This is a genomic window from Flavobacterium sp. CSZ (genome assembly GCF_015350725.1).
Classification (GTDB): domain Bacteria; phylum Bacteroidota; class Bacteroidia; order Flavobacteriales; family Flavobacteriaceae; genus Flavobacterium.
Genome location: NZ_JADKPQ010000007.1, coordinates 115,343 through 173,013 on the forward strand (window position 1 = coordinate 115,343; position 57,671 = coordinate 173,013).

The following is a 57,671-nucleotide window of genomic DNA, read 5'->3' on the forward strand; positions in this document are numbered from 1 at the left end:
TTTTATTGAATCTATAACTCTACTGATTCTTAGAAATATTCCAAAAACTCATTTTTCTTCTCGTTACAAAACCCAGTTTTTCATATAGGGCAATTGCTCCTATATTACTTTCCACTACATGTAAATACGGAGTTTTATTTTCGCTAAAAATGTTATTGACACAATGAGCAATTAATTGTTTTGCATAGCCTTTTCCCGTATGATCGGGATGGGTAATAATAGCACTGACTTCTGTAAAATCATTCATCCTCATGCGCTCGCCTGTTATGGCAACCAATTGATTTTCTTTGAAAATCCCGTGATAATTGCCTAATGAAGCAGTTTTGTTTTTAAAATATCCCGGTTGCACTAAGTTGACCAAATGCACCAATTGATCATTATGTTCTTGGGTAAGTTCTACAATATCTTCATTTATTGATAGTTCTATTTTATTGTAAATAATCATTTGCAGGCAAACTAATTCTTTTACAATTTTTAGTGAATTAGCTATTTGAGGTTTTTCTCCAACAATAAAGAAATTTTCTGCTGATACTGCATATTGATCTGATGCATCTAAAGTGCTTTGGGAATTTATAAAACCTCCAAAAGGGCAATAATCGGGATTGTAAAATTTGGTTCCCTTATAATCGATGACAAATCCTTTATGAATTTCTGAAAGTGAATTCCAAACCGGATTGTCTAATTTATTTTCCTGTATACTTTTCATTGTTGTAAATTTTGTCTTTCGATAAATCTTAAAATACTTTTTATTCTTTTTCTTTTATTGGATAAAAGAATTTGAAAGAATTTGAAACTGCCGGATGCAAAATAGTGCCATGATTTTCGAGAGGGAAATAATCAAAATAAACTTTTATGTTTTTGCTTTTTGATGCCTTAATTTTTTCGGCTAGTAAATTAGCATCTACTTCCATCACTCTCGGGATTTCGGTAGGAGTAAGGCCTTCTTTACCAACAGCGATATAAATCTCAGTTTTTGGATTAAAACTCTCCTGAAAAATTGTACTATCTAAATTTAAAATAGAACCGTTATTCCACCAAATGCTTGGGCTCACAATAACGTATTTATTAAAGAGCGTTGGTTTGTTTAATAATATTTCAGTTTCTAATAATCCGCCTAACGATTGCCCTATAATGGTTTTAGATTCATTTGTTTTGTATTTTTTATCGATAAAAGGCTGTAATTCTTTTTCGATAAAAGCAATAAATTTATCTGAATGTCCAGAAGTGGCAAAACGTTTTTGATCTTTTTCGATCGTTGTGGGGAAAGTGAAATCTCTTCTTCTGTCTAAGTTGCAATTCCCACTACAATTGATTTTGGAACCTGATTCACCCATTCAAAACTATTGAATTGTACCAAACCAGCAATGTGAATAAAATCTTCATCGGCTGAGCCATCAAGTAAATAAATTACAGGATATTTTGTTGCATCTTCCGGTTTATAACCATCAGGCAGATAAATGTTCAGGATTCTTTTCTCGCCCAGTTCTTTCGATTGTATTTCGTCTATAACACCTAATATAAAAGGTTTGCTGGTAGCTGTTGATTTAGATGTATTGGTTTGACTAAAGGAAATTGTTGAGGTGAAAAATAATAATATAAAGGCAATGATCTTATTCATTTTGAGGTATTTATGTCCAGTATGATTTCTCAAAGCAGGTTTAAAAATTAAATTTTATTTTTTTTGTCTAGTTTTGGTTATGAGATGTAATGCAATACTCTAAATAATCGACAATTTTTTGCTGAAGTCTTTTTTCTAAAAAAGCGTTACTGCCTTTTAAGGCATCAGCTATCTGAATTGCTTCTTTTTGATATGCACTAATTTTTTCTATTCCCCAAAGTTGTGGCGGCGTTTGTAGATTTGTTATTCGATCGGCCAGTTTTACAGCCCAAACTTCTTTGGAGAGTTGTTTGATACGATTTAAGCTGTCGGTCATTCTGTTTTCTTTTAGAATTTCTGCATTCTTTGTCAAGGCTAAAACAGCCTGAGCAATTTCGATACTAAATTCCTGAGAAAGTTCCTCAAATGTGGTAGTTGTATCTTCTAAAATATCGTGAAGTAATGCCACCTGAACCGCAAATTCAGCATTAAATTCTTTTGTGTTTTGTGAAGCAATCAAAATTTCCATGGCTACATTGCTTAAATGCACAACATAGGGTAAGTTCGTTCCCGGAATTAATTGATTGATATCGGCGTGTCTTTTTGCAGCGAATTTTATTGCTTTTTGATAAAGCGTCTGTATGTTGGTCATATTATTTTTTCAAAAGATAAATACTTTGCAGTTTGCGAGACTCGCACTTGGATAAAATATTTTTGCTACACGAAAATACAAATTAATATTTAATTTAATTTTAGGGCTCTATTTTGAAATGATTGTGATTTAAAAAAAAATCCCATTCTTTAAAGAATGGGACCATATAAAACATTTCTAAAAAAAGGAATATCCTAGTATCAGTGATGCTGTTGAAAATGAAGAATTGACAAAGATGTAATCTTTTACAATACTTCGGTCAATTATATATCTGAGTTCTATGCTGTACTTATCGTGAAGCTTTCCGCCAACTCCTAAAGCTAGAGTACTACGGGATTTAATATCAAGAGTATTTATTGATGAGCCATCTTTTCGAAACAATTCAATTTTTGAATTTAAAGCAAAATCAGCTAGGTAAGATGCATTTATAAATATCTTAGAATCATTTTTAAGGAAAAAGTAATGTCTCAAGCCTATTGGTAATTCAATTGACTTGTAGTCAACTTTTGCTGTTACTTGTCCTCCTAATAACGAAGTTGTTTCTTTTGTTTTTTCGTTTTTATAATACTGATAAGTTGGTTCTACGATTAATGCCCATTTATTTCTGTTAAATGGAAAAATAAACTCTGCTTCAAGTCCAACACCTATATTTGATTTAGAATCAAATTTCACGTTATAAAAATCTACATTAGAGCTACTCATTGATAATAAACTGCTATTTAATCGGGGTCTCACAGTTAAGTTGAATAAATCTTTTTTTTCTTTTTTTTCAAATTCGGTAAAATTCGTATCACTGCATTTATTGTATTTTACAAATAATTTTAAAAGACTTCGGCGATCGTAGTTCAAATTTTCATATTCTCTTTGAAGTATATTGTCACATTTCAGGTCGATAAAAAGTTGTTCTCTGAAATAATTATTTTTGGCAACAGAAGAATTTTCATTTACCAAGTAAGATTTGTACACCAATTGTTTTATTTCGCCATCATTAATTTTATAAAAAAAACGAGTTAAGCTTCCTTCGTCATATATATAAAGAGATGCTTTCCCTTCAATAAGTACTTTTAGCAATAGGGTTTCTTCCTTGAAAATCGGATTTTTTTCTGTACTCATTTCTTCTATGAATTTTGAAGATCGGTCGACTTTTACGGGAACTCTGATATATTTGCTTTCTCCTGTAATGGCAAACTCTTTTATGGCTTTGAGGTCCGCTGTAATGATATCTTCACTTCCTGAAAGTTTATATCTGAAATTAAGAGGTGTGTTTTTCCAGTCTAAATTTTCAATAAGACAATCAGTTTTTTTATTTGTGGGATCTATAAAGTATCCGTTTTCGAAAACTACTTGCGAATAACAATTAATACTAAGAAAAAGGGTAAGAACAAGGAGTAAAATTGGTTTTTTCATTAAAAATTTGGGTTTGTTTTTATATTTTAAAGCCCAAATATAATGGGTAAAAATTGGTTTTCATTACGGGAAACCGTAAAAGTTTCTTTTTAGTTTTATTCCAAAAAAAAGATGCGAAAATTATAGAATTTTACGCATCTTTTTGAGCTTGGTTAAGGGATGAAATATATTATGATTTCGAAGCAAAAATTTTGTCCAGACCTTCCAGAGCAATAGTGAAGCCTTCTTTGAATCCCATTTCGATCATCTTCTCTAAATCCGATAGGTTTTCATGTTTAATGGCGATGTCTACAAAAGTAGTAGCGCCTTGTTCTGAGAAACTTACATCCCAGTCAGAACGCGGAAAATCCTTGTTTAAATTCCCTTCGCTATCGCAAAAAGCATCCAGATATTTAAAATTAGTCTTTGGAGTTATAGAAGTAAAATCAGCCAAAGCCCAATGTTCTTCGCCCTGGGGGCCAACCATGGCGTAGAGTCTTTGACCTCCTGTTTTAAATTCCATGCGTTTTGTTTTAGATTTCCATGGGGCAGGAGCCCACCATTGATCTAAAACTTCAGGTTCTGTCCAGGCCGACCAAACATTGGCAAGTGATGCATTAAACTCGCGTCTTACATTTACTGTACTGGTTTCTTTGTCTACAGTAAAATTCATTAATAAGTTTGATTTCATTTTCTTAAAATTTTAAATTCATTACTATTTTACTTGTCTTATTGTGCTGTTTATTTTTTTGCTTCAAGGATTTTATCCAAACTTTCCATAGTGCTTGTAAATCCTTCTTTAAAGCCCATTTCGATTATTTTTTCTAAATCAGATAAGCTATCGCGTTTAATTTCGATATCAACAATTACTGAATCTCCTTGTTCAGAGAAATTGACACTCCAGTAAGAACTTCCAAAAACTGAATCCGGATTACCCTCAGAATCACAAAAAGTAGCAGAATATTTAAAATTGGTTTTGGGAGAAATCGAAGTATAATCAAGAATTCCCCATCGTTCCTGATCTTCAGGGCCAACCATAGCGTACAATCTATGTCCACCTTCTGAAAAATCCATACGTTTTGTTTTAGATTTAAATGGGGCAGGAGCCCACCATTGATCTAAAATTTCAGCCTCTGTCCATGCCGACCAAACATGTGAAAGCGATGCATTGAATTCACGTTTTATATTTACCGTGATGGTTTCTTTGTTCACGGAAAAATTCATTAAAAGATTAGATTTCATTTTCTTTAGATTTTAGATTCATTAATACCTGATCAAGTTGACTGAAACGGTTTTCCCAAATTGCTTTAAACTGTTCCATCCATTTGTCAACTTCTTTCATTTTGTCTATTTTGAGTTGATAATAGATCTCACGGCCTATTTTTTTTTCGGCTAATAAGTCGCATTCATTAAGGATTTTAATGTGTTTAGAAACGGCCTGTCTTGTTGTATTAAATTGCTCTGCAATAGCATTGGGAGTTAATGCATTGGTAGCAACCAATACTAAAATTGCCCTGCGGGTTGGGTCAGCAATAGCCTGAAAAATATCTCGTTTCATTTTTAACGTATTTTTAATTAGCAACCAATCAGTTGCAAATGTACATAATGTATTGGTTTTGAGTAATGTTTTTTTGTTATTTTTTTGAAATAGATTTATTTAAACAAAAAAAAGACGCACTGTAGTACGTCTTTAATGGTATTGAAATGTAGAATAATGGAATGAAAAAGTGAATAACGATGCAGAATTTTGCGTGCCAGAATTGACTCGATATATTTTAGTTATCCCATTTTTCCATGAGATTTTCTTTCCACAAATTTTGAGCATATTCTTTGAATACTTTCGGGCCATTTTTAAAGTTGGCGTCCAATTTAAATTCACCGCCAATAAAAGATGCTTTATCGTTTACATCACTTCCTACTTGAACCTTATTTTCTCCGCGCATGGCATATTTACTATTTCCTTCGTACATGATTATTTTCATATTAGAAGGACTCACATCCCCATGGCAAACAGTTTTATACATAAGCCATACTTCGGCAATTCCGTTTTTATTTAAGTCGGTGATTTTAAAAGTATTTTTGACAAAAGAAGCAGTAATATCAACAGGACAATCGGCAATAAAATCCTTCACTCTCCAGGTTTGGGTGGCTTCATTATTTGATAGTATAAAATGATAAGCATATAATTCAGCATCAATACTATCTTCAAATTCATGTTTCAGTTTTTCATTTCTGTAGATTCCGGTTTCACTTGTAATGACAATATTTTCTCCGGATTTATCTTTCCAGCGAACAGCATTTTTTATAAAACCTTCGTATTTTATAGAAGCTGGAAACTGAGTCGAGTCAATTTTATTTACGACCAAAGGATATTCTTTAGATTCTGTTAATGCTGAGGTTTCAGATTCTTTTACGGAATCTTTTTTATCTGATTTACAGCTCGAAAAAATAATAATTAGCAGGCATAAAATGGTAATATTCTTCATAGAAAAGTTTTTAAAAAGTTGATTTATTCCTGCTGAATCCATTCGTATTTTCCATCTTTCAGATAAATTACTCCGCCGCCACAGCTTTCTTCTGCATGAATGTATATTCCGTCATTGAGGAGTTTTATTTTGTCTTCTTCCTTGATTTCTTCGTCGGCCATTATTTCGCCATCATCATTTACATTGTTCCAGTAAAGTTCATTTTTAGGTGCTTTTTCGAATATTCCTACCCAGTCAATTTCATCAAAACCCTGGTGCAAAATGTTATTTCCTAAGCCTAAATAATCTGTTTTATTTCCGTTGCCAAATGTTATTCTCAAACCGCTTTTTCCGCTTTTGGTACTTCGTACAATTTCGACAGTTTCATTGAAATTATCTCCGTCAAGATCACAGACAATTTTATTTACCTTATGTTTTGTCGAGATCACAATTGTGTCAGCATTATTTTTATTCTCGATTGTTTTTTTTATGCTGTCGGTTTTTACAGCTTGTAGTTCAGGTTTTGTTTTTTCTTCTTTTTTGCAGCAAACCAATAGTATTGCCGTAAGTATGAGAATTCTAAATTTCATAATTATTTCTTGAATGAATTAGGCTTTGTTTTTTTAAGATCAGCAATAAATTGAAAGAAGGTATTGATTATCCCCTAAATTTATTGCTGATAATAATATTTTTAACCCTCGCTTTTAAATCCTCTCCAGTATCAAAAACCATTTGCTCATTATTTGGGAAAGGCACAGCGCGCTTATTAAAATACGACATATAATTGTCCTCACAAGCACTCCTGTCGCCTTTGTAGGTAGAATAAATATTCTCAAAAATAAATTCGCTCGCTACTGGAAAAGATTGCAGTAACTGATTTGTTTTTACATCAATATAATCGATTTGCGCCGTAACCTGACAAGATTTAAATTGCCTGAACTCGTAAACATTCGCGCGAAGCATTCTGTAGTTATCCACTTTTATTTCCTTGCCCAAACTATCTCTTACAGGTCTTCCACGACTGTCTAAAAGAGTTTTTACACCATCTTTAACCTGTCTTTCTTTAATGAATTCTTTCTCCTTAATTTGTTCCGGCGAAATATTAATTTGTCTAAAATTGATTACAAGACTGTAATCGTAGGTAACATTTTTTTGTCTCAGGTTATGGTAAACCGTCCATTTGTCATTTAATCCGTAGGTTTTAAAATCCAATAAATCATCCTGAAGCTGTTTCGGGATCACCATATTGGTTTCGTTTTTGGCATATACATCCACAAAATCAGTTCCTTTAAACTGTGCATCTTCCATCAGTTTTTTGGTATTCTTATAATTCGGACTAAGACTTTCTAAATAGGCAAAATCATCGTAAGCCTTTCTAAAATCCAATTTATTTTTTGATTTCAACAGCCCCGAAGCATTCTCGTATAAATATTTTGTAAGTGCAATTTTACTGCTCACAATCTGGTTGGAGTAATTATCAAAAGCAAACGAAGCATTTTTTCCCTGCTTTAACAACGGCAACGGCAATAAAGGCCTGATTTTTTCCTGACGGTTATTCAATTGCAAATACGTATTGTAAACGCGCTCTGCATTTGTTGGCGTAGCTTCTTTAATCATCAAATCAAGATCGCGCAGGTCCCTGTCCTTTGCTTTTGCAAAAGCCTCTTCGAGCAAAAACACATAATCTTGTTTTCCTTTCGAATCTTTTTTGGTTCGCAATGCCTCTACGGCGCGGTCTATTGCAGCATCATAATTTCCGTCGCTTAGCAAGGATTGAGTGGTTTTTACACCGCATGAGAAAAGTGCTAAAAATAATATAGAAAGCAGTAAAGTAATTTTTTTCATCCTAAAAGACCAATTGATTTTAAAGGTGTAAATATATCAGTTTTTAGATGAATTCAGATAATGTAAATTTTAAATTTCAGGAGCAGAAATTTCAGTTTCCATAAGACCATTCGTCCCGCTTTCGCCTTTATCTCTTCTCCCTATAGTCATCGGGATACTAGGATACCGGCTCAAATGAAGTTCACTGAACACAAGTTTAAAAATATAGTTTAGTGAAGTAATCGGGGCTAGGTTAGAAATTTAGTATTTTATAAGAAGTTGGATAGTGGAGACGCACAGCAGTGGGTCTAACGTTAAGCAATATAATATTTTATTCAGGCCAATACAAAACATTGAATTTGTGACCATCAGGATCAGCAAATCCAAAGAAATAACCTTTTTCAAAGCTTTGCGGTTCTGCAAAAATTCTTCCTCCTGCATTTTTAACGGCAAGTAACCATTGATGTACTTCATCTACACTTTCAGCCGAGAGAGAAAATATGATTTCATTTCCCAGTTTTAAATCAGATGCTTCATCGCCAAGGGCCCACTTAAATCTTTCTTTTGTAAAAAAATGAATGATAAAATCGTCTTGTCCAAACGTAAAACTTGTCAGTACTTCATTGGTACCATTGGGTTTAAAACCTAATTCGCTATAAAATTTGGTAGTTCTTGCCAAATCTTCTACGCCCAAATTGGCCCATATTTTTTTAGTTCTCATACTATTTACTTTAAAAAATTAATATAACCATTAAAATAATCTAATAGTAAATTTATGATTTTAAAAAGCATCTATCGTAAAATGGAGTCCTTATTTTAAAAGGGATTAAATTCCATATTATGTTTACGTAAATAATAGATACCCAGACTTAGGAAAAACAAACCAACAAAAAACAATAAATGTTTTACCATAAAATCTTTATTAGGCAAATAATACTCCGTTTCAGGTTTCGCAGGATTGTAGCACACAGGAGTGGTTTGGTACATAGTGCAGATCGAATTACTTTTCCCTTTTATACTGATCTGATTGTTTGAGCTGTCGTAAAATATAAACAACGGTATTTTAAGAGGTGCTTGATCTTCTGCCAAAGACTTTTCATCGCTAAAACCTATAACCGTTGCGATTGTTTTTATTCCGATTTTTTGAATTCTTCGTTGTTTGATAAATACCCGAATCCCCATCACCATTAGACTCAAGCCAATACCAACCAGTAAAAGATCCCACAATGAATCCCAGATCAACGATATAGTTTCCAAATTAATTATTGTTTATTTCGTTTGCAATCTCATTAACTCCATCATCTATTTCATCCTGCGTTGGATTTTCGGCAATTCTATTAATTTCCTTGAGAACCAATATGTTTTTGATATTTTTTCCAAAAGCCATAAGAATACAATACTTCCACATTTCATCTTTGCTTTTCAATATTTTGACTATTTCCGGAGCAATTTTTTCAGAAAACGGAAGTAAAAATTCGGCAATGGGCTGACTAATTGGCCAGTTTATATCCTGCAGCCATTCTAATAAATCCGGAACTATGGGTTGGATATCATCAAAAGAATGTTGTTTTAGTTTTTCGACAGTTTCAAGATCAAATTTGTCTTTTGGTATCAAGTTTTTAATATCCATATAAGGTTCATTTATAAACGATCAGCAATAGATAAGTTTCCGTTTGTACTTAAAATAATGGCTTTTCTGCTTTTAGGATTGATAATAATATTGGCTTCATCTTCATATAAAAACGAAATCCAGTATTTGCAAATCAAAGCCCATTTAGATTCTATTCCCGAAGTTTTGTTCCAAAAAAATATAACCGAATCATCATCTTTCCAGTCCAAAAGATTTTTTACATTTTCATTGAATGCTTCAGGACTAGAGTCGTTCCAGTCTTTTAGCCAGTTGTATTCTTTCTTGATTTCATTTTTTACTTTCGATTCTTCAGGATTATTTACAAGCATCAAATGTTTTTTATTTTCTGACACATATTCATGCCAAAGCACAGCGCAATAATCATCTGTTAGAGCCTTTATTTCAGGTTTATCAATATTGGTTAATTTAGGATCACAATAGTCATTTTCAAAATAGTAGAATTTTTCCAGAGCTTCATATTTATTTATATTCTTTTCCATTAAAAATTAATTTTGATGTCGCTTTTTTAGTGGTTTGCTTAGAGACACAATCATCAATTGTAGGAGTGCTTATGCTTTTTACAATTGTGGTCTTCACTATGATGTTGTTGTAATTGTTGGTTTGTACTTTGTCTATATCAAAAGTCGAATTACGATCTTCAAATTCTCCTGCGCAATTGGTATCCCATTCTCCTGCGGATTGAGAAATAGAATAATTGTTAAGCACCGGCTTCAAAGAATTTTTATTTATAATGTATAATGATAATTTGGTTTCACCAAAAGGATTCGGCCTGCTGCTGCCGTTATAAGATACCCTGACTCCAAAGGCTCTCGTAGTGGTGTTAAGATGATACAATCCGGTATCAATCCAAATGCTGCTTAGCATTAATGCATCAGATGTCCATGCATTGGGTTCAATAAATTTGCAGATTATTTTTCCTGTCGTATTATCGATGACCACTATATAAGCGTCTAAAACAAAGTAATCATGACCTTCATTATCTTGCTCGTTAATATCATATTTGGGAATAACCATAACACTTTTACTCTTATCATAGGGTAAGACTTTTTGAGTAAAAAGTTCCTGATGTACTTCGCTTTTTTTGATCTTAAGCTGTTTTAAAACAGTATTTAAATGATCTGTATTTTGAGAAAATGAAAATTGAAAGCAAAGGATTAAGGCCAATAGATATTTTTTCATTAGAATTTCCTTTAAAACTTGTTAAGGATAAAATTTATATTGTCTGTCAATTCTATTCTCGGGTTTTCAAAAAATAAGTAGAGACAAGTAAAAATACCCATTTTTAGCATTTAGTGTATTCGGTTATCATTTTTTTAATCAGGACAATTTGACCTAAATGGTAGTAACTATGTTCGATCATAGCTTCGATATTTCTTTTGTACGTTCCGTACTTTTCATCAACAAAAACCTGATTTAGTTTTTCATCCGGCATTTGTTCTACGAAAGAGGCAAATTCTTCGGCTGCAGTCCAGAATTTAGATAAAAAAGTCTGCCATTCTTCCTGCGAATTAACAGAAGGAAAGTCGAAGCTGAATTTGTCTTTTATATCTAATGATCCGCCTTTGAAAACATTATTTATTCCGTCGATGTAATAATGGATATGCTGCGCCAAAAGCAAAATGGAATTCAGGTTTTTTATTGGAGTAATCGCAATTTTCCAGTCTAAATTTTCAAGCTGATCTTTATAATTAGTATTAGCAATCCAGGTTCCGTTTATAATAGTTTCTCTAAAACGATTGGCAATTTCTGAAGTGTTTTTCATCTTTAAAATTTTTAGAAATTAAATTTAATGAAAATTATACTTACTAATTCATCTCTTTTTTTGATGCTTATGAAGTCTCCACGTTTATAGATGCTCGAAAATATGGGAATCATTTTTTCAAATAAATACAAATTCCAGCAATGGTTAGCGCTAGTCCAAAAATCCCAAAAAATCCAATTCCCCAATAATCATTTTGTCGATTTGTCTTATTATAGTCAGACAAGGATAAATATTTAAAAGTCTTATTTTCAACTTCGACTACATCAATTTTTTCATAATAAAAGTATTCGTCTAAAACTGACATTGGAATCTTTTTACTTATTTTCTTTTCATATTGCTCTTTTTCGATCGTAAGATAAATGAGATCGCCTTTTTTAAAATCGCTTATTAAATCTTCATAATATGTTTCTTTTAATGCCAGGCTTCCAATTTTGAATTTGAAATCACTAAGGTTTTCAAGTCTAAAAACCAGAGAGGTAGATTTCTTACTGCGTTCTAGTTTTATATCGTCTGCTAATTTTTCTTTTATTACATATATATCGTTTGTAGTAAGACTAGTGTCTTTGTAAAATTGGTAAGCAATATAAATAAAGAGACAGCCTATGAGGAAAAAAACAACAGCGTATTTTAGATTTTCTTTTTTGTTTAATTGCTCTTTTAATACGTTGTTTTTAGGTTTGTTTCTAATTATTTCTGCTTGTACTTCATAGAAATTAGCATAATCATAACTGCTTAATTTTACTATTTCTTTATTGTTCAAAGTGAGATACAATTCTTCATAATTACCATATTTACTTTCTTTTTCTAAGGTAATCCAGCTTTCTATTTCGCTCAAAAACAAAGTTCGTTTTGATAAACCAAAATAACGATGCAATTCTATTTTGTCAGCATAGACGTAAATTCCGGGTAAAGAAATGATATAGTAAAAAACGAATAATGCAAAAAGGATAAAGCAAATTCCGGGAATTAAATTCGCAAATGTATTAGCATATTTGGCATTGTATTTAGAAAATGAAAGAAGACTTAAATAGCAAAAAAAAACAATTCCAAAAACGTAAAGAATTCTATTGGAAGTTTTAAATTTTGAAGCCGCTTTTAGTCTTGACATACAGGTTAGTTCTTGCCGTTTTTTACAGCAATTAAAAAAGTAAAAGGATAACATTTCATTAAAGAGAATGTATTTTATGATTTTCTACTTTTTACCTGATAAACAATTTCCCAAAGTAATATAGATAAAATAGCATTTGTAAATATTGCTGTTTTAACCAGGTAAGGATCGTATTTGGCTAACAAATGCAAATTGGCAAATTGCACAGCTAAAAACAACGATGCCGCTGCAATTACGATAGAACAAATTATATTTAGTAAAGGTGCCCACTTCAGAGCGAAGAAAGTGTAAATGATATTTAAAACAGCAAAACCACAGCCTAAAGTGATGTAGGGATCTGTTTTTAATAATTCTCCCAAAGACAACAATGATGAAGTTGTAGAAAGATATAGAAAAAATAGGATAGAATAAATTAGGATTCGGATTTGTGCTTTCATTTGAAATTTATTTTGCTTTGGCCAAATTACGAATTAAAAATGAAGCTGTAATTAGGATAGATTTAAAAAACGGTTTTTGTTTATCGTGTGCTGCGAAGTTTAAATAAATCGTTTATAAAATTGCTGATCATCTGTTGAATCTATCACAATTGTTTTTGCCCATAAATCTCCAAGTCTTTGATTGTATTTTGTGTTTTTTATCAATAATATTCCCAGTAGTCCAAAAAACCAGATGTCTAATAAATCTACCACATGTCTTTTAAAGGATTGTCCAAAAGTTAAACTTGAAGTACTGTTATCTCGTATAGAAACGACTTGTAAATCAAACAAAAGATTACCAAGAGTACCTCCAAATTTTAATTCAAATCCAATCATATAAAAACACCAAATTAGTGAGGTTGTTAATGCCGGAAATCCCTCTAGTTTGTATCCTGTTGAAGTTTCTTTTCCAAAATAAATAAACATAACCAAAGACATTCCAAACATTAAAGAATAATCAATTAATCCTGCAAATATTCTTTTTCTAAGATTTGGTTTTGTAGCAATTTTTTCTTGTTTCATTTGCTGTGTGATATTTACTTACTTTAAAAGTGCCTCTATTTTAGCTTCCGATTTTTCTTTTATGGCGCTGTCGGGACGAAAACTCCAAATGATCAGGAATTTTCCTTTTGCAAGATACTCTTCCGGGCGTTCATCAGTTGGCTGACCTTCTTTTCCCCAAAGTAATCCTTGTAGAAATCGATCGCCTTTAAAGGTGTGTTCAAATTCAAAGTACATGATAGATCCACGATCTGTTTTATTTTTAAAACTTTGAATCGATTTACTCTTTAAGGTTCCAACAAGGTTGCTGTAGGTTTCGATATCATTATAAAAAGTGCAGGCCTGAGGTGTAATGCAAATATTACCATCATTTAAGGTATAACCTTTTGGAATTTCTTTTGGTTTTAGTTTTAAATCAGCAAGCGTCTGGCTGAATGTAGTAGTAGTGAATAAGAGGAATAATATCGATAGGGGAATCGTAATTTTCATTGGTTTTTTGGGGTTTGGTTTGTTAATCGAAAATAGTTTTTTATTTTTATTTTGTTTAGGTTCATTTTAGAGGAAAAGCAAAAAAATCCCATTTGCTTTTGGAAATGGGATAATTCAAAATTGATTTACTTTGTGGACGCGAATTGTAAATCCGCGCTATAAGGAGAATTATTTGTCTTTTAGTATTTTTTTAAAATATTTTTCTTTTTTATACCTAAACCAAACGTTCGTAAAGTTCAACAACTTTGTAAATTTGTAGATTTAGATAGCTTGGCGTTCAAGAAGTGAATACGTACTAGCAAGGATTTACTCATCAATTTCACTATCTTCTATCTCTGTTTCCAGTATTTTAGGTATTTTACCTGTAGTCATTAATTCTCTATTGATGTCTTTTCTTCTTTCTTCTATAAAACCAAAGTAATTGTCCTCAATAAGATAATTAAAGCAGGATTCACCTACACAGTGATCATTGAAAAGATCCTTCACTTTTTTTAATCCATTTTCACCACCACCATTTTGCTCAATTAAATCAGCAATATAATGCGAAGGCATTCGATCACAAACAATATCCCTGTTAGTTGTAGATAATAACCAAGTTTGATTTAATATAGAGTCGATATTATATTCATTTTTTAATATTTTGTCCGCTACAGATTTATCTTTAATGCCTCTTTCGGCCATTAATTTATTTCTCATAGCTGCTTTAGGAAAAATATGATGTAGATCACAGTCAGTTCTATGAGCTCCAACTTCTTGACTATCCGAGTAAATATCTTTTGCTTTTTTTAGATTAAATAATGATACTACAGTTTTGCCAATTGCATTTGACTTGCCTGTATTAATATCACTATAAATAGCATCTAACCATTTAGGACGATCTTCATCAAAACTACCGCTTGCAAACCATTTTAACATTTCTGGTAAATCTTTCACTTGTTTGTTGTCAGATCCTTCACTATACCTAGATGAAAGACCCGCGCCATAATACCATGCCCTTAATTTATTTTTTCTCAATACAGTAAGAATTGCATTTTTAGAAACTTCGACAGGGTATTTATCTATTACATTAGCAATAACTGGTAAAAGAGGTGAATAAGTTAAAAATTGGTCTGTACCTTTTGATAGAGAGCTTCCACAATTTTCATCTATCAATTCACATGCATTATTTAGATTATCTACGCATTTATCCCAGTCAATTGAAAACCATTCTGGTAATAATGTTACAGGAAGCTGAGAAGTTTTAGGTGAAACTTTTTTATAAAGTGCTAGAGTTTGCAATAAATATCTTTTTGCAGTACCATCTAAAGCGTTAATCAATGGATATGTTTCAATTACATCATCAAACTTTTGTTTAAGCGATATTTTTTTAGGATACAAAACTGCAACTATTAAATCAAAAGCACCTAGCTGAATTCCAGTCGTATTTATTTTTGTAAATACTTTGCAAACGCCGGTAATTCCCATTTTTTTAGAAACAACAACTGTTGGGATTTTATAATCAAAATAATTATCTAGTATAAAAGGAAGCAAATCACCAAGGAACTCTTTCCATCCCTCATCTTCTGTTATGATTGCTTCAAGTTCTTCCTTAGTCTCTTTAGGAGTTAACTTTTTATAATTTTTTAGCTCATATTGTTTTTCAGTAATTTTAGAACTTATAGCATCACGAACGTCAGTTATTGCCTTATTGAGAGTGTTTTTGTCTTTTAATAGTTGAAGAGGTAGTCTTTTGGCAGCACCTCTAAAATATTTGACAGGATCATCAGTTTTTTTTCCTTTTTTAATATATTCTGCAATATCAATGCTTTGCTCAACAAAATTTTTTATTTCATCTTTTTCAGAAGGTTTTCCACTATCCTCCCATGCAATTTTAATTGGATTTAAGTCTAAATACCATATACTTGTGGCTGTGCCATGTGTTAAGTGACAAAGAGATGTTAAACGTTGTTGGCCATCCAAAACTAAATAAGAGGGAGGTTCTCTATCAACTTCTTTGTAATCAAATCGTTTTTTTTCATCTGGAATAATTTCTGCAAAGTTTATCCAAGCAATTAAGGGGTCATCTTTTTCTATTTCCAAAACTAAAATAGTCCCAATTGGATGGGATGACAAAACAGATTCAAATAATGATTTAATGTTAGAATCTTTCCAAACATAATCTCTCTGGAATTCTGGTAGTTGATATTCTCCTTCGTATATACTGTCAATTACATCTGATAGATTTAAGTCTTTTGATTCAGTAGTGTATGCCATGTTTGTTATATTATTATTTATGAATTCCAGGTTTCAAATATTTACAGTACGAATTGAGTGTTTCTGTAAAAACGAAATTATGATAAAAAAAGCTAAATCCAACAACCAATGCTTTGAAATTAATATTTATTGGAAATGAAACTCGTTAAACAAGTTTAATTTTAGAATATCCATTTTTTTAATTAAATCTTGCATTAGTAGATATTCATTTTTTCTAGATTTTGTAAGTAATAATGATTGTTTTTTAAATTAAAAGTACTGTACTTTTTATGTTTTGTAGGAAAGGTTCTTGTTTCCTGAAATGACAAGATTGAATAAAAAAAATCCCGCTTCAAAACGAAACGGGATTTTCAACAATTGATATTCTCTTTTTTTTTATTTTTAAACTGTTGCAGCAACTTCTTGTGGCAACGGAATTTGATTTTTAAGTAAATCTTCGAATGTTTCGTGTTGACGAATTAAGATTCCTTTACCGTCTTTCCATAAAACTTCGGCTGGTTTGTATCTTGAATTATAGTTCGATGCCATAGAAAAACAATAAGCTCCGGCGTTTCTGAACGCTAAGATATCTCCTTCGGTAATTTCTGAAATTCTGCGGTTGTTGGCAAAAGTATCAGTCTCGCAAATGTATCCTACAACGGAGTAAAAACGCTCTTTTCCTTTTGGGTTTGAGATGTTTTCGATATAGTGTTGTGAACCATAAAACATAGGACGGATTAAGTGGTTGAAACCACTATCGATTCCGGCAAAAACTGTTGAGGTTGTCTGTTTTACTACGTTTACTTTTGCTAAGAAGAAACCTGCTTCGCTCACCAAAAATTTTCCTGGTTCGAAAATCAAGGTTAAATCTCTACCGTATTCTGTACAGAATGCATTGAATCTTTTTGATAATTTTTTACCTAACTCTTCAATATCAGTTTCGATATCGTCTTTTTTGTAAGGAACTTTGAATCCGCTTCCGAAATCTAAAAACTCAAGATCTTTGAAGTGTTTTGCGGTATCAAACAAAATTTCAGCAGCATACAAGAATACTTCGATATCAAGGATGTCAGATCCTGTGTGCATGTGAATTCCTACGATGCTCATTTTTGTATTCTCTACAATTCGCAAGATATGCGGAATTTGGTGAACAGAGATTCCGAATTTACTATCGATATGTCCTACCGAAATATTAGCATTTCCTCCCGCCATTACGTGCGGATTGATACGAATACATACCGGAATTTGTGGATATTTTGTTCCGAATTGCTCCAGAATAGATAAGTTGTCAATATTGATTTGTACACCCATTGCGGCAACTTCTTCGATTTCTTCAAGAGAAACTCCGTTTGGTGTAAAGAAAATTTTGTCAGGATCATAGCCAGCATGAAGTCCTAATAAAACTTCCTGAATAGATACAGTATCTAAACCAGACCCCATGTTCTTTAATAACTGAAGAATCGCAACGTTTGACAATGCCTTCATGGCGTAATTAACTCTTAAGTTTTCTACCTTAGAGAAAGCTTTAGTTAACCTATTGTACTGTGATTGGATTTTTTCGGCATCATAAACATATAATGGACTTCCAAATTGGTCTGCTAACTGCAGTAAATCTTTTGCTTGCATTTTTTAAACTATTTTGAGCAAAGTTATTACACTTTTGACTAACAGCAAATTATTTGTAGAAAAATAACAAATTATAACAAATTGTTTGTTTTTAAACAAAAATCGACTTAAAATGATTTTTTATAAAACTACAATGCATGCCTAGCAAAAAGACTCTAAGCTGCTAAGGATCTAAGTTAGTAAGTTTTTGTCACAGATTAAAAAAGATTAGCAGAGATTTTTATAGTTTTTTCTGCCAAGATCAGAGAGATAGTGAACACATGAAGTAATTACACGAATTTTTGCGAATTTTTATTTTGATGATTTATTTATGAGTGTTTGTAATTAGTGAAATTCGTGATGAAAAAATCTTTGTAAATCTGTGGCAAAAAAAAGCCCCTGAGTTAATTCAGGGGCTCGTGTTAGTTGTGTGTTATAAGGTTTAAAGACTTGGTAAGTCTCCGTTTCCTTTGGTTGGCAAGTTAGTAGAGCCCATTAAGAACAAATCTACTTCTCTTGCTGCTTCTCGACCTTCTGAAATAGCCCATACGATTAATGATTGTCCTCTTCGCATATCTCCTGCAGTGAAAATATGAGGAACATTTGTTTGATAATTTTTTGCTTTATAGTTGCTTCTCATGTCTAATTCAAGACCTAATTGCTCGCTTAGAGTTTTTTCAGGACCTGTAAATCCTAAAGCCAATAAAGCCAGATCGCAAGGCCAGATTTTCTCAGAACCTTCTTTTTCGATTAATTCAGGACGTTGACCCGGAGTCATTTTCCATTGTACTTCAACGGTTTTCAATCCGACTAATTCTCCTTTATCATTCGATAAGAATTCCTTAGTATTGATTAACCAGTTTCTATCGCAACCTTCTTCGTGAGATGAAGAGGTTTTCAACTGCAAAGGCCAGAAAGGCCAAGGCGTAGACTCGCTTCGTCCAACCGGAGGTTTTGGTAAAATCTCAAAATTCGTTACCGATTTTGCTCCGTGTCGGTTTGATGTTCCAATACAGTCAGATCCTGTATCTCCACCACCAATTACAATTACATCTTTTCCGGTTGCCATAACCTGGTCCGGAACTGATTCTCCAAATAAAACTTTAGTTTGTTGAGTCAGGAAATCCATTGCCTGAACAACGCCTTTGCTTTCGATTCCCTTAGTTGGCAAACTTCTTCTTTCGGTTGCTCCACCGCATAAAACGATAGAATCAAAAGCGTTTAGTTCCTCAACGCTAAAGTTTACGCCAACATTTACATTGGTTTTAAAAGTAATTCCTTCGGCTTCAAGGATAGCTACACGTCTGTCGATAATTCCTTTTTCTAATTTGAAATTAGGAATTCCGTAACGTAATAAACCTCCAATAGCGTTGTCTCTTTCAAAAACAGTTACCGTGTGACCGGCTCTGTTTAATTGTTGAGCTGCCGCTAAACCTGCAGGACCTGAACCAATAACGGCTACGGTTTTTCCTGTTCTGGTTTTTGGTGTTTGTGGTTTGATCCATCCTTCGGCAAAACCTCTTTCGATGATGTTTTTCTCGATGTTTTCGATGGCAACAGGCTCTTTGATGATCCCTAATACACATGACTTCTCACATGGAGCAGGGCATAAGCGACCTGTAAATTCAGGAAAGTTATTAGTGGATTGTAAAATCTCTAAGGCGCTTTGCCATTCTTCCTGATGTACCATGTCGTTGAAGTCAGGAATTAAATTTCCTAACGGACAAGCACTGTGGCAAAAAGGAATACCACAATCCATACATCTTGAACCTTGTTCTTTTATTTTATCTTTTGCTAACGGAATGGTAAATTCATTGTAGTTAGAAACGCGTTCTGCTACTGCTAAATTACTTTCGTCGGCTCTGCTATATTCTTTAAATCCGCCTATTTTACCCATGACATTTTAATTAAAATTCCAATTTCTTAAATTCCAATCCTTAGACTTCGCTCAGGATGACATTGTTAATGCCATTTTTATTGAAATTGATTTTTGATTTTTGAAATTGATTTTTATTAAGCAATTAATTCCTCTATTTTTTTCTCTTCTGCAATTCGCTGCAATGCTTTTTTGTAATCAGTTGGCATTACTTTTACGAAATTGTTTTGTTCATTTTCCCAGTCTGCTAAAATTCTTTTTGCTAATGGACTGCTGGTGTACAATGAATGATTTTTGATCAATCGTCTTAGTTTGATTACATCTTCTTCTTCGATTGGATCAAAAGCAACCATTTCCATGTTGCATAATGTTGCGTCGAATTTTTGATTTGGATCATAAACATAAGCAACACCACCGCTCATACCAGCTGCAAAGTTTCTTCCTGTTTTCCCTAAAACAACCACTGTACCACCGGTCATGTACTCGCATCCGTGATCTCCAATTCCTTCAACAACGGCAGTTGCTCCGGAATTTCTAACACAAAAACGCTCACCGGCTATTCCATTAATATAAGCCTCCCCGGTAATAGCTCCGTAAAGGGCAACGTTTCCAATAATGATATTCTCTTCAGGTTTGAAAGTGGCAGTAGGAGGTACTTTTACAATTAATTTTCCTCCAGAAAGACCTTTTCCTAAATAATCATTACAGTTTCCGTGAATTTTAAACGACAATCCGTTTGTGGCAAAAGCACCAAAACTTTGTCCGGCAGAACCTTCAAAATCAACTAAAATAGTGTCATCAGGTAAACCTTGTGCGCCATATATTTTTGAGATTTCATTACTCAAAATGGCTCCTACAGAACGGTCTGTATTTTTAATTTTAAAGGTAACTCTTGTTTTTTCTTTTCTGTAAATAGACGGAATTGCTTCTTTGATAATGGCAAAATCCAATACATTGTCTAAATCGTGATCTTGTTCAGTTGTATTGTGAATGGGCTGTGTTTTAGCTTTTTCTGGTTTGTATAGAATTGATGATAAGTCTAAACCATTTGCTTTGTAATGTTTGATTGCTTTGTTCACATTTAATTTTTGTGATTGACCAACCATTTCTTTTAAGGTTCTGAAACCTAATTGCGCCATGATTTCTCTTAATTCCTCTGCAATAAAATACATGAAATTAATAACGTGCTCGGGAGTTCCTTTGAAATTTTTTCTCAATTCAGGATCCTGAGTTGCAATACCAACCGGGCAAGTATTTAAATGACAAGCTCTCATCATGATACAGCCAGAAGCTACAAGTGGGGCAGTAGCAAAACCAAATTCTTCTGCTCCTAATAGAGCTGCGATAGCTACATCACGACCCGTTTTTAATTGTCCGTCGCACTCTAAGACTACACGGCTTCTTAAATCATTTAAGATCAAAGTTTGTTGTGCTTCGGCTAATCCAAGTTCCCACGGAATACCTGTGTGTTGTAACGATGTCAATGGAGCAGCACCAGTTCCTCCGTCATAACCTGAAATCAGGATCACGTCAGCTTTTGCTTTGGCAACACCGGCAGCGATGGTTCCAACTCCAACTTCAGAAACTAATTTTACGTTGATACGCGCTTCGCGATTCGCATTTTTTAAATCGTAAATCAACTGAGATAAATCCTCGATAGAATAAATATCGTGGTGAGGTGGAGGCGAAATCAAACCTACATAAGGAGTGGAGTTTCTTGTCTCAGCAATCCAAGGCACGACTTTTTCTCCCGGTAATTGACCACCTTCTCCCGGTTTTGCACCCTGAGCCATTTTGATCTGGATTTCTTTAGCATTTGTCAAATAGTTGATCGAAACACCAAAACGTCCTGACGCTACTTGTTTAATTGCACTATTTCTTGAATCTCCGTTAATTTCTTTCTGGAAACGTTTAGGATCTTCCCCACCTTCTCCAGAGTTACTTTTTCCGCCAATTCTATTCATTGCAATGGCTAAATTCTCGTGTGCTTCTCTACTGATAGATCCGTAGGACATCGCACCTGTTTTGAATTTTTTTACAATCTCGGTCCATGGTTCTACTTCATCAATAGAAATAGGATCTAAATTGTTGAATTCGAATAAACCTCTAATAGTCATTAAGTTTGAGCTTTGCTCATTGACCATATTAGAATACTCTTTATAACTTTCAGGACTGTTTAAACGAACGGCCTGTTGTAATTTTGAAATCGTTGTTGGATTAAACATGTGTTTTTCTCCGCCACGTCTCCATCTGTAAATACCTCCAATTTCTAAAGAAAGCAAGTTGGCAATCTTAGAGTTTGGAAATGCTTTTTGGAAACGTTTTTTTACTTCTTTTTCTACTTCCATCAAACCAATTCCTTCGATTCTTGAAGGGGTGAATGGGAAATACTTATTGGTGAAGGTTTTGTTTAAACCTAAAATCTCGAAAATCTGAGCAGCTCTGTACGAATGTAAAGTCGAGATACCGATTTTGTTCATGATTTTAAGGATACCTTTTGCAATTGCTTTGTTGTAATTTACAATTGCGTAATCAGCTTTTACTCCTGTAATGAATCCCTGGTTTACCTGATCGTGAATGATCTCATTTACCATATAAGGATTGATCGCACTTGCGCCGTATCCGAACAATAAAGCAAAATGATGCGGTTCACGTGGTTCTGCAGATTCGATGATGATTCCGAATTTAGAGCGTACCTGTAAAATGTTCAATGAATGGTGAATGTAAGAACAAGCCAATAACATTGGTATTGGAGCCAATTCTTCGCTAACTCCTCTGTCTGATAAAATGATGATGTTGCATCCTTCAGAAACAGCTTTAAAAGTGGCCTGAACACATTTTTCAAGCGCTCTTTCTAAACCGTTAACTCCTTTTTCTATTTTGTATAAAGTAGAAATAGTAGCCGATTTGAAATCTGCGTGATCAATGTTTCTGATTTTATCTAAATCCTCATTGGAGATAACCGGATTCTGGATTTTTAATTTTTTACATTGTTTGGATTCAATTTCGAAAATATTAAAATCCCCACCAATTGCTAAACTAATATCGGTAATGATCTCTTCACGAATACCATCCAAAGGCGGGTTGGTAACCTGAGCAAATAATTGTTTGAAATAGTTGTACAGCAATTGCGGCTGCTCTGATAATACAGCCAATGGTGTATCGTTACCCATAGAACTAATGGCTTCAGCGCCCTGAGCTCCCATTGGGTTAATGATTGTTTTTAAATCTTCGATAGTATAACCAAATAAACGCTGTCTTGTCTGGAAATCAAGTTTCTCAACAGGAGTAGGGTTATTGGTATAGGGTATTTGAGATAATTGTAACAAGTTGGCATCGATCCATTCCTGGTAAGGACGTTTGGTTACAATTGCTTTTTTAATTTCTTCGTCTTCAATAATACGACCTTCGTTCATGTCAACCAAGAACATTTTTCCTGGCTCTAAACGACCGTGTTGTACTACATCTTCGGGCTCAACATCCAATACACCAATTTCTGATGACATGATTACAAAACCGCTTTTTGTTAATGTATAACGAGAAGGACGCAAACCGTTACGGTCTAGCAAGGCACCAATTACGTTACCATCTGTAAAAGGAATAGAAGCAGGACCATCCCAAGGCTCCATAATGCAAGAGTTGAATTCGTAGAATGCTCTTTTCTCAGGAGACATTGTCTGGTGTTTTTCCCAGGCTTCAGGAACCACCATCATCATCGCCTCAGGCAATGAACGACCTGTCATTAATAAAAGTTCAACCACCATATCCATAGAAGCAGAATCTGATTTTCCTTCTAAGATAATAGGGAATAGTTTTTTGATATCATTTCCAAAAACTTTGCTTTCCATCAATTCTTCACGAGCACGCATACGGCTTACGTTCCCACGTAATGTATTGATCTCACCATTATGACACATGTATCTGAATGGCTGCGCTAACTCCCATGAAGGGAAAGTATTGGTAGAGAAACGTTGGTGCACTAACGCCAAACGAGTCACTAAATCCGGATCTTTTAAGTCAACATAATAACGGCTGATGTCTTCGGGCATCAATAGACCTTTATATATTATGGTAGTTGTCGATAAACTAGAGAAATAAAACATATGGCTTTCAGAGGTTTTTGATCCTCTTACGGCATGTTCAGCAATTTTTCTAGCTGCAAAAAGTTTTGCATTAAATTCATTTTCAGTTAAATCCTGACCGTTCTTGCTAACAAAAACCTGTTTAACTGTTGGTTCTTTTTCTGCGGCAATCTGCCCTAAATTTTCTACTTCAACAGGTACATCTCTCCAACCCAGGATCTTTAAGTTCTGATCCTTAATAGTTGATTCGAAAGCGTTGATACAAAAAGAAACCTGGTTTTTGCTTTTTGGTAAAAAAACCATTCCTACTGCATACTCACGTGTTTCAGGGATTTCAAAGTCACATACTTTTTTAAAAAAATCATGTGGGATATCGAATAAAATTCCAGCCCCGTCTCCAGTTCTTCCATCAGAACTAACGGCACCACGATGTTCCAATTTTATTAAGATATCCAATGCTTTGTGAATAATATCGTTAGATTTAATACCATTCAAATTACAAATAAATCCTGCACCACAATTGTCGTGTTCAAATTCAGGCAAATAAAGCCCTTGTTCTTTAACTTTCATTCTTGATATTTTTTCTACAAAAATAAAGATTTCGTTAAATATAATGTAGTGGAATTGTAATTCGACTTACATTTTTATTGTAATATTAGAAAAACGCTTCTTAATTGATAATAATATTATATTAACCATTGCGAATTGATAAAATGATAACGGCTCTTAAAATATATTAAGAAAAATCGCCGTAAGGCTAGTAAATACAGTGATGTTTTTGTTAAATATCAAACGTTTTAGTGGATTTCAGTTAATATTAACAAATTGTTTAGTTAACTATTTCTTTGCATTGAAAAAGAATAAACGTTTTATAAATATCTCACACGTTTTTTAATTGAAAAAGATTTTACTATTCAGTTGAATTTTGCTACTTTTGTCGCACTTTTATTCTGAAATAAATTCAGAACCAGACAAATTCTATATTATGAACATACACGAATATCAAGGAAAAGAAATTTTAGCGAGTTACGGAGTACGCATTCAACGCGGAATTGTGGCTAACAATGCAGTCGAAGCTGTGGCTGCTGCAAAACAATTAACTGCCGAGACTGGTACAGGATGGCACGTAATAAAAGCACAAATTCACGCAGGTGGTCGTGGAAAAGGTGGTGGAGTTAAGTTAGCAAAAAACTTGCAACAAGTTGAAGAAATTGCTGGACAAATCATCGGAATGCAATTAATTACACCTCAAACTTCTGCTGAAGGTAAAAAAGTAAACAAAGTATTAGTTGCAGAAGATGTTTACTATCCTGGTGAAAGTGAAACTTCTGAATTTTATGTTTCTGTTTTATTAAATAGAGCTACTGGTCGTAACATGATTATGTATTCTACTGAAGGTGGAATGGATATTGAAGAAGTTGCTGAGCATACTCCTCATTTAATTTTTACTGAAGAAGTTGATCCTTCTGTTGGATTACAAGGTTTTCAGGCAAGAAGAATTGCTTTTAACCTAGGTCTTTCTGGAAACGCTTTCAAAGAAATGGTGAAATTCATCGATTCATTATACAATGCTTACATTGGTTCTGATGCTTCTATGTTTGAAATCAACCCGGTTTTGAAAACTTCAGATAATAAAATTATGGCTGTTGATGCTAAAGTAAATATCGATGATAATGCTTTATACAGACAACCAAAATATGCTGAGATGAGAGATATCCGTGAGGAGAATCCAATCGAAGTTGAAGCGAAAGAAGTAGGATTGAACTATGTAGATCTTGACGGTACTGTAGGATGTATGGTAAACGGAGCAGGTCTTGCAATGGCAACTATGGATTTGATTAAATACGCTGGTTTTGAGCCTGCTAACTTCTTAGACGTTGGTGGAACTGCTGATGCAAAACGTGTTGAAACTGCTTTTAGAATTATCTTAAAAGATCCTAACGTAAAAGCTATTTTAATTAATATTTTTGGTGGAATCGTTCGTTGTGACCGTGTGGCGCAAGGAGTTGTTGATGCTTACAAAAATATGGGTGATGCTATCAATGTGCCTATTATCGTTCGTTTGCAAGGAACAAATGCTGAAATTGCAAAAGAATTAATTGATAATTCTGGTATGCCAATTCTATCAGCTGTTCAGTTTCAAGAAGCTGCTGATCAAGTTAAAGCTGCACTTTCTTAATCAAATAAGAAATCAATTATATAGAAAATCCTTCCGATGATCGGAGGGATTTTTTTTGTAATACTAATTTAACCGCAAAGAATTTTTTTTTACCACAGAGTTTACAAAGTTTTACACAAAGTTCACAAAGCTTTAGTAAGTGTAGCTTTGTGAACTCTGTGTAACCACCATGCAAGTATAAATCTTAGTATTATCTGTGGTTAAATTTTCGCCACGAATTCACGAATTATTATCATTAAAATCCTTTTAATCTGTGGCTAAAAAAACTTTGCGACCTTTGCGTAAAGCCTTGCAAATTTTGTGATTAAATTATCTTTTACTTCAAAACTGTAGCCAATTCTACAATTTCAAATTCAGGATTATGTTCTACAAATTCTCTAATCATAGCAGTATGTCCGGCACCTAATAAAACCATTATTTTATCGTCTTTGCTTTCTGTTAGTTTCTGAATTAAAGCGTACATATAAAGGTTTCTTCGGTACCACTCAGATACTAAAAAAGCTCCCACAAAATCCTCTTTTTTACCGCCTTTAGTAGCTGTTTCAAGATACCATCTAATATTATCTTTGTTCGATGCTTTTGTGTTAAGATCCAAAAGCAACTCTGTCAAAGAATACTTGGCAATCTTTTTATTTTGATCGATTTCATACTGCTTCATTTCCTCTTCGTTCTTTTTAATTAAATCAAACTGATTAGCAGCGGTCATTGCTTTTACTAAACTATCATAAGGAAAGTCGGTGTTGTTGTAGTCAATTCCGTATAGCTTTTTATGACCTAGTTTTTTTGCTGAGCGTAATGCAATTTGTACGATTTCGTCTGCTTTTATATGCAGTAAACTATCTGTATTGCTGTTGTAGAATTTATCGAGTCTGTCTTGTTTTTGATAATTCCATTCTACGAAAATTTTATCCGGTCCAAACTTTTTAATTTTATTGGTAATGTTTTCCAGTTCTTTCTGGCTCTTGTCTGACATTACATTAAAGGTATTTACCTTGGCAACGTCAAGTCCGGGATTTTCAAAATGGAAAGTTCCCAATAATAAAATTTGTTTCTTTTTTGATTGAGCAGCAACAGTGTTCAATGCAATTGTAATGATTAGTAATAAAGCGATTTTTTTCATGATGATTTGTTTTAAATTCATGACAAATGTAGAGGAGCTTTTGAGATGAATTTTTAGTTTTTGATGAACTCCAAATTCCGGATTACAAACATTGGTAATTCGCTGTCAAAAAATTTCGTGTATTGTTTTTGAACGTTCATCACAGAAAAGAGCCATTTTATATAAATATAATATTCATGTAAAGTCATAGTTGTATTTTTGAATTAATTACGATATTATTATGAAGCTAAAAATCCCTTTTTATTACCATATTCTTCTTTTCTTAGGATTGTTTCTAACCTTTTATCTGTGGGATATTGCCGTGAGTAATCAAAAAATAGATTTTGTTTTTAGCCGTATGTATTTCTTTTTTAATGTTGGTTTTGTTCTGTCTATTTTTATCGTTTATCTTTTAAATTTCTACACATTTTGCGATTGGTTTTTAAATAAAAAAAGAATTTTACTGTATTTGCTAAGTATTACTGTTTCGTTATTGATCTTTGCGGGAACACGTTATTTTTTGCAGGAAGTTGTCGTGTTTGAACTTACCGGAATTCATAATTATGGTGAGGAAACACGTAAAATTGGATATTATATTCGGGATAATTTTTTCTTTGGATTACCAGCTATAATTTTAAGTTCTTTGAGTTATTTGTTTTGGCAATTTCAGAATGCGTATAAACAAAATCAGGAATTACTCTTAGAGAATAAAAAAGCGCAACTCCAAATGCTTAAATCCCAGGTGAGTCCGCATTTTTTATTCAATACGCTAAATTCTTTCTATAGTCAGTTGATTTTGAAAGATGATAAAATGGCGTCGGATATTTTAGTATTATCAGATTTGTTGCGTTACGTGATTACAGAGACTGAAAAAGAGGAAGTTTTGCTTTCTAAAGAAATTCAGTTTCTGCAAAATTACATTCATTTGCAGCAAAAACGATTTGAAGATCAGCTTTATTTGGATTTTGAAATTGAAGGAAATTATTCGAGCGAAAAAATCCTTTCATCGGCTTTAATTCATTTTATCGAAAATGTTTTTAAACACGCCAAACTCAATAATAAGGACGAAAGAGCCATTATTTCGATCAAAATAAAAGAAGGTTTCTTAGAGCTTTCAACCTTTAATTATAATGTAGGAGGAGAGAATTATTCGTCGACCGGAATTGGTTTTGAAAACCTCACCAAAAGATTAGAATATACCTATAAAGATCAATTTATACTTGAAAAAACAGCAGAAAACAATACCTTTAAAACCTATTTAAAAATACCATTAAAAAAATAAGATATGAACTTTAAATGTATCATTGTTGATGATGAACCGCCAGCAACCCGCATTCTGGAGAATTATATAGAAAAAGTATCTTTTCTGGAAAAAGTTGGGGTTTTTAATGATGCGTTAAAAGCATTAGAGTTTTTTAATACGCAAACGGTTGATGTTATTTTTTTGGATATCCAAATGCCACAACTAACAGGTTTGCAGATTTCAAGGATTGTTTCTAAGGATATAAAAATCATATTTACAACAGCTTATCCTGATTTTGCATTAGAAGGTTTTGAGCTCAATGCGATTGATTATTTATTAAAACCAATCGCGTTCGAACGCTTTTATAAGGCCGTTTCTAAACTTAATGCTGAACCAAAAACTGAGGTTGTAAGCAATAACTCATCTGAGTTTATTTTTGTGAAAACAGATGGTAAAAATAAATTTCAGAAGTTATTTTTGGAGGAGATTTTATATGTAGAGAGTCTTCAGAATTATGTTTGTATTCATAGCTTGAAGCAACAAATTATAACGCATTCGTCTTTAAAAAATGTAATTGAGTCATTGCCGGAAAAAGATTTTATCCAAATACATAAATCCTATGTAATTGCCTTAAAACAAATAGAATCTACAGATAGTTTTTCTGTTTTTATTAATAGCAAAGAATTGCCAATAGGGGCAACGTATAAAGATGCTTTTTTTGACCGAATTGATCAGAATAAAATATAATTCTAATTTGTTTTAATGGTCATTGAACCACAAAGAGAGCGCAAGGATTTTTAATCATAAGATTGTATATAAACGCAAAGTTCGCAAAGCTTTATCAATAAAACTTTGCGAACTTTGCGTGATTCTTAGCGCTCATTGCGATTAAAACCTTATTTCTTATTCTTTCCGTTTTTGTATACTACTTTTTCTACAACTTGTACTTTAGGTGCAGTTTTCGTATTATTTTTCTTGAAAGGTTTTTTAGCTGCAGGTCCTGTTTTAGAAGGTGCTTTGTCGCCTCTTCCTTTTTCGGCATCTTTTGCACTGGCTTTAAATTCAGGTCTTTCTTTAGTGCTGTCTTTTTTAGGAATTTCAGCTTTATGTTTTGCTAAAACGTCATTTGGGTTTTTTGGGTTTTCTTTCGTGCCTCTTAAATGAATTACCAATCCATTTAAGAAATTGCGCAAAACCTGATCACCACATTCCATGTAATTTTCATGATCTTCGGCTCTAAAAAAAGCTCCCAATTCTGATTTTGAAATTCTAAAATCTACTAATTCTAAAATTTCAACTATTTGGTCGTCACGGAGCATCAAAGCCACGCGAAGTTTTTTTAGGATATCGTTGTTTGTCATCGTTTAATTTTTTACAAAGGTACGTTTTAAAACTAATTTGATTACAATTTATTGAGTTTGGGGAAGCTTTTTTGCCACGAATTGCACGAATTTTCAATAATTGTAATACGATTAAATTTTAATTCATGGAAATTCGTGCAACTCGTGGCTAATTTTTAGAATCTTACTGATTTAAAATCCCTACAAGTTTATCTAAATCTTCATAAAGATGATTTGCTGTTATTACAATTCGATTGAGATTATTGGCATTTTGCTGATATTTAAAATTGGCAATAATGATCTTATTGGCTTTTAATGTTTCGATCAGATTATCATCTTCTAAATAAATCAGAGGATAGTTTTTATCAAATTTGATACTTTGATTTTTAATTAACTTTCGATCAATATAATTCAGATTCTCTAATAATTTTTGATGCTGCATTTTGTAAAGCAATTCAGCATCAGCCAAAGTCTGAACAAAAGCAGGATTCATTCCAGCGGCAGAAATAAAAATGTCCAGATTTTTTATCTCATTAATGAAAGCGACATCACTTGCAATAACACCGCCATTTAATCCAAATGCTTTTCCTAAAGACGAAATCATGATTTTTCGTTTGATAGGAAGATCGATTTCAGAATAAATCCCGCAGCCATTTTGACCTAAAATTCCAAGGGAATGCGATTCATCAATTAGAAGCGTAATTTCTTTATGATCAGAAATAGTAGCCAAAATAGACAGATCAATCGCTTTAGTCTGAAACCCTGAAACCCCATCGGTTAGAACCGTAATTTTTTCTGATTGAGAATCTGACAAACGAGGATTTATATTTCCATTTATAAAAACAGGTAAACTATCCTTGATCTGAATCGCAGGATGCGTATTGGGAAAATGAAAAAAAGAATCTGTTTGTTTTTTCAATGCATCAATTACGAGTTTTCCTGCCAGCATTCCGGATGAAACCGTAACGGCACTTTCGGCTTTTATATGATGGGCTAAAAAAGTCTCACCATTCTTGTAAGCTGTTAATTTTATATTGGCACTTCTTGAGCTTCCATAAGTCGTTCCCCAATTGCGAATGTTTTTGATCACCAATTCCTGAAACTCCTTATTTGTGGGTAATCCCAAATAAGCCGTTCCTCCAAAATACAAATAATGTTCCTGGTCGATTTTGATAATTCTATCGGGAAATTGATTGACATTCATACTATTTAGATTAAGGTAACTCCGGTTCCGTTAAGTTCAGAATAGTGAATAACGCCCTCTTTTATCGTTACGCCCATTGCAATATCTTCTGCCAAAAGCAAAGCGCCATCCATGTCTACATAATCCAACTGAGGTAATAAATGCGCAATTGCCGAAATTCCAACAGTAGATTCGGTCATGCATCCTACCATGGTTTTCAAGCCCAGTTTTTTTGCTTCTTCAATCATGCGTTTTCCCGGAGTTAATCCACCGCATTTTACCAATTTTACATTCACGCCATGAAAATGGTTGAAACATTTGGCTACATCTTCTTCTATGATACAGCTTTCATCTGCAATTATGGGTAATACCGAATGTTTGAAAACTTCTTTATGCGCGTCCCAATTGTCTGCTTTCATGGGTTGTTCCAGAAATTCTACGCCAAGTTTTTTTAGTTCAATGGCATTATTGATTGTTTCCTCAACACTCCAGCCACAATTGGCATCAATTCTAAAAATGGCATTGGTATGTTTTCGAAGTTCTTTTACAATAGCGATATCCTCTTTGGTTCCCAGTTTGATTTTATAAATAGGCCAGGGAAGTTCCTGCATTTTCGAAACCATTTTTTCTATCGAAGCAATTCCAATGGTGTAATCTGTAAGGGGATTATTCTCGATAGTATAATTCCATAATTCGTATAATTTTTTACCTTTTTTGCGTGCGTACAAGTCGTTATAAGCTAGATCTAAGGCGCACAAAGCAAACATGTCACCTTTTAGATACGGATAGATTTTTGCCCAAAAAACATCAGGAGTTTCATTTTCTGTGGTTTGGATAATAGTTCTGATTTTTTCTAAATCCTGCATCATCATCGGAACCGTTGTTTTATAATACGGATTTGAAGTTGCTTCTCCAAAACCTGAAAAACCATCGCTTCTGAGTTCGACAATTAACGAGGGCTGAAAATCAATAGATTCTCTTGATATGGTGAATGTGTGTTTGAGTTTTAGATTGTATTCTCTTAAAATTAGTTCCATTGTGAGTTTGATTGTTTTTGTTTAATATCCTAGCCAGAGTACTGCTTTTACAAAACCATCCCGCCAGAGCTTTTCGTTATGCTCACCGCCTTTTACAATTTTAGATTTGGTAAGATGTAAGCAATAACAGCGTTTTGTGTCGAGTAACCGTTCCATTTTGGTCATGTCTCTGACCATATCATCGCTTTCCTTGTCTCCGCATAAAAAATAAATTTTGGTTTTGATTTTTGTGGCTTGTTCTGTCAAAGTATAAATATTATTAGAAAACCAGAAAGATGGCGAAAAAATGCCTGCTTTGCCAAATGTTTCCGGATATTTCAGAATCGCGTAATACGATACCAATCCACCAAGTGAACTTCCCATAATAATGGTATTTTTGGCTTTTGGTTTGGTTCTGTAGGTTGCATCGATGTGAGGTTTTAAAGTTTTTACAATAAAATCTAGGTAATTATCGGCATTTCCACCGCCATATTTTTCGTTTTTAAATGGTGTTAATTCGTCGATGCGTTTTTCATTTCCGTGCTCGATTCCCACTACAATTACCTGGGCTTTCAGGCTATCGAGTTTTTCATCGACATTCCATTCTCCGGAAAAAGAGGTTTTTGCATCAAATAGATTTTGGGCATCGTGCATATAAATCACGCTGTATTTTTTGGCTGTAGCCGAATAATCCTTAGGGAGGTAAATCCAGATTTTTTTGGTGGTTTTTAGTTGAGGGGCTTCGATTGTAAAAGTAGATACGTTTTTTGAAGCGGTACTTTCTTGTGCGCTTGTCAGAGAGGTTATCCAAAGCATTATAAAAAAGAAGAATCCTCTAATCATGAGTTCTTTGCATTTTAGATTTAAAAACAATATTTTAGCTAAAAATAATAAATTGATGAATACCGAAACAGAAAAGAGAAGTTTACTTTTAGAAATGATTGCTTTTTCTACTGTTGATGGGCATTTGCACAAAAGAGAGTATGATTTTTTGTGGCTTGTGGCTCAGGAATTAGGTATTGATTTAGCTGTTTTTCATGATTTATTTCATCAGGAACATTCCACTCAAATTATAAAATCTGAGTTTCAGCGCATTCAGCAATTCTACAGATTGGCCTTGATTATGTACTGCGATGGTATTTTACACCAAAAAGAGGCCAAAGCCATTCAGCAAATCGCAATTGAAATGGGTTTGAATCCCAACGCAACCAAACGTGTTTTGGATTTAATGAAAAACGCGCCAAACGCTATAATTGACCCTACGGTATTATTGAAAGTTTTTCAGGAACAACACAATTAAGCCAATTGTTCCTGTAGTTTTTTGATATCGTCACGCAACTTAGCCGCTTGCAAAAAGTCCAGTTCTTTTGCTGCTTTTTCCATAGATTTACGTTTCTCGCGGATCATTTTTTCTAATTCAGCTTTTGATAAATACGCCGTTTCAGGTTCTGCAGCAACAGATAGTGTATGACCCAATTCGTATTCTACCAAAGGATTTTTAGTAAAAGCACTGTCAATTTTTTTGTTTAAAGCCTGTGGTGTAATGCCGTGTTCTGTATTATAATTGATCTGTTTGGTTCTTCGATATTCTGTTTCGTCTATGGTTCGCTGCATACTTGCCGTAACTTTATCGGCATACAAAATTGCTTTTCCGTTCAGATTTCTTGCCGCACGACCAATAGTTTGGGTGAGCGATCTGTGATTACGAAGAAAACCTTCTTTATCGGCATCTAAAATCGCAACCAGCGAAACCTCTGGTAAATCAAGACCTTCACGAAGTAAGTTTACTCCAATAAGAACATCAAAAATACCTTTTCGTAAATCCTGCATAATTTCGATACGCTCCAGTGTATCTACCTCAGAATGTATGTAACGACAACGAATGTTTACTTTAGTTAAATATTTGGCGAGTTCTTCGGCCATTCTTTTAGTCAGCGTGGTTACTAAAACTCTTTCGTCTAATTCGCAGCGAACCTGAATTTCTTCGATCAGATCATCGATTTGATTCAAACTGGGTCTTACTTCGATAACTGGATCTAATAATCCCGTTGGACGAATAATTTGTTCGACATAAACACCGTCTGTTTTTTGTAATTCGTAATCTGCCGGTGTTGCAGATACATAAATTACCTGGTTCTGTATGGCTTCAAACTCTTCAAATTTCAAAGGTCTGTTATCCATTGCGGCTGGTAAACGAAAACCGTATTCCACCAGATTTTCTTTACGGCTTCTATCACCTCCGTACATGGCATGAACCTGAGAAACAGTTACGTGACTTTCATCTACAATCATCAAATAATCACTTGGGAAATAATCTAATAAACAGAATGGTCTTGTTCCGGCTTGTCTTCCGTCAAGGTATCTTGAATAATTTTCGATTCCGGAGCAATAACCTAATTCCCGAATCATTTCTAAGTCGAAATTGGTACGTTCCTCAAGTCGTTTTGCTTCGAGATGTTTTCCTATTTCTTTAAAATAATCTACTTGTTTGACTAAATCCTGCTGAATTTCCCAAATGGCACCTTGCAGTACATCGGGAGAAGTCACAAACATATTAGCGGGATAAATAGTAAGTCTTTTGAATTTTTCTATCACTTGTGAGGTCTTCACATCAAATGATTCTATTTCTTCGATTTCATCACCAAAAAAGTGAATTCTAAATGCATCATCGGCATAGCTTGGGTATACTTCGACTGTATCGCCTTTGATTCTGAAAGTTCCCGGATTAAAATCGGCTTCGGTTCTGGCGTACAAACTTTGAACCAGGCTATGAAGTAATTTAGTTCTCGAAATAACCTGATCTCTTGTTATTTCAATTACATTTTTTTTAAATTCAACTGGATTTCCAATACCATACAAACACGAAACAGAAGCAACAACCAAAACGTCCCGACGTCCTGAAAGGAGGGAAGAAGTGGTGCTCAAACGCATCTTTTCAAGCTCTTCGTTAATGGATAAATCTTTTTCGATGAAAACCCCTGTTACAGGCATAAAAGCTTCGGGTTGGTAATAATCGTAGTACGAAACAAAATATTCGACCGCATTATTCGGGAAAAATTGTTTGAACTCAGAATATAATTGCGCTGCCAAAGTTTTATTGTGAGCCAAAACCAAAGTAGGTCTTTGGACTTCCTGAATAACATTCGCAACAGTAAATGTTTTTCCCGATCCGGTAACCCCTAATAATGTCTGGTACTTTTCGCCATCGATGACACCTTTCGAAAGTTTTTCGATTGCTTGTGGTTGATCACCTTTTGGACTATACTCTGAGGATACTTGGAAATTCATTTTTGAATGATGAAAAGATTAGTTTTGTAAAGATACAAAGTTTGAATTCTATATAAAAGCTAAAAAAATGTTGCCACGAATTCACGAATTTTTGCGAATTGTTTTTTTTCTAAATATTGAAATCCTTAAAAGAATATCTCGTAGAGATTAAATGTTGGTAAAAAATAATATGGCAACCTGATATATCTCCCTAGGGACTACACCTTTTTAAGGCTATTCTAAAAAGTTGATCATCGCATCATTTACAATTTTTGACTGATCTATGGATAAAAAATGTCCTGCGTCTTTTATCGTTTGCGTTTTGCCTTTGATTAAATATTTGTTTGCTCTTTCCAGACTTTCTTCGGAATTAATGACATCGTGATCGCCAATTAAAACCAAAACCGGATTGTTGATCGATTTTAATTCATCATCAGAAAACGGATGCATTTTGAGCATACTTGAATTTGATTTTGCGTATTTATTGGCCAGATAAAATTGTCGTTTGTAAACAGGACTAATTTTTTCGGAATGAGTTGAAAAAGTATTTAATGTCTTTCCGAATTTTTTTTCACTTGGGAATAATTTAAGCATTAAGGCAGAAGTTGTTTTACCGACCTTATCTATAAATTTAAAGGTTTGTGCCGGACTTAACAATACTATTTTATCGATTGAATTTCCTTTTTGAGTCGCTAATAAAGTCGCAATCCAGCCACCGCGGGAAGCGCCCGCAATATCGAATTTCTTTAATTTATAATGATCGAAAATTTCATTGTACAAAATCACGATATCTTCTGATGAAAGCGATTTTGAGCTCAATGTTGATTTTCCGGGTTCCATCATAAAATCGATGGCATATATGCGGTGATTTTTGGCTAAAGGCTTAATGTTTGGGTACCACATTGTAGAGCTGGCGTCCATACCGTGGAGTAAAACCAAATCTTTTCCGTTTTTGGGACCCGCAATAATAACGTGAGCGGTTCCGTAAGTGGTTGTGATGTTTTCTTCAGTATAAGGAATGTTCCAAAGTTTTAAGGCTTTGTCATAAGAATTAATATACGCTTGTTTTTCGCTTTTGGTTTTGAAAATGTAATCGTCAAATTTTGCTTTTTTACTCGAAGCGCAACTTGTCATTAAAAGCAGTAATACTGCTAATCTGAAGTATAATTTTGGCATAGTAAATTCAATTTTGAGACTAAAGTTACGATTATAGTAAATCAACTATGTATCAAAATTTTGTTTTAAAATATCATAATTTTAAGATTATGCTTTTTTTGATGATAAATAATATACTTGTACCAAAGCTAAAATAGCATTTGGAATGATCACAGGTAAAAGCCATTGTTTAAGATCTCTATAATCATTTAAAAAAATACCATAGATTACAAAACAAATGCAGCCAAACATATTAATGAATCGGATTGCTCTAAGATTTTTTAATAAAAAACCTCCAACAATAAAAAATGATGCGAGATAACCAATATATTCTGCCATAATTTTATTAATTGATTTTGTAATAAATTTACTAAAAACAATTAATAAAGTCAACGTTTTGTATTTAAAGTCAGTATTTTAAAACTTCCACGCCTTTTGTTGGCTTTCACTCAAAAATGTCCAGGCAACAATGCGGCTTGTTTTTTGGCCTTGAGCCATATCGATTGTTTTTATCGAAGAGGCGTTTACTTTATTAAGTGTTTTGTAAATGCTCGAGAGGTTTTCTCTTTTTGAAACTAATGTGGTAAACCACAAAGTTTGCATGGCAAATTTTGCGCTTTCGTAAATCATTTGGGTTATAAAACCAATTTCGCCGCCATCACACCATAATTCGGCATTGTGGCCTCCAAAGTTTAAAACCGGATTGGTTTTTTTTCTTTCCTTTGTTAAGTTCGAAACTTTACGAACGGTACTTTGATTTGCGTCTTCGGCAGAAGAATGAAAAGGCGGATTACACATCGTGAAGGTAAAACGATCTTCAGGAGTGATAATATTTTTGAAAATAAATCGGGCTTCGGTTTGCTGTTGTAAACTTATAGCGTCGATTAATTTTGGATTTGCCTCGATAATTTTACTGCAATTTTCTATGGCTTTCTCATCGATATCGGTTCCTACGAAACTCCAGTCGTAAATCGCATTTCCTAAAATAGGGTAGATGCAATTGGCGCCTGTTCCTATGTCTAAACCTAAAACTGAAGATCCTTGCGGAATGATTCCGTTGTTGGTTTCGGCAAGTAAATCAGCCAGGTAATGAATATAATCGGTTCTTCCCGGAATAGGCGGGCAAAGGTAATTTTTAGGAATATCCCAGTTTTGTATGTCGTAATAGGTTTGTAATAAAGCTTTGTTAAGCGCTTTTACAGCCAATGGATTACTGAAATCAATGGTTTCTATTCCGTGAATGTTGATCGCAACGTAAGCTTTTAGCTCAGGACAATTCGCGATAAGAAGTTCGAAATCATAACGGGAACGGTGAAGGTTTCGAGGATGTAAATTGTTTTTTTCGGAATTCTCTGTTGCTTTCATTTTGTAAATTTCCGTGCAAAGATAGTCATTCCTTTCTTAGTGTCTGTGTGTTTAAAATTCCAATGTTTAAAATCTAAATTCCAATAAAAAAAAAACAAATTCCAAATGCGAATTTAAACACATAGAAACATAGATTTTTCTGTTGTTATTTTAGGATACAAAAAAAGCTCGCTTTCTCACATAGCTTTGCTATTGTGATTTAATGCTAGAGTGAAACGACTTTTTTATAGATTTTAAGCTATGTTTCTTTGTGTTTAAATAAAATTTTAGAGACTTTTATTCTAATGAAATAATTAATCCATACATTCCATTAACAACAAATCACCGTCGGTGTGGGTAATGCTGACCAAACCATCCTGAAGAACAGCATTGCTGCTGCCGGTTCGATAGCCAATTGTGAGAGTGTCATCTTTTAGTGGATATAATAAATTGGTCGAATTAATTCCGTTTACAACTCCAATTGGAATCAATGAAATGGGCGTTTTTGCGGTATACCATTTCTCGAATTTAGTGGGTAACAAAAATATTTTTGAATGATCGTCGAGAATTACAATTTTAAGCAAATTGCGGTAACGAACGATATTGGTAAGGTTGGTAATGGTATGATCGGCACGTTTACCGGTGGCCCAAACTACATTTACGGCCGGAATTTTTCTCTCCATTAGGTAATCAAATGCTTTTTCTAAATCGGTTTTATCCTGATCAGGAGTATGTATAATTTCGATAGGATATTGTGATGTTTTGTAAATTTCAGGATCAAAACCACGGTCGAAATCTCCTAAAAGGACATCGACTTTTATGCCTAAATCAATCACTCTTTCTATGGCTGAATCCAGTACGATAACCAGTGGCGACCATTCGAGCAATTGTCCTAATAATTCAGGGTTGCATGCTGCTCCGTTGGCAATAATTAAAGCGGGTTCCTGGTCGTCGCGTACGATATGGTGTGAAGACATTTAGTTTTTGATTTGAAATGTGCTGCAAATGTACGAAAGGAAAGGATTTTAGAGGTTAGATTTTAGATTTTAGATTTTTTTATCGTTGTGATGTTTTGTTTTACCATTAAGATATTAAGAAAGTTAAGTTTTTCCTGCTTAATGTAACTTAATGCCTTAATGGCCACAGATTATTAAGATTAAAAGGATTTTAACTGGTTTGTGTTTAAGATATCCAAACTTAATTACCTTAATGGTAAAAAAAACTATTTTGATGCTTTAAAAGCGATAGCGTCAACTTCGATTTGCATTCCGTCGATGGCAAGTTTAGGAACGGGAATTAAGGTGCTGGCAGGGAAGGATTTGTTTTTCCATACTTTGCGGATTTCTTCGTTCCATACTTTTAGTTTTTCTGGTGAATGATTAACGATGAGAATGGTAATTTTCATGATGTTTTCCGGTTTTAGATTATAGCTGTCTAAAACCGTTACAATGTTTTTTAAGGCAACCTGAGTTTGTTCTCTAAAATCATTGCTTAAAGTATGTTCTTTTCCTAATCCTCCGCTTTGCCCGGAAATATAAACGAATTCTCCTGGTGTAGAAACGGATGAGGCGTGGCTAAAACCGTATGGAGTTGGATCGAATAGTGGTTCAGGATTTTTAAACATTTGTGCTTTTGCCGTAAAGGCACAAAGTGAAAATAGTGTAAAAAGTAAATGTTTCATGTTCTCGAAATTTTTAATTAATTGTTTGCAAAGTTTGCTTAATTCTAATTTCTAAACCTTTACATATGTTGAGAGTTTTTTTAGTATTCAGTCGCAGTCTTTAAACTAAAGCAACCTTCGGTGGTAATTGATTTGTCCTAAATGATAGGCCAGGTGTGTGGAGAGATGAACCAAAAAGAAACCTGTTGTCATTTCTTTTTCGAATACAATTTGCGGGTAAATGGCTTCAAGATCAGTTTCTGTTAAACTATCAAAAGTGTTATTAACCACTACAATAGTCTCTTCTATTTTGGTTATTAACTCTGATTTGGGAATGTTTTTTAATGAAAATTCTAAAGGACGATCCCGAATATAAGTTGTTTTTCCAATTTCTGCTCCAATATAAGTATTGATGTTCCCAATCAGATGCAAACAAAGATTTCCGGCAGAATTCGAGATGTTTTTATCAACCGCCCAAATCTTATTTTCGTCCTGATAGGATTCGATTTCAGCTTTTAATTTATTGAGGTCACGGTTAAAGAGTGATTTTAGGGTTTCAATTAGCATGGCTTTGAATTTTACTTGTTATAGGAATCCAGATTTCTTCTTCAGAATCAGGATCTTCTTTTTTATACTGATCTCCCATTACGGCAAAATGGGGTCTTTCATCTACTGTATATGCTGAATTTGGCAGCCATTCTACAAAAATAGAATGATAGGTTTTATGTCCTTCGCTTTGGGGACCTTTATGTATAAAAACAGCATATAATCCAGTTGGGATTATTAAGGTTTCCATTTCTGAAGGAATCGTATCAAAATCAGAAACTTCGACTGCCGCCCATTTTTGAAAGCTGTTACTGGGATCGAAATTGTCAAAATGTCCGTTGGGAAAAACTTCGAGTGAATATAAATTCGAATCAACAGAATTCTTGATTTCTTTTCGTTTTGGCATGAAGGAACTCCATAATTGAAACGTTTTGTTTTCGATAAACGACATATCAATGTGTTTGCCAATTAGTTTTTTCTCGGATAAAATTTCAATTCTGGCTTCCATTATATTAATTATTGAATTTTGTATTTTTTTATGTCGATTTCGCTAAGAGAAAAATAACCCAGCGGATAATTGGCTTTATCAGTTGTATTGATGATATTTCCTTTTACCGTTGCAGGAGGGGATTGAAAAGGTCCGCCAGAATTGCTTCCGGCAATGCTTACCAATATGCTCATGTAGTTATAGTATTGTTTTGAAATCCCGTAATGTGTCATTTCGACTTCGTCTCCTGCTTTTAATTCGTCATCATCTGATGAGCTGAAAAATTCATTTCCCTGAAAAAACTTATCCTCACTAACATAATAAGTAGATGTAACTTTGTTAGAATAAACATATTTAAATAAATAGAAGTTGTCTGCATCAGCTGGGTCATTAAAGAAAGCTTTGGTTTCAATATCTTTTCCTGTAAAACCACCTTCGTTATTTTGTTCGATTCGGGTAATTGGCGCCACTGATTTTAATGTTTCAGTAGCAGTATAAGTATTCCCGTTACTGATTACAGTTAGGGTGTAATTTTCGTCAATTACAGGAGTAAAGTTTGCACATACATATCGTCCGGTTTTTTGAACTTCGACAAAGTTAAATTGTTCGTTCTTGCTGTTTTTTATAAAAATGGTGGCACCTGAAACTGTTGGAATTACGTTTTCGAAATAGCCCGTTGTGGTAGACAATTTTACAGTTTGCTGTTTTCCTGTGGTTCCTTTTTGCCAGTTTATAGCCGCTTCGATTACTAATTTTGGAGGTGCAGTGTCGAGATCAACATCGACAACTTCCTCACAGCTTGCCAGGAGAATCGAAATAAAAAGTGCCATTAATAAGGTTGCTTTTTTCATGATATATCTTTTGTTTCTTTTTAGGGAAAGTTGTTTTAAAATTTAAAATTATAACTAACAGCAGGAACAATTCCAAAAATAGAGGTTTGTACAGCTTCATTGGCTCCGGTGTCAACATTTTGGCGAAAGTTGATAGACGCGGCATTATGACGGTTGTATAAATTGTAGATACTAAAAACCCATTCGCCTTTCCAGTTTCTGTCTTTGTTTTTTCTTGGTGTTAGCGTTGCCGAAATGTCTAAATGGTGATACGCCGGCAAACGATTTTCGTTTCTTTGTCCGTAATTTGGGATTGTAATTCCTAAATATTCGTATTGACTGTTTGGATACGAAACAGGCTGACCCGATTGCAAAGCAAAGTTAGCGCCAAATGACCATTTCTCGTTTAAGGTATAAGCCGATGTAACTGCTAAATTGTGTGTTTTATCGTAAGGAGAATTGTACCATTGTCCATTATTGATTCCGGTCTCTTCAAGAGTTCTTCCCGGAGTTTGTTGTTGTGATTTTGATAGCGTATAGGAAATCCATCCATTGAGTTTACCTTCGTTTTTCTTTATCATAAATTCTACACCATAAGAACGCATACGTCCGTTAAGGATAACTTGCTCTATAGCGTCATTGGCAATCAAATCGGCACCATCGATATAATCCAATCTGTTTTGAATTTTTTTGTAATAGGTTTCAACTTCTAAAGAATATGCACCATCCTTAATATTTCTAAAATAACCCAAGGCTATCTGATCTGCAATTTGTGGTTTGATATAATTGTCACTTGGCATCCAGACATCAAGCGGGGTAGGTGATGAGGTATTGGAAATTAGTTGAAGATATTGCGCCATTCTGTTATAACTCGCTTTTATCGATTGATCATCGTTTAATTGATAAGAAGCTGAGAACCGTGGTTCTAAATTATTGTAACTCTGAATTTCTTTATTCTTACCGAAATATTTAGTCGATGTAGGTGTTGCTTTTTCATAAATCTGCATATTACTATTGAAAATAACTGGTTCATTATTATCATAATAATTGATTGTTGAAGCTCCTAAACGATAAAATAGACTATAGCGTAATCCGTAAGAAATCGTAATTTTTTTCGAAAGCTGATTTTCTGCTTCAAGATAAACAGAGGGTTCAAAAGCATATTTTCTCTCTAACTGATCCGGATTAATTCCTGATGTATCGTTACTTGGTTTGATCGTTCCGGGATTGAATTGGTAATAAATTCCGTTTACACCGTAATTCAGTTTGAATTTATCTGAGATATAGTTTTTGAAATCGTATTTGATATTGTAGTTCTTGATTCCCGAATCCCATTTAAAGCCTACAAGATCTAAGTCTAAACCATAATAGTAATCACTATAAATCAAAGATAAATTCGCAAATAATTTATCAGAATACAAATGATTCCAACGCAGGTTTAAAGTGGCGTTTCCGTATGTATTGGTAAAACTTTTATTCAGGCTAAAAACGTCCCGACCGAAATAACCGGATAAATACAAGCTGTTATTCTCGTTTAGTTTATAACTTAATTTTGTGTTTAAATCATAAAAATAAGCCGAGTTGTCTTTTTGATCTTCTGACAATTTTAAAAATAAATGGGCATACGAAGCTCTTGCGCCAATTAAGAAGGAACCTTTGTCTTTTACAATTGGACCCTCGGCAAGAATTCTACTTGAAATTAATCCGATTCCTCCATTTACATGAAATTCTTTACTGTTTCCGTCTTTTTGATAAATATCCAAAACAGATGAAGCTCTTCCGCCGTAGCGTGCAGGGATTCCGCCTTTGTATAATTTTAAATCTTTAATGGCATCAGGATTAAAAACAGAGAAAAAACCAAAGACGTGAGAAGAGTTAAAAATAGTTGCCTCGTCTAATAAAATTAAGTTTTGATCTGCTCCACCGCCCCGAACATTAAATCCTGAAGCGCCTTCGCCGGCATTGGTAACTCCGGGAAGCAGCAAAATCGATTTAAGAACATCGACTTCGCCCATTACTACGGGCATTTTTTTTATGGTGGCAATAGAGAGTTTATTGGCACTCATTTCAGGCGATTTAATATTGATTTTGCCTCTGTTGTCTTTTATTACAACTTCCTGAAGCTCTTGGCCACCTTCATGAATTGCAAAATTGTTTTTGGTATTTTGATTTAAGACAACCGTTTTTTGAATGGTTTGATAACCTACATAACTAATCTCGATGTCATGTTCGCCTTTGGGAACAGTTAGCGAATAGAAACCGTATTCATTGGTAGTAGTTCCTATTTTTAAAGCAGGAATATAAAGATTTACGCCAATTAGGGTTTCATTGTTTTTAAAGTCAGTAATGGTTCCGCTTAAAGTAAATTTTTCCTGAGAAAATGAAGTCAAAGTCGTTATAAGGAGAATAAAAATAAGGCCAATTTTTTTTGTAATCATTGTCTTGTATTTGAAGCACATAGTTAATAATTCTTACTAAATATAACTACGGAACGTTTGTTAAACATTAGTTAAGAATATTCTCTTTTTGTTACAGGTTCTCAAGGCTTTAATGTTTCTTAATTTAATTCCAAAAAAAAAGACAACCCTTTAAAGTTGTCTTTTTTATGATTGATCTTAAAGATACAAATGCATCTTTTAGGATTGATTATTTTATTTCAGCAATAATTGCGTTGAATGTTGCACTAGGACGCATTGCTTTGCTTACTAACTCAGGAGTTGGCTGATAGTAACCACCAAGAGTTTGAGGTTTTCCCTGTGCACCAATTAATTCAGCATCGATTTTAGCTTCGTTAGCTTCAAATTGAGCAGCAATTGGAGTAAAGATTGCTTTTAATTCAGCATCTTTATTTTGAGCTGCCAAAGCTTGTGCCCAGTAGTAAGCAAGGTAGAAATGAGAACCACGGTTATCAATCTGACCCACTTTACGTGCCGGAGATTTATCGTTTGCTAAGAATTTGTCGTTAGCTTCGTCAAGAGTTTCAGATAAAACAATTGCTTTAGAGTTGTCTAAAGTTTGTCCTAAATGCTCTAAAGAGGCACCAAGAGCTAAAAATTCTCCTAATGAATCCCAACGTAAATATCCTTCTTCAGTAAATTGTTCAACGTGTTTAGGAGCAGATCCTCCGGCACCAGTTTCGAACAATCCACCACCATTCATTAACGGAACGATAGATAACATTTTAGCTGAAGTTCCTAATTCTAAGATTGGGAATAAGTCAGTTAAGTAATCACGTAAAACGTTTCCTGTTACCGAGATAGTATCTAAACCTTTAATAATTCTGTCTAAAGTGAATTCTGTAGCAGCAATTGGATTTAAAATACGAATATCAAGATTTGTTGTATTGTGATCTTTTAAATATTTTTGAACTTTTGTGATCAATTCTCTGTCATGCGCTCTGTTCTCGTCTAACCAGAAAACAGCCGGAGTATCAGATAAACGAGCTCTGTTTACAGCCAGTTTAACCCAGTCCTGAATAGGAGCATCTTTTGCCTGACACATTCTGAAAATGTCATTAGTTTCAACATCTTGCTCCATTAAAACTGCTCCTTTGTTGTCTACTACTCGAACAACTCCGTCAGCTTTTATCTGGAAAGTTTTATCATGAGATCCGTATTCTTCCGCTTTTTGAGCCATCAAACCTACGTTAGGAACACTTCCCATTGTTTTAGGATCAAAAGCACCATGTTTTTTACAGAAATCAATAGTAGCGGTATAAATTCCTGAATAAGCGCGATCCGGAATAACAGCAAGAGTGTCTTGTTGTTTACCATCTTTATTGTACATCTGTCCAGAAGTACGAATCATTGCAGGCATAGAAGCATCAACAATAACATCAGATGGAACGTGTAAGTTTGTAATTCCTTTATCAGAATTTACCATTGCAAGAGCTGGTCCGTTTTCGATAGCTTTAGTAATATCAGCTTCTACTTCTGCTTGTTCAGGTCTTCCTGCAATTTTTGCATAGATATCACCTAAACCGTTTCTTGTATCAATGTTTAATTCAGCAAATAAAGTTGCATATTTTTTGAAAAGATCAGCAAAATATACCTCGACAATAGCGCCAAAGATAATTGGATCCGAAACTTTCATCATGGTAGCTTTTAAGTGCACAGAAAGTAAAATACCTTCTTTTTTTGCATCAGCGATTGCATCAGCAACAAAGCTTTTTAAAGCTTTTAAGTGCAATACAGAACTGTCTATTATTTCACCAGCTTTAAGAGGAGTACTTGCTTTAAGAACAGTTGTTGTACCGTCTTTTGCTACCAATTCGATTTTTACGTCATTCGCTTCAGCAACAGTAAGTGATTTCTCACTTCCGTAGAAGTCACCATTTGGCATTGAAGCCACTTTAGTTTTAGAATCAGCAGACCATGCACCCATCGAGTGTGGATTTGCTTTTGCAAAGTTCTTAACTGCTCTAGGAGCTCTACGGTCAGAGTTACCTTCACGTAAAACAGGATTTACAGCAGAGCCTAAAACTTTAGCGTATTTTGCTTTAGTTTCTTTTTCAGCATCGTTTTGAGGATCTTCCGGAAAATCAGGGATTTTGTAACCGTGAGATTGTAATTCAGCAATAGCCGCTTTTAATTGAGGTACTGATGCAGAAATGTTTGGTAACTTGATGATGTTCGCTTCAGGTTGTGTCGCTAATTGACCCAATTCCGCCAAAGCATCTCCAGTTTTTTGAGCATCTGTTAAAACTTCCGGGAAATTTGATAAAATTCTACCTGCCAAAGAGATGTCTCTAGTTTCAATTGCAATACCAGCAGTAGCAGTAAATGCCTGAACAATAGGTAGAAAAGAATAAGTCGCTAATAATGGCGCCTCATCAGTTAAGGTGTAATAGATTTTTGAATTCTGTGTCATTTTTTTTTTTTTTTTTTATAATCGTATTGCCAGGATGCAGCAATGTAAAAGGTATAGTCGGCTCAGAATGAGCGGAGCAAATATAATAAAAACAGTCCGAAAACGGTATAGTTTTCCTGATAAATGCCGAAATTATCAGATTGTTATTACGGCGTCTTTAAATTGTCAAATCGATTGTTTTGGTATTAAAAAATTACAGTTTTGATATTTTGAAAATAAGGCGTAAAAAAAAACTCGTTTCAAATGATATGAAACGAGTTTTTTATAACAAATAGATAAATGATTATCTTCTTTTATCTTTAATCTTAGCTTTTTTACCAGTAAGTTCTCTGAAGTAGAAAATTCTAGCTCTACGAACAGCTCCTTTTTTGTTGATTTCAATTTTCTGTAAAGCTGGTAAGTTTACTGGGAAGATACGCTCAACTCCAATAGCTCCAGACATTTTACGGATAGTAAAAGTTTCTGTGTTACCAGAACCTCTTCTTTGAATAACAACTCCTTTAAAAAACTGAGTTCTTGTTTTTTCACCCTCTTTAATTTCGTAGTAAACTGTGATAGTATCTCCAGCTCCGAAAACAGGGAAATCTTTTTTAGCAACTAATTCGTTTTGAACGAATTTCATTAAATCTGCCATGATATCTTGTAATTATGGTTTTTTTATATAGAGCAACATTCACGGATCTCGCCAGAGGTTAGTCTAATTCGGGTGCAAATGTAGAAAATAATTATGAATTATAAATTGTAAATTATAAATTATTTTAACTTGTTGATAAAAAGGTTATTAGTCTTAGTTTTCAGTGTCAGCTTTTATCAAGCAATCAAATTCATTGAAAACTGTGACTGCGACTGAAAACTAATCATGCCCTTCAAGTAAATCCGGTCTTCTGTTCTTAGTATGTTCATATGCCATATCTTCACGCCATTTGTCAATTTTGGCAAAATGACCGCTGGTTAAAACCTCAGGGACTTTCCATCCTTTATAATCTGCAGGTCTTGTATATATGGGGCCTGAAAGTAAATTATCCTGAAAACTATCTGTTAATGCTGAGGTTTCATCACTCAATACACCGGGAATTAACCGAATTAAAGCATCAGATAAAACCAGGGCTCCTAATTCTCCTCCGGATAAAACGTAATCTCCAATCGAAATTTCTTTGGTGATAAAATGATCGCGTACGCGTTGATCTACTCCTTTATAATGTCCACATAAAATGATAATGTTTTGATACATCGACATAGTATTGGCCATTTTTTGATTTAGCGTCTCGCCGTCAGGGGACATATATATAATTTCGTCGTATTCCCGTTCGTTTTTTAAATGTGTTATACAGGCATCAATTGGCTGAACTGTCATTACCATTCCGGCGCCTCCTCCAAAAGGATAATCATCGACACTTTTTTGTTTGTTTGTAGTATAATCACGTAAATTATGAAAGTGTACTTCGACCAAACCTTTGTCTATGGCACGTTTCATAATTGAAGCCTCAAAGGGACTTCTTAATAATTCAGGCAAAATCGTTATAATGTCAATTCGCATTTTTTCTCTTAAAATAGTTCTAGGCCTCAAAGATACAAAGTTAATTTTTGGAATTTTAATGATAAGGAAAATGAGAATTCTTAATAAGTAGTTAAAATACAGATCACTAATTGTGAATATAATAATTTAGGGCTTAATGATTTGTTAGACAGTTAAATACATGGGTGTTGTGTGAATTAAAAATGTTTTTGTGTAATTTTATAAAGCCTCTTTTCGTCTAATATTATATTGTAAAATCATTACTTAAAAAATAATTATTAGGATAAGAAAAATACTTCTGTTACTTGCAATTTTCATTTTGCATTCCTGCTCGTCCTCAAAAAACGCCGGTGAGAAATGGGTGGGTGAAACTAAAAAAAATCTAATAAAGAGTTGGGCAACACCAATTCGAAGCATTGATAATGCTGAGCAAGGTGAAATTCTTATTTATGGAGAACAAGTTTATGCGAATGTAAACAATGAAGAAGGGTCAAGAATAGCAGGTCCAAATCATTGGGATTACACTTATATATATGTAAATCAAGGAAGGGAAAATTTATTCGTTTAAAAAGGATAAACAGCAGCATACACCTCAGGAACTTGTTGTGAAATAATTATTTACAAGTTTATTTATCTTAGAGATTGTAATTTGCCATTGCAATCTCTATTTTTTTTTATATATTTAAATCATTGTAAGTTGATTTGTAATGATTTAAAGATGAATTATGAAAAAAGTAATAATCATTGTTGTAGTTTTTCTAGTTATTTCCTGCAATAATCAAAATCCGTCAAAACCTATGAATATTTCAGAAAACCAGAAAGTAGTCAAACAATATTTTGAGTATTTTAATGATCATGACTGGAAAAAGATGGCAGAAATGTATACCCAAACGGCAGATTTTAAAGATCCTTCTTTAGGACCGGGAATTGTAAGGCAATCGCGCGAACAAATACAAAATAAATATGCAGAATTGAATAAAATATTTCCTGATTTGCATGATAAAGTACTTCAAATTTATCCTTCGGGGGAAAAACATATCATTGTAGAATTTGTTTCAACAGGAACAGGGCCGGATAATTCTAAATTCGAATTGCCTATTTGTACAATATTTACAATTGAAAACGGATTAATTACAAAAGATTTTACTTATTTCGATAATTTTGAGGAATGAAAAAAATAATCCTCTTCCTTGTTATATTATTTTGTTCCTGTAGTAAAGAAAAAGTAAAAGAAACCCGAAAAGAGACCCTAAAAGAAATTCCAGAAGAAGTGTCATATTTTAAACAAATTAAAAGTAATGACATTAAATTGGGCGAACCTGTTTATGGAGATTGGTTGTATACCCGTAAAGAGAAAGGACAAACTTTTGATCAGTATTTTAGATCTAAACATATCGTTCCAACAAACAAGGTCAATATTATTTACATTCGACCTATCGGGAATTTTAATGCTTTGCAAAACAAACAAATTGAGCTTCTCAATGAATATTTAGAAATTTACTTTCAATTACAAACTAAAACATTAGATCCCATTTCTAATGATGTAGTTCCAAATTCTGCCAGAAGAATCAGTTATGGCCATGAACAGCTATTGGCGGGTTATCTTTTGAATGATGTTTTAAAAGAAGAAAAACCTTTAAACAGGATTGCTTTAATGGGGCTTTCAGAACTGGATTTGTATCCTAAGGCCGAATGGAATTATGTTTTTGGCCTGGCTTCTTATCGCGATAAAGTAGGAGTGAGTTCAATTTACAGATTACAGGATGGCGAATTAACATCTGCAAATTTTAATCTGTGCTTATCACGATTGCTTAAAATAAGTTCCCACGAAATTGGACATATGTTTGGTATGCATCATTGTATCAATGCAAATTGCGTCATGAATGGTACCAATAGTATGGAAGAAACCGACAGGCATTCGATACGATTGTGTTCTGTTTGCCAAAGAAAACTCAATTCCTGTATAGCATACGATAATGAAAAGAGATTAACTGATTTAGAAAAATACTTTAAAAAGAATAACTTAATCGACGGTTTTGATTTGATGAAAAAAGATCTTGGAGTTATTCAATAAATAGACATGAAAAAAATAAAAATATTTGCCATAACAGGCAGCACCAGAAATAATTCCAGCAATTATAAACTTTTAAAATTTATTTCAGAACAAATTAAAGATTCATTTGAGGTTGAAATATTTGAAGGTTTGGCTCAATTGCCTCATTTTAATCCGGATCTGGATACCGAAAATCCGCCTGAAGAGGTACTTTTTTTTAGAAATAAAATAAAAAAGGCTGATGGAGTTATCATTTGTACTCCCGAATATGTTTTTAGTTTGCCGGGAAGTTTAAAAAATGCATTAGAATGGTGTGTGTCAACTACTATTTTTTCAGATAAAAAGGTCGGATTAATAACAGCTTCTGCTTCTGGGGAAATGGCGCATGAACAATTAATTTTGATTATGAAAACGCTGGAAGCTCAATTTACAGATGAAACTTTGCTTCTTATTCAAGGAATTCGGGGTAAGATTGATCACGACGCAAAAGTGGTAAACGAATCTGCTTTAAAAGCCTTAAAGGATTTTATTTATAATTTTGAAAATCAATTTTTAAGCATTTGATAAACCTGTAGTAAAAAAGTTTAGTTTTACTTTTTGATTTTAAAATATAAAATGGTAACACGCAGAAACTTTCTCATCAATACCAGCCTCGCTGCAACTGCAGTGCTGGCTTTGCCGTCATTAGCTTTTATTATGGATAAAAAAGAAATAGGTTTGCAGTTGTATACTCTAAGAGATGAAATTGCTAAAGATGTAAAATCGACTTTAGAAAAAGTAGCAACTGCCGGTTTTACAAGGGTTGAAACATATGGTTTTTCGATTCAGGATCAATTTTGGGGGCTTTCGCCAAAGGAACTCAAAAAGATATTAGATACAAACAAGCTAAAAGCAGTTAGCGGACATTATAATTTAGGAAGCTTTTTATATGATGGAAATACAGCAGAACTGATTGCTGCCATTGAAGCGGCTAAAATTTTAAAAACCGACTTTTTAACCATTCCGTGGGTCGATGAACCTTTTAGAAAAAATATTAAGGATTATAAAAAAATTGCAACCCGATTAAATGAAGCTGCAAAAATGTGTGCAAATGCTGGTGTAAAACTGGCCTATCACAATCATGATTTTGAGTTTCAAAAACATGACGGAATTACGGGATATGAAATTTTATTGAAGGAAACAGATCAGGATTTAGTTTCTTTTGAATTGGATTTGTATTGGGTGGTTCGCTCAGGAAATGATCCCATTAAATTATTCAAAGAAAATCCGGGACGTTTTAAATTGTGGCATGTAAAAGATATGGATAAAGTAAATCCTGCTTTGAATACAGAAATAGGTTCAGGGTCTATTGACTTTAAAACTATTTTTAAAGAGGTAAAACAATCCGGAATGAAACATTTTTTTGTGGAACAAGAGAATAATTATAATCCCAATGCTTTTGAAGCGATTAAAAAGAGCTGTGATTTTATTTTAAAAGAATTGATTTAGGTTGAAATAATTTAAAAATGTATTTTTGTAGGAATAAAAGTAGAAAGACATGCAAAGTTTCGGAACAAGTAAAGAGTTTATAAAAGGAGATGACATAGAGTGGGAAGTAGTAGGTGAAGGTATCAAACGCAAAATCCTGGCATATGATGACAGAGTAATGTTGGTGAATGTTCATTTCGAAAAAGGCGGAATTGGTACTTTGCACGAACATTATCATACACAAGTTACTTATGTTTCAAGCGGAAAATTTGATGTAACAATCAACGGAGTTACGCAAACCTTAAAAGAAGGCGATAGTTTTTATATTCCGCCTCATGCAATTCATGGTGTAGTTTGTTTAGAAAGCGGACTTTTAACGGATGTTTTTAGTCCGATTCGTGAAGATTTTATGCAGCCATAAGGGGTTAAAAATCAATAATATCTCGGGAATAATCTTCTGATTTGTTTCAAGAGTTGAAAAATTTATAGATTTTTTAAAGTTTTGATAAAGATTAGATTGGTATTTTTGCAAAATGAATTTATCCAAAACGAATGTCTTATTTATGGCAGCTTGCACTGGACTTATAGTTGCAAATCTGTATTACTGCCAACCCTTAATTGTATTAATTGCCAACGAATTTAAAATTCCTGAAGCCAGCGCAGGAACAATAACGTACTTAACCCAGGCCGGTTATGCTATCGGATTGTTTTTTATGGTTCCCTTGGGGGATAAACTGGAGCGAAAAAAGCAAATCCTGATTACTACTTTTGCCTCGGTAATTGCTTTAATTCTTGCTGCTACGGCAAAAAGTTTTTTTCTTTTACAAATAGCTTCTTTATTAATAGGGATCACCTCGATAGTACCACAGCTTATTTTGCCATTGGCTGCATCACTAAGTGCGCCCGAACAACGAGGAAAAGTTGTAGGAACCATCATGAGCGGATTACTTGTTGGTATTCTATTATCAAGAACTTTAAGCGGATTTATTGGTCAGGTTCTGGGCTGGAGATCCATGTTTTACATTGCATCGGGAATTTGTCTTTTGATCTTTTTTGTAATTCAGAGTAAATTCCCGGTAAATAAACCTCAGTTTCAGGGAACCTATGGTCAGCTCATTAAATCTCTTTTTACACTTATAAAAACACAGCCCATTTTACGCGAAGCAACTCTTATAAATGTATTTAGTTTTGCTCAGTTTGGAGCATTTTGGACCACAATGGTTTTATTGCTTTCAGGAGAACCTTTTAGTTATAATAGTGCCACAATTGGCTTATTCGGAATCGTAGGTGCTTCAGGAGCTTTAGCAGCGCCTTTAGTAGGGAAAATGGGAGATAAAGGAGGTTCCAGAGTAGCTGTAGGTTATGGTTGTTTATTGATTTTAATTAGCTTTTTGGTTTTTTATTTTTCAATAGAAAGCGTCATCGGAATTGCCATTGGAATCGTTTTTATCGACATAGGGATCCAGGGGGTTCATATCTCAAACCAAACCAGAGTATATTCGTTGCTTCCCGAAGCCAGAAACAGGTTAAATACTGTATTTATGTCGTTTAGCTTTTTAGGAACAGCAGCCGGATCAGCTTACGGATTATTATTATGGAAATTAGGCGGATGGCATGCCGTAACTATTGGGTGTGTTGGATTATCAGCTTTAGCATTTACAGTTTACGGTCTTACTTATAAATCAAAATCTAAAAAATAGAAAGCGCAAATTGATATAAAATTAATTTGTAAATTTGCAATCAAATAAAAAATAACAACATGGAAAACGGAATATACGCTAAATTCAACACTAGTAAAGGTTCGATTTTAGTAAAACTAACTCACGACTTAACACCGGGAACTGTAGGGAATTTTGTAGCTCTTGCAGAAGGAAATATGGAAAATAAGGTAAAACCTCAAGGACAAAAGTTCTATGACGGTCTAACATTTCATAGAGTAATTCCTGATTTCATGATTCAGGGTGGATGCCCAAAAGGAACTGGAACTGGAGATCCTGGATATAAATTTGATGATGAATTTCACCCAAGTTTAAAACACGATCGTCCGGGAGTTTTGGCAATGGCAAATTCAGGACCTGCAAGTAACGGTTCTCAGTTTTACATCACTCACGTTCCAACTTCTTGGTTAGACGGAAAACACACTGTTTTTGGTCATGTAATCGAAGGTCAGGATATCGTTGATGCTGTAGCTCAGGGTGATGCTTTAGAAAGTGTTGAAATTATCAGAGTTGGAGAAGAAGCAGAGAAATTTAATGCTATTGAAGCTTTTGTAGGTTTAAAAGGGGCCCGTCTAAAAAGAGATGCAGCTTTAAAAGCAGAATCTGAAGCAAAAATGGAGCAATTGGCTGCAGGTTTTGATAAAACAGAAAGCGGTTTACGTTATAAAATGATTAATAAGGGAGATGGTAAAAAAGCTGAAGCTGGTAAAACTGTTGCAGTTCATTACGAAGGATCTTTAGAAAACGGAAAAGTTTTTGATTCATCTTACCCACGTAAAAAACCAATCGAATTTAGATTAGGTCAGGGACAGGTTATCGAAGGATGGGACGAAGGTATTGCTTTATTACAAGTAGGTGATAAGGCTCGTTTTGTAATCCCGTCTGATTTAGCTTACGGTGCTTCAGGTGCAGGAGGAGTTATCCCGCCACACGCAACTTTGATTTTTGACGTTGAATTAATGGATGTAAAATAAGAAAGTAACATACAATTTAGTATTGTTTTAAATAATAATCCCATAAGCTACGGCTTATGGGATTTTTTTATATTTACTTAAAAATATAGAAAAACAATGAAATCAAAAATCTTAATCCTTGCTGCTGCAGTGTTGCTTTTAGTTTCGTGCGGAACTCAAAAAACAGCTTCGGTTGCAACGACAGAACCAGCTGCTCCGGTAGCCGAAACAAAAGCCGTAGCATTAACGCCTGAATTGGCAGAAGGCAAAAATTTGTATGAAAACAGTTGTGCAAGATGTCATAAATTGTATGACGCAAACAAATTTACTCAGGAAGAGTGGAAACCAATTTTAACAAGGATGCAGAAAAAAGCGAAGTTAGATGATACCCAAATGGTTTCGATATCAAATTATATAAACTCTCAATTGTAAGAAGTTTATAATTGTAGATTCATAAAACTATGCAGTAAATTATTTATTGGATAGTTTTTTTTATTTAAAATAGGACATAAAAAAACACCTTCACAAGTGAGGTGTTTAAAAAAATTAAGAGTTTTCTTCAGCTGTATTAGTAACGGAAACTATTTTTAGTGTTTTTATTCCAGCCGGTAATTCCCAATCAACTTCGTCATTTTCTTTAAATCCAATAATAGCAACACTTAAAGGAGCGAGTATTGAAATTTTACTTTGTTTTACATCTGCAAATGATGGCAAAACGATCTGAATTTTCATTTGTTTCTTAGCTTTTACATCTTCGATTGTTACATAAGAATTGATTCTTATAACCGAGTTATCCAGTTCGCTTTCTTTGCTGATTACAGCTCTGTCTAATTCTTGCGAAAGCTGATTGGCTTCTTTGGCGTTTGTTGAATTTTTACTTTTTGATATCAATTCTCTTAAAAAATGATAATCTGTTTTACAGAAAGTGGGTATTGGTTTCATAACTATGTTTTATTTTATTATTAATTTATTTTGAATGTCAGTGTTTTGTTTAATTTCTTTTTACAGGCTTATAAATGCATGATTTCTATTTCAAAATGCGTTATGCAAATCGAAATTTTAAATAATGTATGTTTTGGAAATTTTTGATTGAAAAAACCAAAAAATTACTTGAGAGAGAATTTACTCTTTCAAATAAAATAAATGATTAAATCGTGGTATAAATCCTCCGCCTGAAAGAGGAAATTTTGAAATAGACGGAGGCCTAATTGATAAAGGCCTTACTATGACTAATAAATACAGCAGTAAGCGGCTTTCTTGTTAGAGAAAACAGCAGGGCAAAGTCTGTAAATATATTTATAGTGCTCACAATGAGAATAATTAATTTGATCTGCAAAGATAGGTAAACTTTTTGAAATAGCTATAATTGTTTATTTCCATTTAATATTGCAGCCCAAACTTGGCTTTTGCGGCTCCTTTAAACTTCTGTTGTATATAAGGGCATCAATGGCGCTTCGAAGATCAGTTCCGCTTAAAGGAATTCCGTTTCCGGGCCTTGAATCATCGAGCTGACCACGATAAAACAATCTGTCCTGATCGTCAAATAAATAGAAATCAGGAGTACATGCCGCATCAAAAGCTTTGGCAACTTGCTGGCTTTCATCATATAAATAGGGGAAATCTATTTTATTGTGAAAAGCAAACTCCGTCATTAATTCCGGCGAATCCTGAGGATATTTTTCGACATCATTACTGGAGATGGCAACAACTCCAAGTCCTTGCACGCGATAATCATTGGCAATCATGACAACTTCGTTAATAACATGAAGCACAAAGGGACAATGATTGCAAATAAAAACCACTAAGGTTCCTTTTGAGCCTTTTAAATCTTCAAATGAATATACATTATTAGAATTAGTGTCTTTTAGTTTAAAGCCCGGAGCAATTGTTCCAAGAGGTAACATATTCGAAGGAGTGCGTGCCATTTTTATACAAAATTAGTTATTCAAAAATAACTTTAATATTCTGTAAAAGAAAGAAGACAAGAGCAAAAAAAAATATCCAAAGAAGATTTTATAAAAGTTCTTTGGATATTCCTGACCAATAGTATTGATTTACGAATTCAAAAAGTTCAGTAAATCATTATTTAATTTGTCTTTATCTGTATAGAATAATCCGTGCGGTGCGCCTTCATAAACAATATAAGTATTTTCACGAATGGCTTTAGCTGCTTTTTTTGATGTAAGTTCAATAGGAACAATTTTGTCATCATCGCCGTGAATAATTAAAGTCGGAACTTTTATAAAATCCAATTCTTCTCTAAAATCAGTATATGAAAAAGATTCAGCACATTTTAGAGTTGCGCGGGGAGATGCAAAAGAACATAGGGTCCTGTAGTATTCCAGCAAAGGAGTGCTTAGAGGTTTATTGATGATATTGATTCCGAAAAAAGTTTTTCCAAAATTATCTACAAATCCAATTCTGTCTTCTTTAATTGAATTTGCTGTAGTTTCGCTTTTTTCTTTTGGATGTCCATCAGGATTATCGCTTGTTTGTAATAAAAACGGAACTACCGACGAGATTAAAGCTGCTTTTGTAACTCCTTTTCCGCCGTAACGACTAAAATAGCGAACCACTTCGCCGCCACCCATTGAGAACCCTACAAGAGTTGCGTTTTCTAATTGAAGCTGTTCAATAATTTCTTTTAAATCATCTGTTAACGTATCATAATCATAACCATCATAAGGCTGAGATGATTTGCCAAATCCTCTACGATCATAAGCAATAACCCTGTAATTGTTCTGAACTAAAAAATCGATCTGATATTCCCACATTTCATTCGAAAGTGGCCAGCCGTGAATTAAAATTACTGGTTTTCCTTTTCCATAATCCTTTACATACAAGCGTACATTTTTAGCAGTTTCTATGTATTTGTCTGTATTTAGTTCTTGAATATCAAAATCAAAATCTCTTAGAGATTGGTCGGCGTTAAGGAGGGTTTTTTCCATTTTATAATTTTTTAGTTTGAGCTTAATAACTTGTTGAGTAAAATTAGCAGTAGTACTAAAAAAACGGTTATAGAATTAGTGGTAATAATTACAAAATTAATAGGTTTGTAATTCAACAATATTGAAAATAAAAATGGATTTAACCTGGAATGAATTCGAAAGAACCGATATGCGTGTCGGAACCATTATAGAAGTAAATGATTTTCCCGAAGCAAGAAAACCGGCCTATCAGCTCACAATCGATTTTGGTGCTGAAGTTGGTATTCGAAAATCATCGGCACAAATTACCAAACGCTATCAAAAAGAAGATCTGGTAAACAGACAAATTGTAGCTGTTGTAAACTTCCCAAGAAAACAAATCGGGAAATTTATGAGCGAATGTTTGGTTCTTGGTGCTGTAGGCGAGCAGGGAGATGTTATTTTATTAGCTCCTGATTTTAAAATAGAAAACGGTCTTAGGATTGGGTAGTTTTTTGAGTTTACAGTCTCAGTCCAAAACTGTAAACCGCTACTGAGACTGTAGCTAAGAAACTTTCTCAATTAACTGCTGTAATATCAATTGCCCTTCTTCCCAGTATTTTAAATCAGAATCAGAGTTGATGTGTCCTTGATGACCAACATTTACAAAATCGCTTCCCCATTGTTGGGCAAAATATTGCTTTCTTTCAAAAGTAGCATAAGGATCATTTTCGCTTGCCACAACTATCGACGGAAAAGGTAATTTGTAAATTGGCATTGGTGAAAAATTACGAACAGATTCTGGTGTGTGTTGAGGTGAATCTACATCTGCAGGAGCTACTAAAAAAGCACCCACAATATTAGGATTGCTATTTTCTTTTGCCCAATGCAATACTAGTGAAACTGCTAAACTATGTGCCACTAAAATAGTGGGCTGATCTAGTTTTGATACTTCTTCATTTAATCGTTTCAGCCATTCTTCGCGAATGGGTTCGTCCCAATTGTCCTGAACTAAACGTATTGAGTTTTCGAATTTTTTATGCCAAAAGGTCTGCCAGTGTTTCTCACCGGAATTTCCTAGTCCGGGTAATATTAATAATTGTGTTTCCATTGCCGTGGATTTGTTTTAGGGAT

At 33.8% G+C, this 57,671-nt stretch carries 61 protein-coding genes (1 of these 61 cut by a window edge); 13 read left to right on the plus strand and 48 right to left on the minus strand.

Annotated features, from left to right (window positions below; genetic code table 11):
- Positions 1–19: 19 nt before the first annotated feature.
- From IRZ78_RS09890 to gltB, 25 genes are all read right to left on the minus strand, one after another.
- The gene (locus tag IRZ78_RS09890; protein WP_194616376.1) at positions 20–706 is read right to left on the minus strand and encodes a GNAT family N-acetyltransferase; all 687 of its coding nucleotides are present in this window, start codon (positions 704–706) and stop codon (positions 20–22) included.
- 40 nt (positions 707–746) lie between these two features.
- Positions 747–1,334 carry an alpha/beta hydrolase-fold protein gene (locus IRZ78_RS09895; protein ID WP_347349822.1) on the minus strand — a complete coding sequence of 196 codons (588 nt, stop codon included), beginning with the start codon at positions 1,332–1,334 and terminating at the stop codon, positions 747–749.
- Positions 1,286–1,618, minus strand: a complete 333-nt coding sequence (locus tag IRZ78_RS26415; protein WP_347349823.1) for an alpha/beta hydrolase-fold protein — start codon at positions 1,616–1,618, stop codon at positions 1,286–1,288. The genes IRZ78_RS09895 and IRZ78_RS26415 overlap by 49 nt, the downstream gene beginning before the upstream one ends.
- Positions 1,619–1,685: 67 nt before the next feature.
- A complete protein-coding gene (locus IRZ78_RS09900; RefSeq protein ID WP_194616377.1) occupies positions 1,686–2,249 on the minus strand; it encodes an HD domain-containing protein in 564 nt (187 codons plus the stop codon).
- 177 nt (positions 2,250–2,426) lie between these two features.
- Positions 2,427–3,656, minus strand: a complete 1,230-nt coding sequence (locus IRZ78_RS09905) for an autotransporter outer membrane beta-barrel domain-containing protein (RefSeq protein WP_194616378.1) — start codon at positions 3,654–3,656, stop codon at positions 2,427–2,429.
- 169 nt (positions 3,657–3,825) lie between these two features.
- Entirely contained in the window at positions 3,826–4,326 is a 501-nt protein-coding gene (locus IRZ78_RS09910; protein ID WP_194616379.1) for an SRPBCC domain-containing protein, read from the minus strand.
- A 50-nt stretch (positions 4,327–4,376) separates the two neighbouring features.
- Positions 4,377–4,877 (minus strand): SRPBCC domain-containing protein, encoded by a 501-nt coding sequence (locus IRZ78_RS09915; RefSeq protein WP_194616380.1) that lies wholly within the window; start codon positions 4,875–4,877, stop codon positions 4,377–4,379.
- The gene (locus IRZ78_RS09920; protein ID WP_194616381.1) at positions 4,867–5,193 is read right to left on the minus strand and encodes a metalloregulator ArsR/SmtB family transcription factor; all 327 of its coding nucleotides are present in this window, start codon (positions 5,191–5,193) and stop codon (positions 4,867–4,869) included. The genes IRZ78_RS09915 and IRZ78_RS09920 overlap by 11 nt, the downstream gene beginning before the upstream one ends.
- 217 nt (positions 5,194–5,410) lie before the next feature.
- The gene (locus tag IRZ78_RS09925; protein ID WP_194616382.1) at positions 5,411–6,121 is read right to left on the minus strand and encodes a hypothetical protein; all 711 of its coding nucleotides are present in this window, start codon (positions 6,119–6,121) and stop codon (positions 5,411–5,413) included.
- A gap of 23 nt (positions 6,122–6,144) precedes the next feature.
- The gene (locus IRZ78_RS09930) at positions 6,145–6,690 is read right to left on the minus strand and encodes a hypothetical protein (RefSeq protein ID WP_194616383.1); all 546 of its coding nucleotides are present in this window, start codon (positions 6,688–6,690) and stop codon (positions 6,145–6,147) included.
- A gap of 67 nt (positions 6,691–6,757) precedes the next feature.
- On the minus strand, positions 6,758–7,945 hold the full coding sequence (locus IRZ78_RS09935; protein WP_194616384.1) for a hypothetical protein: 1,188 nt from the start codon (positions 7,943–7,945) through the stop codon (positions 6,758–6,760).
- 310 nt (positions 7,946–8,255) lie between these two features.
- Positions 8,256–8,645, minus strand: coding sequence for a VOC family protein (locus tag IRZ78_RS09940; protein ID WP_194616385.1), 390 nt, complete (start codon positions 8,643–8,645; stop codon positions 8,256–8,258).
- A gap of 95 nt (positions 8,646–8,740) precedes the next feature.
- On the minus strand, positions 8,741–9,181 hold the full coding sequence (locus IRZ78_RS09945) for a hypothetical protein (RefSeq protein WP_194616386.1): 441 nt from the start codon (positions 9,179–9,181) through the stop codon (positions 8,741–8,743).
- A gap of 1 nt (position 9,182) precedes the next feature.
- Positions 9,183–9,554: a DUF5071 domain-containing protein gene (locus tag IRZ78_RS09950; RefSeq protein ID WP_194616387.1), complete on the minus strand. Its 372-nt coding sequence runs from the start codon at positions 9,552–9,554 to the stop codon at positions 9,183–9,185.
- An 11-nt stretch (positions 9,555–9,565) separates the two neighbouring features.
- A complete protein-coding gene (locus IRZ78_RS09955; protein WP_194616388.1) occupies positions 9,566–10,054 on the minus strand; it encodes a DUF2947 family protein in 489 nt (162 codons plus the stop codon).
- Positions 10,035–10,754 (minus strand): hypothetical protein, encoded by a 720-nt coding sequence (locus IRZ78_RS09960; protein ID WP_194616389.1) that lies wholly within the window; start codon positions 10,752–10,754, stop codon positions 10,035–10,037. The genes IRZ78_RS09955 and IRZ78_RS09960 overlap by 20 nt, the downstream gene beginning before the upstream one ends.
- 103 nt (positions 10,755–10,857) lie before the next feature.
- A complete protein-coding gene (locus tag IRZ78_RS09965; protein ID WP_194616390.1) occupies positions 10,858–11,337 on the minus strand; it encodes a DUF1572 family protein in 480 nt (159 codons plus the stop codon).
- 109 nt (positions 11,338–11,446) lie between these two features.
- Positions 11,447–12,445 carry a hypothetical protein gene (locus IRZ78_RS09970; RefSeq protein WP_194616391.1) on the minus strand — a complete coding sequence of 333 codons (999 nt, stop codon included), beginning with the start codon at positions 12,443–12,445 and terminating at the stop codon, positions 11,447–11,449.
- Positions 12,446–12,519: 74 nt separating this feature from the next.
- Positions 12,520–12,882, minus strand: coding sequence for a hypothetical protein (locus IRZ78_RS09975; RefSeq protein WP_194616392.1), 363 nt, complete (start codon positions 12,880–12,882; stop codon positions 12,520–12,522).
- A 99-nt stretch (positions 12,883–12,981) separates the two neighbouring features.
- A complete protein-coding gene (locus IRZ78_RS09980; protein ID WP_194616393.1) occupies positions 12,982–13,443 on the minus strand; it encodes an RDD family protein in 462 nt (153 codons plus the stop codon).
- 18 nt (positions 13,444–13,461) lie between these two features.
- On the minus strand, positions 13,462–13,911 hold the full coding sequence (locus IRZ78_RS09985) for a hypothetical protein (RefSeq protein ID WP_194616394.1): 450 nt from the start codon (positions 13,909–13,911) through the stop codon (positions 13,462–13,464).
- Positions 13,912–14,217: 306 nt separating this feature from the next.
- Positions 14,218–16,164, minus strand: a complete 1,947-nt coding sequence (locus IRZ78_RS09990; RefSeq protein ID WP_194616395.1) for a DUF262 domain-containing protein — start codon at positions 16,162–16,164, stop codon at positions 14,218–14,220.
- Between the two features lie 381 nt (positions 16,165–16,545).
- On the minus strand, positions 16,546–17,769 hold the full coding sequence (lysA, locus tag IRZ78_RS09995) for a diaminopimelate decarboxylase (RefSeq protein WP_194616396.1): 1,224 nt from the start codon (positions 17,767–17,769) through the stop codon (positions 16,546–16,548).
- A gap of 421 nt (positions 17,770–18,190) precedes the next feature.
- The gene (locus tag IRZ78_RS10000; protein ID WP_194616397.1) at positions 18,191–19,645 is read right to left on the minus strand and encodes a glutamate synthase subunit beta; all 1,455 of its coding nucleotides are present in this window, start codon (positions 19,643–19,645) and stop codon (positions 18,191–18,193) included.
- Between the two features lie 116 nt (positions 19,646–19,761).
- On the minus strand, positions 19,762–24,276 hold the full coding sequence (gene gltB / locus IRZ78_RS10005) for a glutamate synthase large subunit (RefSeq protein WP_194616398.1): 4,515 nt from the start codon (positions 24,274–24,276) through the stop codon (positions 19,762–19,764).
- Between the two features lie 415 nt (positions 24,277–24,691).
- Here gltB and sucC point away from each other — a divergent pair, with 415 nt between their 5' ends.
- On the plus strand, positions 24,692–25,885 hold the full coding sequence (gene sucC / locus IRZ78_RS10010) for an ADP-forming succinate--CoA ligase subunit beta (protein ID WP_035684436.1): 1,194 nt from the start codon (positions 24,692–24,694) through the stop codon (positions 25,883–25,885).
- A gap of 316 nt (positions 25,886–26,201) precedes the next feature.
- Here the strand turns inward: sucC and IRZ78_RS10015 are convergent, their stop codons facing one another.
- Positions 26,202–27,005: a DUF5694 domain-containing protein gene (locus tag IRZ78_RS10015; RefSeq protein ID WP_194616399.1), complete on the minus strand. Its 804-nt coding sequence runs from the start codon at positions 27,003–27,005 to the stop codon at positions 26,202–26,204.
- Between the two features lie 220 nt (positions 27,006–27,225).
- Between IRZ78_RS10015 and IRZ78_RS10020 the strand changes: the two genes are divergently transcribed.
- The gene (locus tag IRZ78_RS10020) at positions 27,226–28,266 is read left to right on the plus strand and encodes a sensor histidine kinase (RefSeq protein WP_194616400.1); all 1,041 of its coding nucleotides are present in this window, start codon (positions 27,226–27,228) and stop codon (positions 28,264–28,266) included.
- Between the two features lie 3 nt (positions 28,267–28,269).
- On the plus strand, positions 28,270–28,974 hold the full coding sequence (locus IRZ78_RS10025; protein ID WP_194616401.1) for a LytTR family DNA-binding domain-containing protein: 705 nt from the start codon (positions 28,270–28,272) through the stop codon (positions 28,972–28,974).
- Between the two features lie 149 nt (positions 28,975–29,123).
- Here the strand turns inward: IRZ78_RS10025 and IRZ78_RS10030 are convergent, their stop codons facing one another.
- The 4 genes from IRZ78_RS10030 to IRZ78_RS10045 all read right to left on the minus strand — a co-directional run bounded on the left by IRZ78_RS10030 (position 29,124) and on the right by IRZ78_RS10045 (position 32,609).
- Positions 29,124–29,588, minus strand: a complete 465-nt coding sequence (locus IRZ78_RS10030; protein ID WP_194616402.1) for a DUF1456 family protein — start codon at positions 29,586–29,588, stop codon at positions 29,124–29,126.
- A gap of 163 nt (positions 29,589–29,751) precedes the next feature.
- Positions 29,752–30,771 (minus strand): aminotransferase class I/II-fold pyridoxal phosphate-dependent enzyme, encoded by a 1,020-nt coding sequence (locus IRZ78_RS10035; protein ID WP_194616403.1) that lies wholly within the window; start codon positions 30,769–30,771, stop codon positions 29,752–29,754.
- A gap of 5 nt (positions 30,772–30,776) precedes the next feature.
- Entirely contained in the window at positions 30,777–31,787 is a 1,011-nt protein-coding gene (locus tag IRZ78_RS10040) for a dipeptide epimerase (RefSeq protein ID WP_194616404.1), read from the minus strand.
- Between the two features lie 21 nt (positions 31,788–31,808).
- Positions 31,809–32,609, minus strand: coding sequence for an alpha/beta hydrolase-fold protein (locus tag IRZ78_RS10045; protein WP_194616405.1), 801 nt, complete (start codon positions 32,607–32,609; stop codon positions 31,809–31,811).
- 55 nt (positions 32,610–32,664) lie between these two features.
- Between IRZ78_RS10045 and IRZ78_RS10050 the strand changes: the two genes are divergently transcribed.
- Positions 32,665–33,066: an excinuclease ABC subunit B gene (locus tag IRZ78_RS10050; protein ID WP_194616406.1), complete on the plus strand. Its 402-nt coding sequence runs from the start codon at positions 32,665–32,667 to the stop codon at positions 33,064–33,066.
- Here IRZ78_RS10050 and uvrB read toward each other — a convergent pair.
- The 13 genes from uvrB to trmD all read right to left on the minus strand — a co-directional run bounded on the left by uvrB (position 33,063) and on the right by trmD (position 47,461).
- Positions 33,063–35,054 (minus strand): excinuclease ABC subunit UvrB, encoded by a 1,992-nt coding sequence (gene uvrB, locus IRZ78_RS10055; RefSeq protein ID WP_194616407.1) that lies wholly within the window; start codon positions 35,052–35,054, stop codon positions 33,063–33,065. The genes IRZ78_RS10050 and uvrB overlap by 4 nt on opposite strands.
- A 213-nt stretch (positions 35,055–35,267) precedes the next feature.
- A complete protein-coding gene (locus IRZ78_RS10060) occupies positions 35,268–36,209 on the minus strand; it encodes an alpha/beta hydrolase (protein WP_194616408.1) in 942 nt (313 codons plus the stop codon).
- Between the two features lie 87 nt (positions 36,210–36,296).
- Complete coding sequence (locus IRZ78_RS10065; RefSeq protein WP_194616409.1) at positions 36,297–36,527, minus strand: uroporphyrinogen decarboxylase; 231 nt, start codon at positions 36,525–36,527, stop codon at positions 36,297–36,299.
- A 78-nt stretch (positions 36,528–36,605) separates the two neighbouring features.
- Positions 36,606–37,553, minus strand: coding sequence for a 23S rRNA (adenine(1618)-N(6))-methyltransferase RlmF (gene rlmF / locus IRZ78_RS10070; protein WP_194616410.1), 948 nt, complete (start codon positions 37,551–37,553; stop codon positions 36,606–36,608).
- A gap of 293 nt (positions 37,554–37,846) precedes the next feature.
- Positions 37,847–38,509, minus strand: coding sequence for a thiamine diphosphokinase (locus IRZ78_RS10075; RefSeq protein ID WP_194616411.1), 663 nt, complete (start codon positions 38,507–38,509; stop codon positions 37,847–37,849).
- A gap of 245 nt (positions 38,510–38,754) precedes the next feature.
- A complete protein-coding gene (locus IRZ78_RS10080; RefSeq protein ID WP_194616412.1) occupies positions 38,755–39,213 on the minus strand; it encodes a RidA family protein in 459 nt (152 codons plus the stop codon).
- A gap of 105 nt (positions 39,214–39,318) precedes the next feature.
- Positions 39,319–39,759: a DinB family protein gene (locus IRZ78_RS10085; RefSeq protein ID WP_194616413.1), complete on the minus strand. Its 441-nt coding sequence runs from the start codon at positions 39,757–39,759 to the stop codon at positions 39,319–39,321.
- Positions 39,749–40,246, minus strand: a complete 498-nt coding sequence (locus IRZ78_RS10090; protein WP_194616414.1) for a GyrI-like domain-containing protein — start codon at positions 40,244–40,246, stop codon at positions 39,749–39,751. The genes IRZ78_RS10085 and IRZ78_RS10090 overlap by 11 nt, the downstream gene beginning before the upstream one ends.
- Positions 40,247–40,254: 8 nt before the next feature.
- Entirely contained in the window at positions 40,255–41,076 is an 822-nt protein-coding gene (locus tag IRZ78_RS10095; protein ID WP_194616415.1) for a DUF4249 domain-containing protein, read from the minus strand.
- Between the two features lie 35 nt (positions 41,077–41,111).
- Positions 41,112–43,493: a TonB-dependent receptor gene (locus IRZ78_RS10100; RefSeq protein ID WP_194616416.1), complete on the minus strand. Its 2,382-nt coding sequence runs from the start codon at positions 43,491–43,493 to the stop codon at positions 41,112–41,114.
- A 208-nt stretch (positions 43,494–43,701) separates the two neighbouring features.
- Complete coding sequence (locus IRZ78_RS10105) at positions 43,702–45,924, minus strand: NADP-dependent isocitrate dehydrogenase (protein WP_194616417.1); 2,223 nt, start codon at positions 45,922–45,924, stop codon at positions 43,702–43,704.
- A gap of 283 nt (positions 45,925–46,207) precedes the next feature.
- Positions 46,208–46,558 (minus strand): 50S ribosomal protein L19, encoded by a 351-nt coding sequence (gene rplS, locus IRZ78_RS10110; RefSeq protein ID WP_194616418.1) that lies wholly within the window; start codon positions 46,556–46,558, stop codon positions 46,208–46,210.
- Between the two features lie 219 nt (positions 46,559–46,777).
- Entirely contained in the window at positions 46,778–47,461 is a 684-nt protein-coding gene (trmD, locus tag IRZ78_RS10115; protein ID WP_194616419.1) for a tRNA (guanosine(37)-N1)-methyltransferase TrmD, read from the minus strand.
- Between the two features lie 704 nt (positions 47,462–48,165).
- On the opposite strand from trmD, the gene IRZ78_RS10120 reads away from it, so the two are divergent.
- The 8 genes from IRZ78_RS10120 (at position 48,166) to IRZ78_RS10155 (ending at position 54,063) form a co-directional block, all read left to right on the plus strand.
- Positions 48,166–48,612, plus strand: coding sequence for a nuclear transport factor 2 family protein (locus tag IRZ78_RS10120; protein ID WP_194616420.1), 447 nt, complete (start codon positions 48,166–48,168; stop codon positions 48,610–48,612).
- On the plus strand, positions 48,609–49,514 hold the full coding sequence (locus tag IRZ78_RS10125; protein ID WP_194616421.1) for an archaemetzincin: 906 nt from the start codon (positions 48,609–48,611) through the stop codon (positions 49,512–49,514). Before IRZ78_RS10120 ends, IRZ78_RS10125 begins: the two co-directional genes overlap by 4 nt.
- A 6-nt stretch (positions 49,515–49,520) precedes the next feature.
- The gene (locus IRZ78_RS10130; RefSeq protein ID WP_228520428.1) at positions 49,521–50,057 is read left to right on the plus strand and encodes an NAD(P)H-dependent oxidoreductase; all 537 of its coding nucleotides are present in this window, start codon (positions 49,521–49,523) and stop codon (positions 50,055–50,057) included.
- Between the two features lie 51 nt (positions 50,058–50,108).
- Positions 50,109–50,981: a sugar phosphate isomerase/epimerase gene (locus IRZ78_RS10135; protein WP_194616422.1), complete on the plus strand. Its 873-nt coding sequence runs from the start codon at positions 50,109–50,111 to the stop codon at positions 50,979–50,981.
- A gap of 49 nt (positions 50,982–51,030) precedes the next feature.
- A complete protein-coding gene (locus IRZ78_RS10140; protein ID WP_194616423.1) occupies positions 51,031–51,381 on the plus strand; it encodes a cupin domain-containing protein in 351 nt (116 codons plus the stop codon).
- A 142-nt stretch (positions 51,382–51,523) separates the two neighbouring features.
- Complete coding sequence (locus IRZ78_RS10145) at positions 51,524–52,660, plus strand: MFS transporter (RefSeq protein ID WP_228520429.1); 1,137 nt, start codon at positions 51,524–51,526, stop codon at positions 52,658–52,660.
- 59 nt (positions 52,661–52,719) lie between these two features.
- A complete protein-coding gene (locus IRZ78_RS10150) occupies positions 52,720–53,652 on the plus strand; it encodes a peptidylprolyl isomerase (RefSeq protein ID WP_194616425.1) in 933 nt (310 codons plus the stop codon).
- A gap of 96 nt (positions 53,653–53,748) precedes the next feature.
- Entirely contained in the window at positions 53,749–54,063 is a 315-nt protein-coding gene (locus tag IRZ78_RS10155) for a cytochrome c (protein ID WP_194616426.1), read from the plus strand.
- Between the two features lie 114 nt (positions 54,064–54,177).
- On the opposite strand, the gene IRZ78_RS10160 is transcribed toward IRZ78_RS10155, so the two are convergent.
- From IRZ78_RS10160 to IRZ78_RS10170, 3 genes are all read right to left on the minus strand, one after another.
- Complete coding sequence (locus IRZ78_RS10160; protein WP_194616427.1) at positions 54,178–54,573, minus strand: GreA/GreB family elongation factor; 396 nt, start codon at positions 54,571–54,573, stop codon at positions 54,178–54,180.
- Between the two features lie 428 nt (positions 54,574–55,001).
- Positions 55,002–55,556 (minus strand): thioredoxin family protein, encoded by a 555-nt coding sequence (locus tag IRZ78_RS10165; RefSeq protein ID WP_194616428.1) that lies wholly within the window; start codon positions 55,554–55,556, stop codon positions 55,002–55,004.
- 129 nt (positions 55,557–55,685) lie between these two features.
- A complete protein-coding gene (locus IRZ78_RS10170) occupies positions 55,686–56,579 on the minus strand; it encodes an alpha/beta hydrolase (protein ID WP_194616429.1) in 894 nt (297 codons plus the stop codon).
- Positions 56,580–56,712: 133 nt separating this feature from the next.
- Between IRZ78_RS10170 and IRZ78_RS10175 the strand changes: the two genes are divergently transcribed.
- On the plus strand, positions 56,713–57,048 hold the full coding sequence (locus tag IRZ78_RS10175; protein ID WP_194616430.1) for a tRNA-binding protein: 336 nt from the start codon (positions 56,713–56,715) through the stop codon (positions 57,046–57,048).
- Between the two features lie 54 nt (positions 57,049–57,102).
- Here the strand turns inward: IRZ78_RS10175 and IRZ78_RS10180 are convergent, their stop codons facing one another.
- A complete protein-coding gene (locus tag IRZ78_RS10180; RefSeq protein WP_194616431.1) occupies positions 57,103–57,648 on the minus strand; it encodes an alpha/beta hydrolase in 546 nt (181 codons plus the stop codon).
- 22 nt (positions 57,649–57,670) lie between these two features.
- A protein-coding gene (locus IRZ78_RS10185; protein WP_194616432.1) for an alpha/beta hydrolase crosses the window boundary here: on the minus strand, position 57,671 shows a 1-nt sliver of it. 824 nt of this gene lie beyond the right edge of the window; only 1 of the gene's 825 nt is visible here; the start codon falls outside the window, past its right edge; its stop codon straddles the right edge of the window (only 1 of its three bases is visible, at position 57,671).

Excerpts from the sequence above, each read along its gene's own strand:
- IRZ78_RS09965 (WP_194616390.1), bottom strand. The coding sequence starts at position 11,337 with ATGAAAAACACTTCAGAAATTGCCAATCGTTTTAGAGAAACTATTATA.
- rlmF (WP_194616410.1), bottom strand. The coding sequence starts at position 37,553 with ATGAAAGCAACAGAGAATTCCGAAAAAAACAATTTACATCCTCGAAAC.
- IRZ78_RS09955 (WP_194616388.1), bottom strand. The coding sequence starts at position 10,054 with ATGGAAAAGAATATAAATAAATATGAAGCTCTGGAAAAATTCTACTAT.
- IRZ78_RS10150 (WP_194616425.1), top strand. The coding sequence starts at position 52,720 with ATGGAAAACGGAATATACGCTAAATTCAACACTAGTAAAGGTTCGATT.
- IRZ78_RS10000 (WP_194616397.1), bottom strand. The coding sequence starts at position 19,645 with ATGGGTAAAATAGGCGGATTTAAAGAATATAGCAGAGCCGACGAAAGT.
- IRZ78_RS10135 (WP_194616422.1), top strand. The coding sequence starts at position 50,109 with ATGGTAACACGCAGAAACTTTCTCATCAATACCAGCCTCGCTGCAACT.
- IRZ78_RS10130 (WP_228520428.1), top strand. The coding sequence starts at position 49,521 with ATGAAAAAAATAAAAATATTTGCCATAACAGGCAGCACCAGAAATAAT.
- IRZ78_RS10065 (WP_194616409.1), bottom strand. The coding sequence starts at position 36,527 with ATGGCAGAATATATTGGTTATCTCGCATCATTTTTTATTGTTGGAGGT.
- IRZ78_RS09895 (WP_347349822.1), bottom strand. The coding sequence starts at position 1,334 with ATGGGTGAATCAGGTTCCAAAATCAATTGTAGTGGGAATTGCAACTTA.
- rplS (WP_194616418.1), bottom strand. The coding sequence starts at position 46,558 with ATGGCAGATTTAATGAAATTCGTTCAAAACGAATTAGTTGCTAAAAAA.
- IRZ78_RS09930 (WP_194616383.1), bottom strand. The coding sequence starts at position 6,690 with ATGAAATTTAGAATTCTCATACTTACGGCAATACTATTGGTTTGCTGC.
- IRZ78_RS10145 (WP_228520429.1), top strand. The coding sequence starts at position 51,524 with ATGGCAGCTTGCACTGGACTTATAGTTGCAAATCTGTATTACTGCCAA.
- IRZ78_RS10025 (WP_194616401.1), top strand. The coding sequence starts at position 28,270 with ATGAACTTTAAATGTATCATTGTTGATGATGAACCGCCAGCAACCCGC.
- IRZ78_RS10125 (WP_194616421.1), top strand. The coding sequence starts at position 48,609 with ATGAAAAAAATAATCCTCTTCCTTGTTATATTATTTTGTTCCTGTAGT.
- IRZ78_RS10045 (WP_194616405.1), bottom strand. The coding sequence starts at position 32,609 with ATGATTAGAGGATTCTTCTTTTTTATAATGCTTTGGATAACCTCTCTG.
- IRZ78_RS10050 (WP_194616406.1), top strand. The coding sequence starts at position 32,665 with ATGAATACCGAAACAGAAAAGAGAAGTTTACTTTTAGAAATGATTGCT.
- IRZ78_RS10080 (WP_194616412.1), bottom strand. The coding sequence starts at position 39,213 with ATGAAACATTTACTTTTTACACTATTTTCACTTTGTGCCTTTACGGCA.
- IRZ78_RS10175 (WP_194616430.1), top strand. The coding sequence starts at position 56,713 with ATGGATTTAACCTGGAATGAATTCGAAAGAACCGATATGCGTGTCGGA.
- IRZ78_RS10180 (WP_194616431.1), bottom strand. The coding sequence starts at position 57,648 with ATGGAAACACAATTATTAATATTACCCGGACTAGGAAATTCCGGTGAG.
- IRZ78_RS10085 (WP_194616413.1), bottom strand. The coding sequence starts at position 39,759 with ATGCTAATTGAAACCCTAAAATCACTCTTTAACCGTGACCTCAATAAA.
- IRZ78_RS09890 (WP_194616376.1), bottom strand. The coding sequence starts at position 706 with ATGAAAAGTATACAGGAAAATAAATTAGACAATCCGGTTTGGAATTCA.
- trmD (WP_194616419.1), bottom strand. The coding sequence starts at position 47,461 with ATGCGAATTGACATTATAACGATTTTGCCTGAATTATTAAGAAGTCCC.
- IRZ78_RS10060 (WP_194616408.1), bottom strand. The coding sequence starts at position 36,209 with ATGCCAAAATTATACTTCAGATTAGCAGTATTACTGCTTTTAATGACA.
- IRZ78_RS10035 (WP_194616403.1), bottom strand. The coding sequence starts at position 30,771 with ATGAATGTCAATCAATTTCCCGATAGAATTATCAAAATCGACCAGGAA.
- IRZ78_RS09975 (WP_194616392.1), bottom strand. The coding sequence starts at position 12,882 with ATGAAAGCACAAATCCGAATCCTAATTTATTCTATCCTATTTTTTCTA.
- IRZ78_RS10040 (WP_194616404.1), bottom strand. The coding sequence starts at position 31,787 with ATGGAACTAATTTTAAGAGAATACAATCTAAAACTCAAACACACATTC.
- IRZ78_RS09980 (WP_194616393.1), bottom strand. The coding sequence starts at position 13,443 with ATGAAACAAGAAAAAATTGCTACAAAACCAAATCTTAGAAAAAGAATA.
- IRZ78_RS09950 (WP_194616387.1), bottom strand. The coding sequence starts at position 9,554 with ATGGATATTAAAAACTTGATACCAAAAGACAAATTTGATCTTGAAACT.
- IRZ78_RS09925 (WP_194616382.1), bottom strand. The coding sequence starts at position 6,121 with ATGAAGAATATTACCATTTTATGCCTGCTAATTATTATTTTTTCGAGC.
- IRZ78_RS10155 (WP_194616426.1), top strand. The coding sequence starts at position 53,749 with ATGAAATCAAAAATCTTAATCCTTGCTGCTGCAGTGTTGCTTTTAGTT.
- IRZ78_RS09960 (WP_194616389.1), bottom strand. The coding sequence starts at position 10,754 with ATGAAAAAATATCTATTGGCCTTAATCCTTTGCTTTCAATTTTCATTT.
- IRZ78_RS09920 (WP_194616381.1), bottom strand. The coding sequence starts at position 5,193 with ATGAAACGAGATATTTTTCAGGCTATTGCTGACCCAACCCGCAGGGCA.
- IRZ78_RS09915 (WP_194616380.1), bottom strand. The coding sequence starts at position 4,877 with ATGAAATCTAATCTTTTAATGAATTTTTCCGTGAACAAAGAAACCATC.
- gltB (WP_194616398.1), bottom strand. The coding sequence starts at position 24,276 with ATGAAAGTTAAAGAACAAGGGCTTTATTTGCCTGAATTTGAACACGAC.
- IRZ78_RS09970 (WP_194616391.1), bottom strand. The coding sequence starts at position 12,445 with ATGTCAAGACTAAAAGCGGCTTCAAAATTTAAAACTTCCAATAGAATT.
- IRZ78_RS10095 (WP_194616415.1), bottom strand. The coding sequence starts at position 41,076 with ATGAAAAAAGCAACCTTATTAATGGCACTTTTTATTTCGATTCTCCTG.
- IRZ78_RS09905 (WP_194616378.1), bottom strand. The coding sequence starts at position 3,656 with ATGAAAAAACCAATTTTACTCCTTGTTCTTACCCTTTTTCTTAGTATT.
- IRZ78_RS10020 (WP_194616400.1), top strand. The coding sequence starts at position 27,226 with ATGAAGCTAAAAATCCCTTTTTATTACCATATTCTTCTTTTCTTAGGA.
- lysA (WP_194616396.1), bottom strand. The coding sequence starts at position 17,769 with ATGCAAGCAAAAGATTTACTGCAGTTAGCAGACCAATTTGGAAGTCCA.
- IRZ78_RS26415 (WP_347349823.1), bottom strand. The coding sequence starts at position 1,618 with ATGAATAAGATCATTGCCTTTATATTATTATTTTTCACCTCAACAATT.
- IRZ78_RS09910 (WP_194616379.1), bottom strand. The coding sequence starts at position 4,326 with ATGAAATCAAACTTATTAATGAATTTTACTGTAGACAAAGAAACCAGT.
- IRZ78_RS10105 (WP_194616417.1), bottom strand. The coding sequence starts at position 45,924 with ATGACACAGAATTCAAAAATCTATTACACCTTAACTGATGAGGCGCCA.
- IRZ78_RS10120 (WP_194616420.1), top strand. The coding sequence starts at position 48,166 with ATGAAAAAAGTAATAATCATTGTTGTAGTTTTTCTAGTTATTTCCTGC.
- IRZ78_RS09940 (WP_194616385.1), bottom strand. The coding sequence starts at position 8,645 with ATGAGAACTAAAAAAATATGGGCCAATTTGGGCGTAGAAGATTTGGCA.
- sucC (WP_035684436.1), top strand. The coding sequence starts at position 24,692 with ATGAACATACACGAATATCAAGGAAAAGAAATTTTAGCGAGTTACGGA.
- IRZ78_RS10015 (WP_194616399.1), bottom strand. The coding sequence starts at position 27,005 with ATGAAAAAAATCGCTTTATTACTAATCATTACAATTGCATTGAACACT.
- IRZ78_RS09985 (WP_194616394.1), bottom strand. The coding sequence starts at position 13,911 with ATGAAAATTACGATTCCCCTATCGATATTATTCCTCTTATTCACTACT.
- IRZ78_RS10140 (WP_194616423.1), top strand. The coding sequence starts at position 51,031 with ATGCAAAGTTTCGGAACAAGTAAAGAGTTTATAAAAGGAGATGACATA.
- IRZ78_RS10170 (WP_194616429.1), bottom strand. The coding sequence starts at position 56,579 with ATGGAAAAAACCCTCCTTAACGCCGACCAATCTCTAAGAGATTTTGAT.
- IRZ78_RS10160 (WP_194616427.1), bottom strand. The coding sequence starts at position 54,573 with ATGAAACCAATACCCACTTTCTGTAAAACAGATTATCATTTTTTAAGA.
- IRZ78_RS09900 (WP_194616377.1), bottom strand. The coding sequence starts at position 2,249 with ATGACCAACATACAGACGCTTTATCAAAAAGCAATAAAATTCGCTGCA.
- uvrB (WP_194616407.1), bottom strand. The coding sequence starts at position 35,054 with ATGAATTTCCAAGTATCCTCAGAGTATAGTCCAAAAGGTGATCAACCA.
- IRZ78_RS10030 (WP_194616402.1), bottom strand. The coding sequence starts at position 29,588 with ATGACAAACAACGATATCCTAAAAAAACTTCGCGTGGCTTTGATGCTC.
- IRZ78_RS09935 (WP_194616384.1), bottom strand. The coding sequence starts at position 7,945 with ATGAAAAAAATTACTTTACTGCTTTCTATATTATTTTTAGCACTTTTC.
- IRZ78_RS10075 (WP_194616411.1), bottom strand. The coding sequence starts at position 38,509 with ATGTCTTCACACCATATCGTACGCGACGACCAGGAACCCGCTTTAATT.
- IRZ78_RS10100 (WP_194616416.1), bottom strand. The coding sequence starts at position 43,493 with ATGATTACAAAAAAAATTGGCCTTATTTTTATTCTCCTTATAACGACT.
- IRZ78_RS10090 (WP_194616414.1), bottom strand. The coding sequence starts at position 40,246 with ATGGAAGCCAGAATTGAAATTTTATCCGAGAAAAAACTAATTGGCAAA.
- IRZ78_RS10165 (WP_194616428.1), bottom strand. The coding sequence starts at position 55,556 with ATGGCACGCACTCCTTCGAATATGTTACCTCTTGGAACAATTGCTCCG.
- IRZ78_RS09990 (WP_194616395.1), bottom strand. The coding sequence starts at position 16,164 with ATGGCATACACTACTGAATCAAAAGACTTAAATCTATCAGATGTAATT.